This window comes from Azospirillum lipoferum (genome assembly GCF_024170005.1).
In the GTDB taxonomy this organism is placed as follows: domain Bacteria; phylum Pseudomonadota; class Alphaproteobacteria; order Azospirillales; family Azospirillaceae; genus Azospirillum; species Azospirillum lipoferum.
Genome location: NZ_JALJXJ010000004.1, coordinates 111102 through 166073, shown reverse-complemented (window position 1 = coordinate 166073; position 54972 = coordinate 111102). Strand labels below are relative to the sequence as shown.

The 54972-nt window shown below is 68.5% G+C and carries 57 protein-coding genes and 1 pseudogene (2 of these 58 running past the window's edge); 26 read left to right on the top strand and 32 right to left on the bottom strand.

The features are described from left to right. Positions 1–259, bottom strand: partial view of a nickel-dependent hydrogenase large subunit gene (locus tag J2848_RS10895; protein ID WP_246193802.1) — the 5' portion only. 923 nt of this gene lie to the left of the window's left edge; the window shows 259 of its 1182 coding nt (coding positions 1–259); the start codon lies at positions 257–259; its stop codon lies beyond the left edge, outside the window. Between the two features lie 242 nt (positions 260–501). On the opposite strand from J2848_RS10895, the gene J2848_RS10890 reads away from it, so the two are divergent. From J2848_RS10890 to J2848_RS10865, 6 genes are all read left to right on the top strand, one after another. After that, positions 502–1101, top strand: coding sequence for a HupE/UreJ family protein (locus J2848_RS10890; protein ID WP_149231033.1), 600 nt, complete (start codon positions 502–504; stop codon positions 1099–1101). A 190-nt stretch (positions 1102–1291) separates the two neighbouring features. Further along, a complete protein-coding gene (locus tag J2848_RS10885; RefSeq protein WP_149231032.1) occupies positions 1292–2119 on the top strand; it encodes a DUF3618 domain-containing protein in 828 nt (275 codons plus the stop codon). Positions 2120–2131: 12 nt separating this feature from the next. Then, the gene (locus J2848_RS10880) at positions 2132–3190 is read left to right on the top strand and encodes a YihY/virulence factor BrkB family protein (RefSeq protein WP_149231031.1); all 1059 of its coding nucleotides are present in this window, start codon (positions 2132–2134) and stop codon (positions 3188–3190) included. A 294-nt stretch (positions 3191–3484) separates the two neighbouring features. Further along, entirely contained in the window at positions 3485–3661 is a 177-nt protein-coding gene (locus J2848_RS10875; protein WP_170307020.1) for a hypothetical protein, read from the top strand. A gap of 233 nt (positions 3662–3894) precedes the next feature. Beyond that, a complete protein-coding gene (locus tag J2848_RS10870; RefSeq protein WP_149231029.1) occupies positions 3895–4593 on the top strand; it encodes a hypothetical protein in 699 nt (232 codons plus the stop codon). Positions 4594–4651: 58 nt separating this feature from the next. Then, positions 4652–5224, top strand: coding sequence for a HutD/Ves family protein (locus tag J2848_RS10865; RefSeq protein ID WP_149231028.1), 573 nt, complete (start codon positions 4652–4654; stop codon positions 5222–5224). Here J2848_RS10865 and J2848_RS10860 read toward each other — a convergent pair. Together J2848_RS10860 and J2848_RS10855 are read right to left on the bottom strand one after the other, a co-directional pair. Beyond that, on the bottom strand, positions 5221–6567 hold the full coding sequence (locus J2848_RS10860; protein WP_149231027.1) for a GH1 family beta-glucosidase: 1347 nt from the start codon (positions 6565–6567) through the stop codon (positions 5221–5223). The two genes, J2848_RS10865 and J2848_RS10860, sit on opposite strands and share 4 nt — an antisense overlap. 2 nt (positions 6568–6569) lie before the next feature. Then, on the bottom strand, positions 6570–6908 hold the full coding sequence (locus J2848_RS10855; protein WP_149231026.1) for an acyl carrier protein: 339 nt from the start codon (positions 6906–6908) through the stop codon (positions 6570–6572). Positions 6909–7078: 170 nt separating this feature from the next. Here J2848_RS10855 and J2848_RS36100 point away from each other — a divergent pair. Further along, positions 7079–8432 (top strand): annotated as a pseudogene (locus tag J2848_RS36100) (nucleobase:cation symporter-2 family protein); the annotation flags it as partial. Between the two features lie 137 nt (positions 8433–8569). On the opposite strand, the gene yddG reads toward J2848_RS36100, so the two are convergent. The 4 genes from yddG to J2848_RS10825 form a co-directional block, all read right to left on the bottom strand. Beyond that, positions 8570–9499, bottom strand: a complete 930-nt coding sequence (yddG, locus tag J2848_RS10840; RefSeq protein WP_149231025.1) for an aromatic amino acid exporter YddG — start codon at positions 9497–9499, stop codon at positions 8570–8572. 113 nt (positions 9500–9612) lie between these two features. After that, on the bottom strand, positions 9613–11691 hold the full coding sequence (locus J2848_RS10835) for a putative bifunctional diguanylate cyclase/phosphodiesterase (protein WP_149231024.1): 2079 nt from the start codon (positions 11689–11691) through the stop codon (positions 9613–9615). 338 nt (positions 11692–12029) lie between these two features. Next, entirely contained in the window at positions 12030–12665 is a 636-nt protein-coding gene (locus J2848_RS10830; RefSeq protein WP_149231023.1) for a LysE family translocator, read from the bottom strand. A gap of 138 nt (positions 12666–12803) precedes the next feature. Next, positions 12804–14948 (bottom strand): hypothetical protein, encoded by a 2145-nt coding sequence (locus J2848_RS10825; protein ID WP_149231022.1) that lies wholly within the window; start codon positions 14946–14948, stop codon positions 12804–12806. Between the two features lie 426 nt (positions 14949–15374). Between J2848_RS10825 and J2848_RS10820 the strand changes: the two genes are divergently transcribed. Next, the gene (locus tag J2848_RS10820) at positions 15375–16037 is read left to right on the top strand and encodes a DUF1194 domain-containing protein (RefSeq protein ID WP_246193801.1); all 663 of its coding nucleotides are present in this window, start codon (positions 15375–15377) and stop codon (positions 16035–16037) included. A 13-nt stretch (positions 16038–16050) separates the two neighbouring features. On the opposite strand, the gene J2848_RS10815 is transcribed toward J2848_RS10820, so the two are convergent. Further along, the gene (locus tag J2848_RS10815) at positions 16051–16239 is read right to left on the bottom strand and encodes a hypothetical protein (protein ID WP_246193800.1); all 189 of its coding nucleotides are present in this window, start codon (positions 16237–16239) and stop codon (positions 16051–16053) included. A gap of 255 nt (positions 16240–16494) precedes the next feature. Between J2848_RS10815 and J2848_RS10810 the strand changes: the two genes are divergently transcribed. From J2848_RS10810 to eat, 3 genes are all read left to right on the top strand, one after another. After that, positions 16495–17886, top strand: a complete 1392-nt coding sequence (locus J2848_RS10810) for an ethanolamine ammonia-lyase subunit EutB (protein WP_149231020.1) — start codon at positions 16495–16497, stop codon at positions 17884–17886. Then, positions 17886–18650 (top strand): ethanolamine ammonia-lyase subunit EutC, encoded by a 765-nt coding sequence (gene eutC / locus J2848_RS10805; RefSeq protein ID WP_149231019.1) that lies wholly within the window; start codon positions 17886–17888, stop codon positions 18648–18650. The genes J2848_RS10810 and eutC overlap by 1 nt, the downstream gene beginning before the upstream one ends. 64 nt (positions 18651–18714) lie before the next feature. Next, positions 18715–20127 (top strand): ethanolamine permease, encoded by a 1413-nt coding sequence (eat, locus tag J2848_RS10800; protein WP_149231018.1) that lies wholly within the window; start codon positions 18715–18717, stop codon positions 20125–20127. Between the two features lie 89 nt (positions 20128–20216). Here eat and J2848_RS10795 read toward each other — a convergent pair whose 3' ends face one another. The 3 genes from J2848_RS10795 to J2848_RS10785 all read right to left on the bottom strand — a co-directional run bounded on the left by J2848_RS10795 (position 20217) and on the right by J2848_RS10785 (position 24766). Next, positions 20217–21443, bottom strand: a complete 1227-nt coding sequence (locus J2848_RS10795) for a polyhydroxyalkanoate depolymerase (protein ID WP_149231017.1) — start codon at positions 21441–21443, stop codon at positions 20217–20219. 252 nt (positions 21444–21695) lie between these two features. Then, positions 21696–22505: an endonuclease/exonuclease/phosphatase family protein gene (locus J2848_RS10790; RefSeq protein ID WP_149231016.1), complete on the bottom strand. Its 810-nt coding sequence runs from the start codon at positions 22503–22505 to the stop codon at positions 21696–21698. Then, a complete protein-coding gene (locus J2848_RS10785) occupies positions 22502–24766 on the bottom strand; it encodes a VTT domain-containing protein (RefSeq protein ID WP_149231015.1) in 2265 nt (754 codons plus the stop codon). Before J2848_RS10785 ends, J2848_RS10790 begins: the two co-directional genes overlap by 4 nt. A 238-nt stretch (positions 24767–25004) precedes the next feature. On the opposite strand from J2848_RS10785, the gene J2848_RS10780 reads away from it, so the two are divergent. Continuing rightward, positions 25005–25382: a NifB/NifX family molybdenum-iron cluster-binding protein gene (locus J2848_RS10780; protein ID WP_149231014.1), complete on the top strand. Its 378-nt coding sequence runs from the start codon at positions 25005–25007 to the stop codon at positions 25380–25382. Positions 25383–25395: 13 nt separating this feature from the next. On the opposite strand, the gene J2848_RS10775 is transcribed toward J2848_RS10780, so the two are convergent. Next, complete coding sequence (locus J2848_RS10775) at positions 25396–26109, bottom strand: sensor histidine kinase (protein ID WP_246193799.1); 714 nt, start codon at positions 26107–26109, stop codon at positions 25396–25398. A 234-nt stretch (positions 26110–26343) separates the two neighbouring features. Here J2848_RS10775 and J2848_RS10770 point away from each other — a divergent pair, with 234 nt between their 5' ends. Beyond that, the gene (locus J2848_RS10770) at positions 26344–27399 is read left to right on the top strand and encodes an esterase-like activity of phytase family protein (RefSeq protein WP_149231012.1); all 1056 of its coding nucleotides are present in this window, start codon (positions 26344–26346) and stop codon (positions 27397–27399) included. Between the two features lie 99 nt (positions 27400–27498). Continuing rightward, on the top strand, positions 27499–28422 hold the full coding sequence (locus J2848_RS10765) for an EamA family transporter (protein ID WP_246193798.1): 924 nt from the start codon (positions 27499–27501) through the stop codon (positions 28420–28422). Between the two features lie 12 nt (positions 28423–28434). Here J2848_RS10765 and J2848_RS10760 read toward each other — a convergent pair whose 3' ends face one another. The 3 genes from J2848_RS10760 to J2848_RS10755 all read right to left on the bottom strand — a co-directional run bounded on the left by J2848_RS10760 (position 28435) and on the right by J2848_RS10755 (position 30777). Further along, positions 28435–30252, bottom strand: a complete 1818-nt coding sequence (locus J2848_RS10760; protein ID WP_149231011.1) for a sensor histidine kinase — start codon at positions 30250–30252, stop codon at positions 28435–28437. Between the two features lie 125 nt (positions 30253–30377). Further along, positions 30378–30500, bottom strand: coding sequence for a hypothetical protein (locus J2848_RS35880; RefSeq protein WP_281288555.1), 123 nt, complete (start codon positions 30498–30500; stop codon positions 30378–30380). Positions 30501–30597: 97 nt separating this feature from the next. After that, the gene (locus J2848_RS10755) at positions 30598–30777 is read right to left on the bottom strand and encodes a DUF3553 domain-containing protein (protein ID WP_149231010.1); all 180 of its coding nucleotides are present in this window, start codon (positions 30775–30777) and stop codon (positions 30598–30600) included. 121 nt (positions 30778–30898) lie between these two features. Between J2848_RS10755 and J2848_RS10750 the strand changes: the two genes are divergently transcribed. Next, on the top strand, positions 30899–31594 hold the full coding sequence (locus tag J2848_RS10750) for a histidine phosphotransferase family protein (RefSeq protein WP_149231009.1): 696 nt from the start codon (positions 30899–30901) through the stop codon (positions 31592–31594). Positions 31595–31613: 19 nt separating this feature from the next. On the opposite strand, the gene J2848_RS10745 is transcribed toward J2848_RS10750, so the two are convergent. Further along, positions 31614–31787, bottom strand: coding sequence for a hypothetical protein (locus J2848_RS10745; protein ID WP_170307019.1), 174 nt, complete (start codon positions 31785–31787; stop codon positions 31614–31616). A 205-nt stretch (positions 31788–31992) separates the two neighbouring features. Here J2848_RS10745 and J2848_RS10740 point away from each other — a divergent pair, with 205 nt between their 5' ends. From J2848_RS10740 to J2848_RS10720, 5 genes are all read left to right on the top strand, one after another. After that, the gene (locus J2848_RS10740; RefSeq protein ID WP_149231008.1) at positions 31993–34797 is read left to right on the top strand and encodes a hybrid sensor histidine kinase/response regulator; all 2805 of its coding nucleotides are present in this window, start codon (positions 31993–31995) and stop codon (positions 34795–34797) included. After that, positions 34794–35294, top strand: coding sequence for a chemotaxis protein CheW (locus J2848_RS10735; RefSeq protein WP_042694693.1), 501 nt, complete (start codon positions 34794–34796; stop codon positions 35292–35294). Before J2848_RS10740 ends, J2848_RS10735 begins: the two co-directional genes overlap by 4 nt. Positions 35295–35382: 88 nt before the next feature. After that, the gene (locus tag J2848_RS10730; protein WP_045583532.1) at positions 35383–35748 is read left to right on the top strand and encodes a response regulator; all 366 of its coding nucleotides are present in this window, start codon (positions 35383–35385) and stop codon (positions 35746–35748) included. 77 nt (positions 35749–35825) lie between these two features. After that, positions 35826–36992, top strand: coding sequence for a protein-glutamate methylesterase/protein-glutamine glutaminase (locus tag J2848_RS10725; protein ID WP_149231007.1), 1167 nt, complete (start codon positions 35826–35828; stop codon positions 36990–36992). Continuing rightward, entirely contained in the window at positions 36989–37828 is an 840-nt protein-coding gene (locus tag J2848_RS10720; RefSeq protein WP_149231006.1) for a CheR family methyltransferase, read from the top strand. Before J2848_RS10725 ends, J2848_RS10720 begins: the two co-directional genes overlap by 4 nt. A 55-nt stretch (positions 37829–37883) precedes the next feature. Here the strand turns inward: J2848_RS10720 and J2848_RS10715 are convergent, their stop codons facing one another. The 4 genes from J2848_RS10715 to ctrA form a co-directional block, all read right to left on the bottom strand. Further along, positions 37884–38108 carry a hypothetical protein gene (locus J2848_RS10715; RefSeq protein WP_149231005.1) on the bottom strand — a complete coding sequence of 75 codons (225 nt, stop codon included), beginning with the start codon at positions 38106–38108 and terminating at the stop codon, positions 37884–37886. 48 nt (positions 38109–38156) lie between these two features. After that, a complete protein-coding gene (locus tag J2848_RS10710) occupies positions 38157–38354 on the bottom strand; it encodes a hypothetical protein (protein ID WP_149231004.1) in 198 nt (65 codons plus the stop codon). A gap of 112 nt (positions 38355–38466) precedes the next feature. Then, positions 38467–38676 carry a cold-shock protein gene (locus J2848_RS10705; protein ID WP_012977930.1) on the bottom strand — a complete coding sequence of 70 codons (210 nt, stop codon included), beginning with the start codon at positions 38674–38676 and terminating at the stop codon, positions 38467–38469. 271 nt (positions 38677–38947) lie between these two features. Continuing rightward, positions 38948–39688, bottom strand: a complete 741-nt coding sequence (gene ctrA, locus J2848_RS10700) for a response regulator transcription factor CtrA (protein ID WP_149231003.1) — start codon at positions 39686–39688, stop codon at positions 38948–38950. Positions 39689–39942: 254 nt separating this feature from the next. Here ctrA and fliI point away from each other — a divergent pair, with 254 nt between their 5' ends. Together fliI and J2848_RS10690 are read left to right on the top strand one after the other, a co-directional pair. Then, on the top strand, positions 39943–41280 hold the full coding sequence (gene fliI, locus J2848_RS10695) for a flagellar protein export ATPase FliI (protein WP_149231002.1): 1338 nt from the start codon (positions 39943–39945) through the stop codon (positions 41278–41280). Further along, entirely contained in the window at positions 41277–41711 is a 435-nt protein-coding gene (locus tag J2848_RS10690) for a flagellar export protein FliJ (protein WP_149231001.1), read from the top strand. The genes fliI and J2848_RS10690 overlap by 4 nt, the downstream gene beginning before the upstream one ends. A gap of 48 nt (positions 41712–41759) precedes the next feature. On the opposite strand, the gene J2848_RS10685 is transcribed toward J2848_RS10690, so the two are convergent. The 3 genes from J2848_RS10685 to J2848_RS10675 all read right to left on the bottom strand — a co-directional run bounded on the left by J2848_RS10685 (position 41760) and on the right by J2848_RS10675 (position 43837). Then, positions 41760–42350: a hypothetical protein gene (locus J2848_RS10685; RefSeq protein ID WP_149231000.1), complete on the bottom strand. Its 591-nt coding sequence runs from the start codon at positions 42348–42350 to the stop codon at positions 41760–41762. Between the two features lie 116 nt (positions 42351–42466). Then, a complete protein-coding gene (locus J2848_RS10680; RefSeq protein WP_149230999.1) occupies positions 42467–42697 on the bottom strand; it encodes a hypothetical protein in 231 nt (76 codons plus the stop codon). A gap of 147 nt (positions 42698–42844) precedes the next feature. Beyond that, positions 42845–43837, bottom strand: a complete 993-nt coding sequence (locus J2848_RS10675) for a LysR family transcriptional regulator (protein ID WP_149230998.1) — start codon at positions 43835–43837, stop codon at positions 42845–42847. A 171-nt stretch (positions 43838–44008) separates the two neighbouring features. Here J2848_RS10675 and J2848_RS10670 point away from each other — a divergent pair, with 171 nt between their 5' ends. Continuing rightward, a complete protein-coding gene (locus J2848_RS10670) occupies positions 44009–45181 on the top strand; it encodes a mandelate racemase/muconate lactonizing enzyme family protein (protein WP_149230997.1) in 1173 nt (390 codons plus the stop codon). 138 nt (positions 45182–45319) lie between these two features. On the opposite strand, the gene J2848_RS10665 is transcribed toward J2848_RS10670, so the two are convergent. Continuing rightward, a complete protein-coding gene (locus tag J2848_RS10665) occupies positions 45320–45736 on the bottom strand; it encodes a hypothetical protein (protein ID WP_246193797.1) in 417 nt (138 codons plus the stop codon). Positions 45737–45794: 58 nt separating this feature from the next. Here J2848_RS10665 and J2848_RS10660 point away from each other — a divergent pair, with 58 nt between their 5' ends. Next, positions 45795–46349 (top strand): carbonic anhydrase, encoded by a 555-nt coding sequence (locus J2848_RS10660; protein ID WP_149230996.1) that lies wholly within the window; start codon positions 45795–45797, stop codon positions 46347–46349. A 16-nt stretch (positions 46350–46365) separates the two neighbouring features. On the opposite strand, the gene bluB is transcribed toward J2848_RS10660, so the two are convergent. From bluB to cobA, 3 genes are read right to left on the bottom strand one after another with little or no spacing between them, the layout of a single operon-like run. After that, positions 46366–47112, bottom strand: a complete 747-nt coding sequence (gene bluB / locus J2848_RS10655; protein ID WP_246193796.1) for a 5,6-dimethylbenzimidazole synthase — start codon at positions 47110–47112, stop codon at positions 46366–46368. Between the two features lie 2 nt (positions 47113–47114). Then, positions 47115–48428, bottom strand: coding sequence for a cobyrinic acid a,c-diamide synthase CobB (locus J2848_RS10650; RefSeq protein WP_149230995.1), 1314 nt, complete (start codon positions 48426–48428; stop codon positions 47115–47117). Further along, positions 48421–49221 (bottom strand): uroporphyrinogen-III C-methyltransferase, encoded by an 801-nt coding sequence (cobA, locus tag J2848_RS10645; protein WP_149230994.1) that lies wholly within the window; start codon positions 49219–49221, stop codon positions 48421–48423. Before cobA ends, J2848_RS10650 begins: the two co-directional genes overlap by 8 nt. A gap of 64 nt (positions 49222–49285) precedes the next feature. Here cobA and J2848_RS10640 point away from each other — a divergent pair, with 64 nt between their 5' ends. Beyond that, positions 49286–50425: a cobalt-precorrin-5B (C(1))-methyltransferase gene (locus J2848_RS10640; RefSeq protein WP_211103096.1), complete on the top strand. Its 1140-nt coding sequence runs from the start codon at positions 49286–49288 to the stop codon at positions 50423–50425. A 98-nt stretch (positions 50426–50523) separates the two neighbouring features. Here J2848_RS10640 and cobM read toward each other — a convergent pair whose 3' ends face one another. The 3 genes from cobM to cbiE are packed head-to-tail and all read right to left on the bottom strand — an operon-like array spanning position 50524 to position 52951. After that, on the bottom strand, positions 50524–51285 hold the full coding sequence (gene cobM / locus J2848_RS10635; protein WP_149230992.1) for a precorrin-4 C(11)-methyltransferase: 762 nt from the start codon (positions 51283–51285) through the stop codon (positions 50524–50526). Further along, positions 51282–51725 carry a cobalamin biosynthesis protein gene (locus tag J2848_RS10630; RefSeq protein ID WP_149230991.1) on the bottom strand — a complete coding sequence of 148 codons (444 nt, stop codon included), beginning with the start codon at positions 51723–51725 and terminating at the stop codon, positions 51282–51284. Before J2848_RS10630 ends, cobM begins: the two co-directional genes overlap by 4 nt. Further along, positions 51713–52951, bottom strand: coding sequence for a precorrin-6y C5,15-methyltransferase (decarboxylating) subunit CbiE (gene cbiE, locus J2848_RS10625; RefSeq protein WP_149231306.1), 1239 nt, complete (start codon positions 52949–52951; stop codon positions 51713–51715). The genes J2848_RS10630 and cbiE overlap by 13 nt, the downstream gene beginning before the upstream one ends. A gap of 7 nt (positions 52952–52958) precedes the next feature. On the opposite strand from cbiE, the gene J2848_RS10620 reads away from it, so the two are divergent. After that, complete coding sequence (locus tag J2848_RS10620) at positions 52959–53732, top strand: cobalt-precorrin-6A reductase (RefSeq protein WP_246193795.1); 774 nt, start codon at positions 52959–52961, stop codon at positions 53730–53732. 164 nt (positions 53733–53896) lie between these two features. On the opposite strand, the gene cobJ is transcribed toward J2848_RS10620, so the two are convergent. Then, positions 53897–54670 carry a precorrin-3B C(17)-methyltransferase gene (cobJ, locus tag J2848_RS10615; RefSeq protein WP_149230989.1) on the bottom strand — a complete coding sequence of 258 codons (774 nt, stop codon included), beginning with the start codon at positions 54668–54670 and terminating at the stop codon, positions 53897–53899. Next, positions 54667–54972, bottom strand: partial view of a precorrin-2 C(20)-methyltransferase gene (locus tag J2848_RS10610; RefSeq protein WP_149230988.1) — the 3' end only. Its footprint extends 444 nt past the window's final position; only the last 306 of its 750 coding nucleotides appear in the window; the start codon falls outside the window, past its right edge — the gene reads right to left on this strand; its stop codon occupies positions 54667–54669. Before J2848_RS10610 ends, cobJ begins: the two co-directional genes overlap by 4 nt.

Here is a 54972-nt window from a genome sequence, read left to right as displayed (position 1 = left end):
TTTCGTGGGAGGTGGCGTCGATTCCCAGTGCCGCTTCGCAGGCGCGGGCGACGGCCAGTCCCTGGGCGCTGCCGCACAGGCTGAACAGCAGCGGCGCCAGCCGCACCGCCTCCTCCGCCTTGTGGCCGACCAGGGCGGCAACGGCACGCGGGCGCCGGGTGGCGACTTCGGCCCGTTGAATGACCATGCCGTCCTTGGCGCCGTCCAGCCACAGCCGGACGGATACCGAACCCTCTCCGGGAAGCGTTGTGGTGGACATCGGGGATTCCTGGCGCGTCATCGGCCGGTATCCTGACGGATCGGGGGTGCAACTCATTGACCTGCGTCAAAATACGTAGATCCGGCGAGGTGGAGTCCCCGTCTCGGCCATGGCCGGGCTGACGCTTTCTGCTACACTTCGCCCCAACCGCGCCACGCCGTCCGGTCTCCCCTGCGTCGGGCGGGAAAACCCAGGGCGGCACGACCCGATAGGCGCGACACGACATCAGAGGATGCTGGTCCATGAAACGTTTCCCTCTCGCCTCGGCTGTCCTGCTGGCCGGGCTGGTGCTGCCCGCGGTCGCCGACGCCCACACCTTCGGTACCCATGACGCCGGCTTCGCCCACGGATTCCTGCATCCGGTCGGCGGCTGGGACCATCTGCTGGCGATGGTCGCGGTCGGGCTGTGGGCAGCGCAGCGCGGCGGGTCCGCCCTGTGGGCGCTGCCGGCGGCCTTCGTCACCGCCATGATCGGCGGCGGTCTGCTGGGCATGACCGGCATCGCGCTGCCGGCGGTGGAATTGGGGATCGCCGGATCCGTGATCGCGCTGGGCGCCCTGATCGCCGCGCAGTCGCGCCTGTCGCTTCCGGTTTCGCTGGCGGTGGTCGCGGCCTTTGCCCTGTTCCACGGCCATGCCCATGGCGCCGAGATGCCGGAGGCGGCGCAACCGCTGCTCTACGGCCTGGGCTTCGCGCTTGCCACCGCGCTCCTGCATGGCGCCGGCGTCGCCGCCGCCCTGTCGCTGAGGGGCATTGCCCTCGACGGCAAGGGCGCGCTCGCCCTGCGCGGGCTGGGTGCCGCCATCGGGCTGAGCGGCGTGGCATTGGCCGCCCTGGCCTGACCGCCGGCCTTTTGCTTCCGGTTGTTTGCGACCTGTTTGCGACGAGGGCCGGGCGGGAAACCGTCCGGCCCTTCGGCTGTCAGATCGGCTGACCTTATGGGCTGACCGGCCCTTGGCGAAGCGGGCGTGACCGGAACAATCGGCGTCTCCTGGTGTTGCAAGCCGGCAGCCCCCACAGGAGACGCCCGGCATGACCCTTCACAACGACGCCATTCCGTCCGCCGCTCCTCCCGACACGACAGCCACCCAGGGCCGCCGCCCGGAAGAGATCGAGCACGAGATCCAGTCGATCCGCGCCCGCATGGACCAGGTGATCGACGAGATCGAGTTCCGCCTGTCGCCCGGCCAGATGTCCGGCGGCGTGGTCCAGGTGGTGCGCGACGTGATCCAGGGCGGCGGCGACGGTCTGTCCGGCCGCATCGCCCGCGCCGTGCGCGCCAACCCGATCCCCGTGGCGCTGATGGGTGTCGGCGCCCTCTGGCTTGCCGTGGCGGTCGCCCGCACGCCGGAGTCGGCGACGGAGTTCGACGATTACGCCCCTCATGGCCGGCAGCTCGACCCGCGCAGCCGGCATCTGCTGACCGACCTGACCGGCGCCTGCCGCGACGGGGCCGAGGCTTTCCGCCGCGCCGACATGACCATCGCCGACCCGTCGCTGTCCGGCCGTTTGCAGGAACTGGCCGACCAGCTCGACCGCAGCGCCATGGCGCTGGATGCGGAGCTGCGCCAGGGCGGCGGCTGGATCGAGACCGCCGGCGACGGTGCCCGCGTCTGGTCGCCCATGCATGGGCTGGCGGAGGCCAACGCCCGCAGCATGATGGCCGGGGTCGGCGGGCCGGGTGCCCGCGGCGACCTGCTGGCCCGGCTGGAAGGCGGGCTGGACGGCACGCTGGCGCTGTTCCGCGATGCCCTGCGCGATGCACCGGACGACCATCTCCAGGTCGCCATCGGCGCCCAGTTCCACGCCCTGGAGACGGCGCGGCACCGGGTCGGCGCGCTGCGCGAAGCCGTGGTCTGAGGAGGACGGGGGATGCTGGGGCTGAGCCGCCGACATTATTACGAGCACCGGCACCGTGCGAACCGGCAGCATGGCGGCGGGCGGGCCGCCGATGACGGGCGCCGGGGCGGCGATGGCCGGGGCCGGTCGGCGGAAGCCCCGTCGGACATCCCGAAGCAGGGCTGGAAGGACATCCTGCTGCGGGTGTGGGACGAGCAGGGCAAGGACAATGTGTCCATGCTGGCCGCCGGCGTCGCCTATTACGCCCTGCTCGCCATCTTTCCGGCCATCGCGGCGCTGGTGTCGATCTATGGCCTCGTCGCCGATCCGTCGATGATCGAAAGCCAGCTGAATCAGCTCGGCAGCCTGCTGCCGCCGGAAGCCCTGACCATCGTCAGCGACCAGGCGCGCAAGGTGGCGACCGCCCCGTCGCAGGGGTTGGGCTTCGGCCTGATCTTCGGCCTGCTGCTGACACTGTGGAGTGCCTCGCGCGGGACCAACTCGCTGGTGTCTGCGCTGAACATCGCCTATGGCGAAAAGGAGACGCGGGGCTTCATCAAGCTGGCGGCGCTGTCGATGGGGCTGACGGTGGCGGGGCTGCTGTTCGTCATCGTCGCCATGGTGATGATCGTCGCCGTGCCGGCCGCCATCAACATCATCGGGCTGAAGGACACGCCGATCGGCTGGATCGCCAGCCTTGCCCGCTGGCCGATCCTGGCGGTGACGATCATGCTGGCTCTCGCCGTCTTCTACCGCTACGCCCCCGACCGGCGGGAGCCGCAATGGCGCTGGGTCACCTGGGGGTCGGCGATGGCGACGGTGGTCTGGCTGCTGGGGTCGCTGGGATTCTCCGTCTATGTGTCGAACTTCGGCAGCTACAACGAGACCTACGGATCGGTCGGCGCCGTCGTGGTCCTGCTGCTGTGGTTCAATCTGACCTCCTACGTCGTGCTGCTGGGGGCGGAGCTGAATGCGGAGATCGAACACCAGACCGCCCGCGACACCACCGACCGCGATGGCCGTCCGGCCCGACCACTGGGCCAGCGCGACGCCTATGTCGCCGACACGGTGGGCGAGCGGAAGGCGAGCTGACCGACAAAATGCTTCTTGGCCCAAATGCCTCTTGGCAGGGCGGCGACCGCGCGCTATGGTCGCCGTCATGCAACAGATGCTGACCATCGCGTCCTGCGGACGCTCCCGATATTTTGGCCGCTGGTTTCGTTCGGCGGCCTAGGAACGCGCATCTGTCGCTCACTCCCGAAGCCGCCCGGACCGATCCGCGGCGGCTTTCGCGTTTGTGACCCCCAGCCCCTGACGGGCTGCACATCCTGAAAATCCGAACACGGGCGACCCGGGCGGCCTCACCACCAGCCGAGAGAGGTTGTCATGTTCGATTTCGATGTCGTCACCGGTCCCACCCAGCCGCCCCACTGCCCCCTGACCGACGAGTCTGCCAGCTTGTCCGGCTCCGAGTCGGTCCCGCAGCGCTCGGCCCCGACCGGTATGGCCGCCGCCCCTCTGGTCGAGGTGGATACGACAAAGGGGGAAAAAGCACGATCCTGAGCGTGGATCGGGCCGCCGACCGTGGCGTGCAAGTCCCGCATCCCAGCTTTCGACCAAAAAAATCACGAATCCACCCTATGTTCGGCCGGCTGTTGTCGTATACTCCCTTTGGGCAGACATGTCCGGGTGGCGGCTCAGCCGGCCGCACCTCTGTTGGGTACTTCCTCGCCGGCGTTCAGGGTTGGACGGTCCGGTCGGGCGTGATGGTCGGATCGGGAGAAGGATGACGAATCATGGCGGATGATGCTCTCTCAAGCGTCAACTCTATGGTCTCGGGCCTCAACGCGTCGATCAACGCCGCGGTGGAGGCCATCAAGAAGTCGCAGAGCAATCAGGCCGTCGGCGACGTCAAGGAATATTCCAAGACGGTCAAGAAATCGGCGCTGACCACCACGGCCGGCGCCACCGACATCGGCGTGCTCGCCAAGAACACCACCCGCCTGAACGTCGCCAGCACGCTTGCGGCGAACGACAAGGTCGACTTCTACAAATTCAAGGTCGTCTCCAAGGGTGAGATGACCATGGGGCAGGTCGGCGACGACGGCGTGCATGTCCAGCTGATGAACAAGCTGGGCCGCGTGGTGGCCGACAGCGACCCGAAGGCCGGCGACGACTACAAGGCCTTCAAGCAATTGCAGGCCGGCAACCTGACGGTCGACAAGGGCGACTACACCCTGCGCGTAAGCCGTGACAAGGGCCAGTCGGACAAGGACCCCAAGAACTACGCCATGCAGGTGGTCATGGGGAATTACAGCCAGGATTACGACACTGTTGCCAAGCAGCCGGCCAAGGGTGACACCGGCCTGACGCTGACCACCGGACAGCAGGCGACGCTCGACGGGCTGAACCAAGCCATCGGCAGCATGAACTCCATCCCCACCGGACAGACCGGCACCCAGAAACTGATGGGCAGCTTCAGCCTGTTCGTGTGAAGCCGGGCTGCCGGTTGTGCTATGACGGGACGGAGCCGATCCGTCCCGGAGCAAGATCTTGCCGTCCATCACGCGCCTGACACCCGCCGACCACCGCCGCGTTCCGTGGAAGAATGGCGGCGGCGTCACCACCGAACTGGCGGTGGAACCGGCCGCCGACGGCCGCTTCGTCTGGCGCGTCAGCATCGCCGACGTGGTCGAACCCGGTCCCTTTTCCGCTTTTCCCGGCTATGACAGGCTGATCGCCGTGGTGGAGGGCGAGGGCATGCGCCTGTCGGTCGACGGCGAGCCTCCGGTCGAACGCCGTCGTCTGGACCCCGCCTTCGCCTTTCCCGGCGAAGCGCCGGTGTGGTGCGAGCCGATCGCCGGCCCGATTCGCGACGTCAACCTGATACTGGACCGCGCATCGGCGACCGGCGTGCTGACCCTGCTGGCCGGCCTCACCGTACATCGGGCCGCCGGCGATGCTCTGCTGGTCCACGCCCTGGGCGGTACGCTGACGGTTACCCGTGAAGGTGGGGAGACGCTGACGGTTCCCGCCGGCCACAGCCTGCTCCTGCGCGACGCGGCGGCGCTGGTCGAGGCGCCGGCAGGGGCGGAAGGTGTCTGTGCCGAGGTGCGGCGGCGTTAGGGCTTCGCCGCCCGGATCAGCTCCTCGTACCAGCGCGCCGAATCCTTCGGCGTGCGGGTCAGGGTCTGGAAGTCGACGTGGACGATGCCGAAGCGCTGACCATAGCCGCTGCCCCATTCGAAATTGTCCAGCAGCGACCAGACGAAATAGCCGCGCACGTCGGCACCCTGGGCCATCGCGTCGCGCATCGCGGCGTTGTAGATGGTCAGGTAGTTGATGCGGTGCGGGTCGTGGACGGCGCCGTCGGGGCTGACGGTATCGCTGCCGCCGCATCCATTCTCCGTCACCACGATGGGCAGGCGGTAGCGGCGCTGGATGGTCAGCAGCTCGTCCCGGAAGGCATCGGGGAAGATCGCCCAGCCGACGCCGTGGGTCGGCGAATCGGCCGGCGCGTCGCCCCAGCCATAGCCCCAGGTCCGGGCCGGATCGGCCTTGGCGAAGATCGGGCCGTAATGGTTCAGCCCGAACCAGTCCACCGGCCGGACGATGCGCGCCATGTCGCCGGGCTGGACATAGGGCTCGATGGCGGCGGCGGTCTGCGGCGGATAGTGGCCAAGGATCTGCGGATCGCAGAAGACCAGGTTCCAATGCTCATCCAGCAGGGTGGCGGCGGCGCGGTTCTCCGGCGTGTCGGTTTCCGGGATCACGGCCTGCCGGTTGTGGATGGCGCCGATGGAGGCCCCCGGCACCATGTCGCGCAGCACGTCCACCCCGGCGCCATGGGCGAGGTTGACGTGGTGGATGGCGCGCAGATGCTGCGCCCGGTCGACGATTCCCGGTGCCGCCCAGGGGATCGCATAACCGAACAGGGTGAAGACCGAGAATTCGTTGAAGGTGATCCAACGCTTTACCCGGTCGCCGTAGCGCCGGGCGCAGAGTGCGGCATAGTCGGCGTACCAGCCGGCGCAGTCGCGGGACGACCAGCCGCCCAGATCCTGCAAGGCCTGCGGCAGGTCCCAATGGTAGAGGCAGAGCCAGGGCTCGATGCCCGCTTCCAGCAGCCGGTCGATCAGGCGGTCGTAGAAATCCAGTCCCGCCGCGTTCACCGCGCCCTTGCCGCGCGGCATCACCCTGGGCCAGGAGACCGAGAAGCGGTAGGCGTCGACGCCCAGCCCCTTCATCAGCGCCACATCCTCCGGCATGCGGTGGTAGTGGTCGCAGGCGACGTCCCCGGTGTCGCCGTTCACCACACCGCCCTGGGTGCGGCAGCGCACGTCCCAGATGCTGGGGCCCCGCCCCTCCTCGGCCGCCGCCCCTTCGATCTGGTAGGCGGAGGTGGAGACGCCCCAGACGAAACCCGGCGGATAGGCGTTGTGAGGATAGGGGGAGGGGCGATTGGTCATGGTCAGGCCGCGATCTGGTTGATGCTGCGGCAGCGGGCCTCGAAGGCGTCGGAGATGAATTCCGGGCGCTTGTAATAGCCCTTGATCCAGCTCGCCAGCAGGCAAAGCTCCTCCAGCTTTACCAGCTCGTCCAGCGTCCCCTCGGGAAAGCGGATGGCGAAACTGTCGGAGATGTATTCCAGAACCTGCTCGATCTGGTCGATCGACAACTGGATGTCGGTCTCCAGCGTTGCATTGCGGGTCAGCAGAGCCTCATCGACCCCATATTCGTCCCGGATCAGCTTCACGATCCAGCGGAACATGTGCATCCAGTTGGACACACCCTCGATCGACTTGCTCATCGCGACGCTCGGTTTCGGGTTGCGAGAAAGGGGTAGGCGGGAGCGACTGTACGCACGGATCGTTAAAGAATAACGCAGCTTCCGTCGGGGTCTCCAGCCGGACGCGACAATAAATCTTGCGGCTTCTGCCACCTGCGCGGGCAGAGACGGCGAAAGTGTGCTTAAATGTTATGCAGAATGGGTGGGGATGGTGCCGGGAACCGTGGTCCGGCGGGGCGGCACGTCCCATGCAGAACCAAGCCGACCGATCGCACTGCGAGGCTTCCGCCATGAAAAGCGCCGCCACCCCCGATGCCCGTCCCAGTGACGCCCATCCCAGCGGCGTCCATCCCGTCGACGAGGTCCTGCCGCCTTGGCGGCTGCTGGCGCTGGGGTTGCAGCATGTGCTGGTGATGTATGCCGGGGCCATCGCGGTGCCGTTGATCATCGGCGGTGCCTTGAAGCTGCCGAAGGACCAGGTTGCCATGCTGATCAACGCCGACCTGTTCGCCTGCGGCGTGGTCACGCTGATCCAGGCCGTCGGTTTCTGGCGATTCGGCATCCGCCTGCCGATCATGATGGGCGTCACCTTCGCCGCCGTCGGTCCGATGGTGGCGATGGCGACCAACCCGTCGCTGGGGCTGCTGGGGATTTACGGCGCGGTGATCGGATCGGGCATCTTCGCCATCCTCGCCGCCCCGCTGGTAGGCCGGCTTCTGCCGCTGTTTCCGCCGGTGGTGACCGGCAGCGTCATCGCCATCATCGGCGTCTCGCTGATGCGGGTGGGGGTGGGCTGGGCCGGCGGCGGGGTGGGCAATCCGCGATTCGGCGATCCGGCCTTCCTGGGTGTGGCTGCCTTCGTGCTGCTGGCGATCCTGGCGCTGATGAAGCATGGCCGCGGTTTCGTCCGCAACGTCGCGGTGCTGCTGGGGCTGGTGGCCGGGATGGTGCTGGCGATGGCGCTGGGCATGGTCGATTTCAAAGGATTGGCCGAGGCGCCGTGGGTGGCGCTGGTCCAGCCCTTCCAGTTCGGCATGCCGGTGTTCGACCCGGTCGCCATCCTGACCATGTCGCTGGTGATGATCGTGGTGATGATCGAATCGACCGGCATGTTCCTGGCCGTCGGCGACATGGTCGGTCGTCCGGTGACGCGGGAGGATCTGGTCCGCGGCCTGCGCACCGACGGGTTGGGCACTCTGATCGGTGGTGTCTTCAACACATTCCCCTTACACCTCCTTCTCGCAGAATGTCGGGCTGGTCGGGGTGACGGGCGTGCGCAGCCGCTGGGTCTGCGCGGCGGGCGGGCTGATCCTGCTGCTGCTGGGGCTGCTGCCGAAGCTGGCCCATGTGGTGGCGTCGGTGCCGGCCTTCGTGCTGGGCGGAGCCGGGCTGGTGATGTTCGGCATGGTGGCGGCGACCGGCGTGAAAATCCTGGCGCAGGTCGATTTCGCCCACCGGCGCGAGAACCTGATCGTCGTGGCGGTCAGCATCGGCGTCGGGCTGATTCCGTTGGTGTCGGACAAATTCTTCTCGCAGATGCCGGCCTTCCTGTCGCCGCTGCTGCACAGCGGCATCCTGCTGGGCACCCTGACGGCAGTGGCGTTGAACTGGTACTTCAACGGTCTGGCGAGCGCCGACCGCGCCCGTCACGACGTAGCCTCTGCCGCGCAGGGGGTGGAGGCTTAATCTTTCCGCCGCAGCAGATCCTTGCTGGCGAGCAGCGACCCGCCGGCGATCAAGGCGCAGGACAGCCAGATGATGCTGGAGTTGGCGGCAAGACCGAACAGGACCAGCAGCAGGGTCGACAGCAGGGGCGCCAGATAGGACAGCGCCCCCAGCGCCCGGATGTCGCCGTGGCGCACGCCATAGTCCCAGACGAAGAAGGCCGCCCCCACCGGTCCCAGACCCAGCAGCAGCATCGCCCCCCAGCCGATGGCGGTGTCCGGCCACACCGTCCGTTCCAGCGCCAGATGGCAGAGCAGCGACAAGAGTGCCGTGACGAGGCAGAAGGCGCTGACCGCGTCGGTCGGCGCCTCGCCGATCTGGCCCAGCCGGCGGCGCAGCACCGAATAGCCGGCCCAGGTGACTGCGCTGGCCAGGGCGGCGGCATAGCCGGGCAGATGCGCCGGGTCGATGGAAAGACCGCCTCCCAGGCCGCCGGTCCCGCCGCGGGCGATCAGCAACGCGGTGCCCGCCAGCCCGGCGACGGCGCCGCCGACATGCCAGGAGTGCAGCCGTTCCCCTGGCAGCAGGGCGGAGAACAGCACGATCAGCAGCGGCCACAGATAGTTGATCAGGTTGGCCTCCACCGGCGGAGCCGCCTGCAAGGCCATGAAATAGAGGAAGTGGAAGCCGAACAGGCCGCCGACTCCCAGCGCCCAGGCCGCCGCCGGCTGGCGGAAATAGCGCAGGGGGTTGTCGCCGCGCGACGCGGTCCAGCCGCTGCCGACCAGGAAGGCCAGCAGGAAGGAGGTCGCCACCAGCTGGAACGGCGGCACCATCGAGGCCAGGGTCGCCAGCGGGGCCAGTGTCGCCCACAGCAGGATGGCGATGAAGCCGACCAGCGTGGCGCGGTTGGCGGAGCGGTCGGGTACGGCGGAGGAGACGGTCATCGGGTGTGTCGGTTGGTTGGTGCGGGGGAGGCGACCATAGCCGGCCGGCAGAGGGCTGTCTTGACCGGACCTCCGCCGCGCATTGACCGAAACTCCGGCCTCGCGCGGACAATTCACGCGGTCAGGGCCAACGCCTCGTTGCGGGCGAAGGCGGTCATCACCATTGCCTCCGCCGCCTCGGCAGCCAGGGGGCGCGAGATCAGATAGCCTTGCAGGCAGTCGCATCCCGCCTCCGCCAGCCAATGGCGCTGCTCGGCGGTTTCCACCCCCTCCGCCACGGTGGACAGCAGAAGCCGCTGGGCGAGGGCGATGACGGTGGAGGCGATGTCGGGGGCATGCGGCAGGTCGTTGACGAAGCTGCGGTCGATCTTCAGCACATCGACCGGCAGCTGGCGCAGATAGGCCAGCGAGGAATAGCCGGTGCCGAAATCGTCGATGGCGATGCGCACCCCCAGTGCCCGCAACCGGTTCAGCGTCGGCAGATGGTGGCGCACGTCCTTCATGATGACGGTCTCGGTGATCTCCAGCTCCAGCAGGTGGGCCGGGGTGCCGTGGCGCTGCAACACCTGTTCGACCAGCCGGGCGAAGCCGGGGTCGGCAAGCTGGCGGGCGGAGACGTTGACCGCCACCGGAACCGGGCCATGGTCGAGCGCCCAACGGGTCGCGGTGCGGCAGGCCTCCTCCAGCACCCAGCGGCCGATCTCGATGATCAGGCCGGTGTCCTCGGCCACCGGGATGAAGTCGGCGGGGGAGACCGCCGCACCGTCGTGCCGCCAGCGGATCAGTGCCTCGAAGCCGGTCAGCCGGCCGCTCGCCGCTTCGATCTTCGGCTGGTAGACCAGCTCGAAGGAGCGTGCCGCCACCGCCTCGCGCAGGCCGGACTCCAGCCGCAGCCGGGTCTCCGCCCGGTCGGTCATGTCGCGGGTGTAGAAGACGAAGCGGTCGCCGCCCGCCGCCTTGGCCGCCTGCATCGCCGAATCGGCCATCCGCATCAGCCCGGTGCTGTCGGGCGCTTTCCCATTCCCTTCAGTGGGATGGACGGCGATTCCGATGCTGGCGGTGAGGTGGACGCGATGGTCTCCCACCTCGCGCAGGGTGGACAGGTCGTCGAGCAGCCGCTGCGCCACCATCGCCGCTTCGTCGCGGTCGGCGACCCGCTCCAGCACCACCAGGAACTCGTCGCCGCCCAGCCGGCCGACGGTGTCGCAGCGGCGCACGCTGGCGCCCAGCCGCTCCGCCACCCGGCAGAGCAGCAGATCGCCGACGCCATGGCCCAGGCTGTCATTGACCCGTTTGAAGCGGTCGAGGTCGACATACAGCACGGCCAGCCGCCCTGCATCCGGCTCCCGCGCGCGGTTCGCCAGTTCGATGGCGTGGTCCAGCCGGTCGAGCAGCAGCGCCCGGTTCGCCAGCCCGGTCAGCGGGCAGCGCGTCGCCAGCCGCCGCAGCTCGTCATGTTCGCGTTCCAGCAGGGTCAGGGTGTGGTTGAAGCGGGCGATGACGAAGCCCAGTTCATCGTCGGCATGGCCGCGCGGCACGGTCAGCGGCTGGCCATAGGGCTTTTCCGGGTCGATGCGCGCCACCGCGCGGCCGATCTGCAACAGCGGGCGGGTCAGCAACCGGTGGAACACCGCCGCCATCGCCAGCCCGATCAGCAGGTTGCGCAGGGTCCCCGCCACCAGCGCCGCCGAGACATAGGCGAGGAAGGCGGAGGCCGCCCGCCCGGTGTCGATGCCCACGGTCAGGCGGCCGATCCGGGAAACGCCTGCCGCCCCGACCTCAGCTCTGGTCCCGCTCGCCGGCGTTGTCAGGTCGCGGGTCACCACCGGCCGGTCGATGAACAGCAGCGCCGTCGCCGCCCGTTCCAGCAGGCTTGGCGGTTTGGCCGGACGCTCGCGGCGGGCGAGCAGGGTGCCGTCCCCCAGCCGGATCTCCGCCCAGGCGGCGCTGGCACGCACCATGCCCTGCAGAACCTCTCCGGCCAGTTCGCCGTCGATCAGCCAAGCGGCGGTGGCGGCCGGCCCCTCCACCAGGGCGACCATATCCTCCACCTGCGCCAGCGCCATCGTCCGCTCGCGCGTGGCGGTCCAGGCGAATTCGGCTGTGCTGATGGTCAGGCCGATGACGAAGGCGGCGAGGACTGCATGAATCGCCTGCTTCAGCGTCAGGCTGCGCAGGACTGGGATCGCCATCGCACCGTTCCTCGGCCGGATGTTTCGCACCGCCACCTCCACCAGGAGTAAGCCTTTCGGCAGAGGGGCGAACCGAAGCATTAGTAGGGCGAGCGATGACCAGGACGCGGCGTTTCTATGAAATTTTTGTAACCGGAGCAGGGTTCTATTGCTGACAACGCATATTGCTGCATAGGTCCATTCCTACAGCGCATGGCTACCATTCATCATTGGTAATACCAGTTCGTGTGCGCCGCAGCATATCCTGGCCCTGCCCATTCTCGGGGCGTTTCCTCCCTAAACTATAGGGCCGCGCAATTGCGCGGCCCTTTTTCTTTTCCGGAACGGTTGAGGGCGGATCAGACCCGGCGGGCGAGCGCCAGCAGGCCGCCGGCGCCGATCATCAGACCACCGGTCAGGCGGTTCAGCGACCTGGCCGCCGACACGGTGGTCAGCTTCGCCGCCAGACGGTCGCCGCCGGTGGCATAGGCCATGATCCAGCCGAACTCGATCACCACCATGGTGGCGACCAGCGCCATCAGCTGCGGCGCCAGCGGGGCGGCGGCGTCGATGAATTGCGGGAACAGGGCGCCCATGAAGACCAGCGCCTTCGGGTTGCTGAAGGCGACCAGCGCGCCGCGCAGGAACAGGCGGACGGGCGTGCCCTCCCCCGATGCGGCTGCCGCGGCGTCACGCTCGCCGGGCTGTTCCACCGGCGCCCGCCACGCCGCGATGCCGAGCCAGGTCAGATAGGCCACGCCGGCCCAGCGCACGATCTCGAAAGCCAGGACGGAGGTGGAGAGCAGGGCGCCCAGCCCGAAGGCCGACAGCGCCGCCATCACCGCCAGCGCCGCACACATGCCGACCCCGCCCCAGGCGGCGCGGCGCGCGCCGAACCGCAGGCCGAGGCTCATCGCCAGCAGCATGTTCGGCCCCGGCGTCATCGAGATCACGAAGGCGGTGGCGAAGAAGAAGGCGAGCGTCTGCCACGTCATGGCTGGAAACCTCGAAACCGGGTGGATGCCGGAGGGTGGGCGACAATCTGTCACACCACAGCAGCATGCGCCCGGTTCCGCTGCAAGCGACGCCGGCGAAACACAGCCATGCTTTTGGAATCTGATGTCCGATGCGGATCAGTGCGACGCCGTCTGAACCTGCCAGGCACGGAAGGCGAGGTTCGCCGAATCCTGGTCCGGCCGTTTGTAGGAGGCGAAGCGGCGGTCGCGGATCCGGCCGCGGGCCTCCTTCCACACGGCGTTCCAGTCGATGGCACCGTCGGTCAGCAGCCGCTCCTCCATGATACCCAGCAGAGCCTCGTTGACCGTCGACACGCCGATGTTCTGCGTTGCCAGCACCAGCGCGTCGGGGGCGCGTTCCAGCGTGGCGCGCAGGCGCGTGTGGCCGCCACAGGAGCCCCAGAAGACCAGCGCCGTGCCCGGCGCGATCTCCGTCATCGTGGCGTCCTCGTGATAGCTGTGGCCGCGATGGATGACGATGGACGGGGTCAGCCCTTCGCGCGTCATCCAGTCCCAGGCGGCGGCTCGTCCGGCATCGCCGGCACCGGGAATGTCGGCGACGATGACGATGCGGCGCCCGTTGCGTTCCGGGCTGATGGCGACGGCGAAGCCGGATTGGGCGTGCAGCGCCCAGCCCTGCGCCCGATGATGGCGCAGGAAGCCGCGGAAGGACGCCCGGCCGTCGGGATCGTCGTAGAAGGTCATCCGCTGCACGTTGAGGCCGTTGCGGAACAGGCGCTCTCCACTCAGGACCGGCAGGGCGGCCAGCGGATGGTTCTGGGGGAAGCGTTCCGCCTCGAAGGCGGGGGTGGCCGGCCGGCCGGACAGGCGTGCCGCGTGCAGGCTGCCGGCCAACCCGATCATGCTCCGGGCCGGCGTATCGCCGGTCCCGCCCCGGACAGCCACTTCGTGGATCGCGGTCTTCGCCGACGGTTCGCCGGCGGCGCGGTAGCGGGCGGCCAACTCGTCTTCAAGCGCCGCACGGATGGGAGCGCTGTCGAGATCCATGGCGTCGGCGATGGCGCCGATCACGACCGCGGTGTCGATCGCGGGGGGCTTCCCGTCGACCGGCAGCAGGGCCCGCAGGCTTTCGCGCATCAGCTCCCGCGCGATGGCCGGGGTGGTGCCGAACACACTCGCCGCCCGTCCGCCACCGACCGCCGCGACGAAGAATTCCGCCCACAGCGGCCGTGTCCGCTCCTCGCGCGCGAGGTCGAGGAAACTGCGCTTCTCCAGCTTCAACTGGATCCGCAGGATGTTGACCAGCCCGTCGAGCGAGGAGGTGTAGATCTGGGGCCCGGTCCGCGCGATCAGCCCGAGCAGATCCTCCGACGACAGCGCCATGGTGATGCGGAAGCGATCGGCCGGCGGATCGTCGACCATGTCGTCGAGCAGCGCGCCGATCTTCGGCGCCATTCCCGCCGGATCACGCGCCAGGGAGACGGCCAATGCCTTCGCCGCACGAATTTCCAGAGCCTGGAGATCCGTCTTCGGCAGGCGTTTGCGCAGCTCGTGCCGCGTCTCGTAGAAGGGCATGCCCCCCTCCAGCGAGCGCGTCAGCAGCCCGAGGTCGAGCGCGCGGGTGATGACCTCCTCCCCGCCGGGACGGGTGCTCAACTGGTCGGCGGCGCCGATCGCATCGAAAGGCGCCAGCGGGACCGCGTCGCGCAGGGCGGCCAGCGCCGTGTCGCCGAGGAACAGGCTGGAGCAGCGGAACGCCTCGGTCGGCGACCGGCGGGCCAGCTCGGTGAAGGCTGCATCCCCGCCGAACAGGGCGTCGAGAACCGGCTGGCTCGCCGGCTCATGGTCGGCGCAGGCGGTCTGCCCTTCGGCCGGCCGGCTGTCGGCGGCCCGGCTGTTCATGATCTGCTCGTCGGCCGCCCTGGCTTCGGCCATCCTGGCGGCTCTCGCCGCTTTTGCGACGGCGGCCCTGGCCTCGGCGGCCTGCGGATCGGCGGTCAGTGCGTTGGAAGACGTGGCGGAGGGCGTGGCCGATCGCGGGGCGGGGGGCTTGGTGGCGACGGGCTGCGTCTGACCTTGCGGTTTGGGCCGGTCAGGCGCCATCAGTTCCGCCGCACGGATGGGAGCGGGCGGGGTCGGCAATTCCGCAACGGTGATCGGGGCAGTCGTCGTCAATGGCTGCGCCGTGCCGAGCGTCGGCAGTCCGGCCGAAAGCACGGCGCAGGCGGACAGCAGCAGCCGGCGGGTCCATCGCGACGACGATGCCATGGCGGGCAGGGGGAGCGAACGACCAGGGAGCACGTCGATGGCTGCTTCGGACATTGAAGGGGCGGGCGGCGGCTAAGGATAACGCCGTGCCTTACGGCTTACCCCTTAGGGCTTAGCCTATGCAGGCAATCCTGGCTTTGTCATCCATTACCCGCAGGCCGCCTGCATATTCTTGTATTTGGTCCCGCTGTCCCGGCGGCGGAGTACCCCGCACTGGTCCTCCGGCCGGATTGAAATAGCCCTGTGAAGCATGGACAGGAAACGTTCGCGTACCAATCCTCAATCCTTCGTCCGGCGCCTTGGCCGGAACCGGTGGCTGGATGGAGGGTGCGTATGCGTGCATACCGTCTCTTGGCCCACTCCCTGACCCGCATGCTCAAGACTGCGGTCGTTCGTCTTCCGATCCTCGTTCTCTTATGTCTGCCCGTATCCGTGGTTCCGGCCGCCGCGCAGAAGCCGGTGGACGTCGAACTGGTCCTGGCGATCGACGTGTCCGGCAGCGTCGACCCGGACGAGGCGAAGCTTCAGCGCAACGGCTATGTGCAGGCCCTGCTGAACCCGAAGGTGCAGGAAGCAATTCGCGGCGGGCCGTTCGGCCGGATCAGCGCCACCTATGTGGAGTGGGCGGGGGAAAGCCACCAGCACACCGTCGTCGGCTGGACCGAACTGAGTGATCCGGCCAGTGTCGAGCGCTTCGCCGCCAGCGTGGCGGAGGCGCCGATGATGACGGAGCAGTGGACCTCGATCAGCGCGGTGATCGACTTTGCCGTCCCGCTGTTCGGCAACAACGGGTTCGAGGGCACGCGGCGGGTCATCGACATTTCGGGCGATGGCGAGAACAACCGTGGCCGCCCGGTGGAGGAGGCGCGCGACGCCGCGGTCGCCCGCGGCATCACCATCAACGGGCTGCCGATCCTGAACGACCGCCCCAACCCCTGGGGCGGGGCGGCGCCGAACGACCTGGAAGCCTATTACCGCGACCATGTCATCGGCGGCCCCGGTGCCTTCCTGGTGCCCGCCCGCGACTTCGACGCCTTCGCCGACGCCATTCTCAGCAAGCTGCTGCTGGAGGTGTCGGGCGTCCAGCCGGGCGGGCGGGGGCCGGATTTCGCCGCCCGCTGAACCGTGGAGGAGGTCAGTTCACCGCCCGGTCGATGGCGCGGCCGGCCTTCTCGGCAGGACCCGGCGGATCGATGGCGTCCTTGACGCTCTGGCCGGCCTTGTCGATGGACTCGCCGGCCCGTTCGGCCGGACCTTCCTGGTGGCAGGCGGCCACGGCGACCAGCGGCAGGACCAGGGCGGCGGTGCGCAACAGTGTCAGCATAGAGAGACTCCTTCGCTTATGGTGCGCGGCGATCCCGAGAGGGACGCCACGCTGCGGTGCGATAGGGAACGGCACGGCCGGGCTGCGGGTTCGCCCGCCTAGCCGATTGCTCCGCTGACGGTCACGCTTGGGCTCGGAGTTGCGCAAAAGGGGTAAATCCCCGCGGACGTCCCCGCATTTTGTGTTCTACGGTCAACTGCCCGCCGCGCTGCCCGTGCCACTCTTGCCCCACGATGAGATGGGCGGGAGGCCGGCATGGCTGGGTACCATTGCGATCTGGGGCGGCAGCGCCACCGCTTCGACGACCTGAAGGCGGTGATGGCCTGCGCCTCGCCGCGGCGGTCGGGGGACGAACTGGCGGGCATCGCCGCCGACAGCGACGAACGGCGGGTGGCGGCGCGCGTGGTGCTGGCCGACCTGCCGCTGAAAACCTTCCTGACCGAGGTGCTGGTCCCCTACGAGACCGACGAGGTGACGCGCCTGATCATCGACCGCCACGACGCCGACGCCTTCCGGCCGGTGGCGCACATGACGGTCGGGCAGTTCCGCGACTGGCTGCTGTCCTATCAGGCCGACACCGCCGCGCTGGCGGCCCTCGCCCCCGGCCTGACGCCGGAGATGGTGGCGGCGGTGTCGAAGCTGATGCGCAACCACGATCTGGTCTCGGTCGCGGCCAAATGCTCGGTGGTCACCCGTTTCCGCACCACGGTCGGGCTGCCGGGGCGGCTGTCGAGCCGCTTGCAGCCCAACCACCCGACCGACGATCCGACCGGCATCGCCGCCTCCACGCTCGACGGGCTGCTCTACGGCATCGGCGACGCGGTGATCGGCATCAACCCGGCGACCGACAATGTGCCGGCCTGCATCGCGCTCCTTGAGATGCTGGACGCCGTGCGCACCCGTTTCGACATTCCGGTGCAGTCCTGCGTGCTGGCCCATGTCACCACGACGATGCAGGCGATGGAGCGCGGGGCGCCGGTCGATCTGGTGTTCCAGTCCATCGCCGGCACCGAGAAGGCCAATGCCGGCTTCGGCGTCACCCTGTCGCTGCTGGCCGAGGCGCAGGAAGCTGCCAAGTCGCTGAAGCGCGGCACCATCGGCGACAACGTGATGTATTTCGAGACGGGGCAGGGATCGGCGCTGTCGGCCGACGCCCATTTCGGCGTCGACCAGCAGACGGTGGAAACCCGCGCCTATGCCGTCGCCCGCGCCTTCGACCCGCTGCTGGTCAACACGGTGGTCGGTTTCATCGGCCCGGAATATCTCTATGACGCCAAGCAGATCACCCGGGCCGGGCTGGAAGATCATTTCTGCGCCAAGCTGCTCGGCGTGCCGATGGGCTGCGACGCCTGCTATACCAACCATGCCGAGGCCGACCAGGACGACATGGACGTCCTGATGACGATGCTGGCAACCGCAGGCGTCAATTTCCTGATCGCGGTGCCCGGCGCCGACGACGTCATGCTGAATTACCAGAGCCTGTCCTATCACGACGTGCTCGGCCTGCGGCATCTGCTGAAACGCCCGCCGGCCCCGGAGTTCGAGGCGTGGCTGGAGAAGGCCGGCTGGCTCGACGAGCAGCGCCGGCTGCCGCCCTGGCCCGACCAGAGCCTCGTCGTCTCCGCCCTGCTGGGGAGTGCGGCCTGATGAGCGACACCCAGAAGGATCCGTGGGCGCGCTTCCGTACCGCCACCCGTGCCCGCATCGCGCTGGGCCGCAGCGGCGACGCCCTGCCGACCAAGGCTCTGCTGGAGTTCCAGCTGGCCCATGCCCGCGCCCGCGACGCCGTCCATAGTGCCGTCGATTTCGACCGGCTGGCCGCCGACCTGTCGCCGCGGGAGACCATCCGCGTCCACAGTGCGGCACCCGACCGCCCGACCTATCTGCGCCGCCCGGACCTTGGCCGCCGGCTCGATCCGGCCAGTGCCGCCGGTCTGCCGGCGGGGCAGTGGGACCTGCTGTTCGTGATCGCCGACGGGCTGTCGGCCGCAGCGGTGCAGGTCAACGCCGCTCCGCTGGTCCATGCCTGCGTCGCGCGCCTGGGGCACCTGCGCATCGGCCCGGTGGTGCTGGCGGAACAGGCCCGTGTCGCGCTCGGCGACGAAGTTGCGTCGGCTATGGGCGCCCGGCTGGTGGCGCTGCTGGTGGGCGAGCGGCCCGGCCTGTCGGCGGCGGAATCGCTGGGGGTCTATCTGACCTGGGAGCCGAAGCCCGGCCGTGCCGATTCCGAACGCAACTGCATATCGAACATCCATGCCGACGGCCTGTCGATCCAGACGGCCGCCGACAAGCTGTGCTGGCTCGCCACCGAGGCGGCGCGGCTGAAACTGACGGGGGTCGCCCTGAAGGAGGACGCCCCGTCGCTCCCCGGTCCGGACAACCAGAAAAACCAACTGACCGACCGGTCGTGAGAGAGCGCCGCCAACGGCATCAACGCCTTGAATTGCAAAGCCTTGAACAGGGGCAGGAGGCAACATGTCTGGGAACACGAAACCTGAACTGAGCAAGAGCCTGAGCGGGCTCCATCTGTGGGGCATCGCGGTGGGGCTGGTGATCTCCGGCGAATATTTCGGCTGGAGCTATGGCTGGGCCGCCGCGGGAACGCTGGGCTTCCTGGTCACCACGATCCTGATCGCGGCGATGTACACCACCTTCATCTTCAGCTTCACCGAGCTGACCACCGCCATTCCCCATGCCGGCGGTCCCTTCGCCTACAGCTACCGCGCCTTCGGACCCAAGGGCGGTTTCGTCGCCGGTTTCGCCACGCTGATCGAGTTCGTCTTCGCGCCGCCGGCCATTGCGCTGGCGATCGGTGCCTATCTGAACGTGCAGTTTCCCGGGCTCGACCCGAAGACCGCGGCGGTCGGCGCCTACATCCTGTTCATGGGGTTGAACATCGCCGGCGTGTCCATCGCCGCCACCTTCGAGCTGTTCGTCACCATCCTGGCGATCATCGAGCTGGTGGTGTTCATGGGCGTCGTCTATCCCGGCTTCTCCTGGGCCAACTTCACCGCCAACGGCTGGGCCGGGCAGGCCAGCTTCAGCAAGGACGCGCTGGGCGGCATCTTCGCCGCGATCCCCTTCGCCATCTGGTTCTTCCTGGCGATCGAGGGGGCCGCGATGGCGGCGGAGGAGACCAAGGATCCGAAGCGCACCGTGCCGCGCGCCTATATCGGCGGCATCCTGACGCTGGTGGTGCTGGCCTTCGGCACGATGATCTTCGCCGGCGGCGTCGGCGACTGGAACGCTCTGTCCAACATCAACGACCCGCTGCCGCAGGCGATGAAGGCGGTGGTCGGTGAATCGAGCGGCTGGCTGCACATGCTGGTGTGGATCGGCCTGTTCGGGCTGATCGCCTCCTTCCACGGCATCATCATGGGCTATTCGCGCCAGATCTTCGCGCTGTCCCGCGCCGGCTTCCTGCCGCCGGTGCTGGCCCGTCTGCACCCGACGCGCAAGACCCCGCACTGGGCGATCCTGGCCGGCGGCGTGATCGGCATCGCCGCCATCTATTCCGACGAGCTGATCCAGATCGGCGGCCAGCCGCTGACCGCCAACATCGTCACCATGTCGGTCTTCGGCGCCATCGTCATGTACATCATGAGCATGGCGGCGCTGTTCCGCCTGCGCGCCACCGAACCGGCGCTGGAGCGTCCGTTCCGCGCGCCCTTCTATCCGGTGTTCCCGGCGATCTCGCTGGTGCTGGCGGTGCTGGCCCTGGTGACGATGGTCTACTACAACACGCTGGTGTTCGGGCTGTTCGTGGCGCTGTTCGCGCTGGGCTACCTGTTCCACCTCGCCACCGCCGGCATGCGGGTGAAGGCCGGTGCCTCCTCGGGGCTGACGCACATGGATGCGTTCACCGAGGCGCGGACGATGGTGGACTGAGCGGTGGACTGAGTGGCGGATTGAGAGCTTCGGCTGGTTGACGTCAGGGAAGGGGGCGCCGGTCTTCGGCGCCCCCTTCCTGTTTGCCCTCACTCCGCATCGTGACTTTGGATGAAGCTGCGGATTTCCGGCAGGATCGCTTCGCGCCAGCGGCGGCCGTTGAAGATGCCGTAGTGGCCGACGCCCTTCTGGAAATGCGTCTTGCGCATCCCGTCCGGCAGCGACGAGCACAGGCGCTGCGCCGCGATGGTCTGGCCGGGGGCGGAGATGTCGTCCAGTTCGCCTTCCACCGTCATCACCGCGGTCTTGCGGACCGCCGCCGGCTCCACCCTGCGGCCGCGCGACATCATGGTGCCGTTGGGCAGGGCGTGCTTCTGGAACACCGTCTCGATGGTCTGAAGGTAGAAGTCCGCCGACAGGTCCATCACCGACAGATATTCGTCGTAGAAGCGGCGATGCTGTTCGGCCGAATCGCCATCGCCGCGGACGAGGTGGCGGAACAGGCCGACATGCTCGTTGATGTGGCGGTCGAGGTTCATCGACATGAAGCCCGACAGCTGGATGAAGCCGGGATAGACGCGGCGGAAGGCACCCGGATAATAGACCGGGACCGTGGTGATCACGCTGCGTTCGAACCACTTCAGCGGATGTTCCATCGCCAGCTTGACCGGCACCGTCGGGTTGGCCATCGGGTCGATCGGGCCGCCCATCAGGGTCATGCTGCGCGCCTGCACCGGCTCGTCCGCCGCCGCCATCAGCGACACCGCCGCCATCACCGGCACCGCCGGCTGGCAGACCGCGATGACGTGGGTGTTCGGTCCCAGAAAGCGGATCAGTTCCGCCACCGTGTCGATGTAGTCGTCCAGGTCGAAGCGGCCGGCAGACATCGGCACCAGCCGCGCGTCGATCCAGTCTGTGATGTAGACGTCATGGTCGCGCATCAGCGCTTCCACCGTGCCGCGCAGCAGCGTGGCGTGGTGGCCCGACATCGGGGCGACCAGCAGCACCTTCGGCTGGCGTGGCGTGCCTTCCGGCTTGGCGAAGTTCAGCAGCTTGCAGAAGGGGGACTGCCAGACAAAACGTTCGGTAACCGGGACGGTCTGCCCGTCGACCACCGTTTCCGCCAGCCCGAAGGCGGGCTTGCCGAAGCGGCGGGTGGTCCGCTCCACCAGCTCGGCCCCGGCGGCGACCGCCCGGCCCAGCTTGGTGTAGGACAACGGCATCAACGGGTTCTGGAAGGTGTGCTGAGCGGCTTCGGCCCAGAAACGCATCGGCCGCATGGCGGCATGTTGCATGTCGTACAGGTGATACAGCAAGTCAGATCCTCACGTCACGGCTGCCCCCGGCCGGCCAGGGTCGGTTATTCCTTCGACCACATATTGATCGTATTACCAACCATATCCTTCGTCGGGGGTCGCGTATAGGTCAAGAGCCTTTTCGCATTTGCAAAGCTCTGTTGTTAAAAGAACATTGCGGTGCACAAAAAATTATCAACCGCAACGATCCCGCTATGACCCCGGCGTATGATTCCGTTGGTCATGCTGACGTTCTGGGGCGGCCCTCGACGATCAGGGGACGGCGAGCACCGCGCGGACCGGCAGATGGTCCGATGCCCGACGGGTAAGGATGGTGCGGATCACCTCGAAAGCGGGGATCTGCAGGCCTCCCGTCACATAGATGCGGTCGAGCCGCAGGGTCGGCATGCGGGCGTGGAAGCTGCGCGGGTTGGCAACGTCGGCGAAGGAGGCGGCCAACTGGCGCAACCGGGGGGAACTGGGCGTCCATTCGTTGAGGTCGCCCATGAACAGGGTGGGCAGTTCCGGTTGGCTCTCCACCCGCGACACGATCTCGCCCACCTGCTTGGCCCGTTCCCAGGGGTCGAGGCCGAGATGGGCGACGATCACCCGTACCGGGCGGCCCTGCACCTCCACCACCGCGTCGATGCCGCCGCGCGGTTCGCGCTTGCCGACGGACAGATCCATCGTCTCCATCGACCGGACCGGCAGGCGGGTCAGCAGGCAATTGCCGTAATGGGCGCGCTCGCTGTGCTTGGTCGGGCCGGCATAGGCCGTCAGCCCGGTGTTGCGTTCCAGGAAGGCGAACTGGTCCATCCCCGATTCGCCGCGATGGTGCCAGCCGACCTCCTGCAAGCCGATCAGGTCGACGTCGAGGTCACGGATCACCTGGGCGATGCGGTCGGGGGCGAAGCGGGCATCCAGGCCGACGCAGCTGTGGATGTTCCAGGTGGCGACGCTGAGGGCCGCCATGCCGTCCGGGACGGGGGAACTGCGGCGGTCGGCACGGCGGGGGCGGCGGGCACGGGCGGCGCGCAACGCGGCGGCGATGCGCTGGACACGGTCACGGCTGAAACGGATCACGGTTCCAAAATCCTTTCGTCTGCCCTGTCGTCTTGCCGGTCCTCACCGGGCTTGCCTCCGCCCGAACGGCCGAGAATCCTGCTGGTCAGCCAGCCGAGCCCGATCGCCACCGCCGCCATCGCCATCAGCAGCACGATGTCGCCGGCCCCGGGGTTGGTGATGGTGCGTTCAAGCTGGTGCCCGAGCAGGTTGAAGGCAAGGATGCCGGGCGCAAGACCGACCATGGTGCCGATCACATAATCGCCGAAACGCAGCTTCGACGCACCGGCGGCGAGGTTCACCACCGTATAGGGCGCCACCGGCACGGCGCGCACGCCAGCCACCGCGGCGATGCCGCTGTCGGCCAGCTTCTCGTTGAGGCGGGCGATCAGCGGGCCGCCATGGCGCTCCAGCAGGTCGCGTCCCGCTATCCGCCCGGTCCAGAACATCGCGACCGCCGAGGCGACCGCCCCGGCCATGGCGGTGGGGAAGCCCCACCACGGCCCCATGACGATGGCGGTGGCGGCGATCATCACGGTCAACGGGAACATGACATAGCCGCCGGCGACATAGGCCAGCATCAGCCACAGCGGCGCCAGCGGGCTGTCGCCCAGACTGTGGAAGACGGTCAGCACGGACTCCAGCGTCGCCCATTCCCGCAATGCGCTGTAGCGCCACATGCCCCACAGCCCCAGCAGCGCCAGGATGCCGGCCAGCGTCAGCCAGTGGCGGGTGCGCGGGATGCGCGACGGCAGCACCCGGCGGACGATCTCCACCGCGCCGACCGGATGTTCGGGATCGAAGACGCGGGCGTCGGCGACCGCGGCGGCCAGCCCGTCCGGTTCAGGGTCGTGCAGCGGTTCCAGCGTGCGGCCGACCGGCTTGCGCAGCGCCTCGATGGCGGCGGCGAGCGAGCCCAGCCGCCGGTGCGCCTCCGCGACCTCCGCCGGGGTGGATCCCAGATGCTCGGCGATCAGGTCGTTGCGGGTATGCAGGATGGCGCGGCGGGTCTCCGCATGTTCCGGCCCCGGCCCGGCCTCCAGCGCCAGGTCGCATTCGGTGTCGAGCCCCATCGAGCGGTTGTTCAGGTTGGCGGAACCGATGCGCAGCAGCCGGTCGTCCACCACCATCACCTTGGCATGGACGGTGATGCAGGCGCCGCCGTCGGTCAGGGCGGCGAACAGGCGGAAGCGGTCGTACCGGTCGGCCTCGCGCAGCTCGCGGGTCAGCCGGGCGCGGGCACCGAGCATGACGGTGTTCTCCAGCCAGCTGGTGGTACGCACCGGATTGACGACGATCACCTCCGGTCCGTCCTCCTCCGCCAGCCGGGCCTTCAGCGCCTCGGCCACCGCTGACGAGGCGAAATACTGGCTTTCCAGATAGATGACGTCACGTGCCTGGGCGATGGCCTCCAGATGGAGGGCCTCGACCTCGCGCACCTCCTCGCGCCCGTTGCAGGCGGGGTCGGTGCGGGCGATTCCGACGCGGACGTTGCGCAGCATCGGCTCGAAGCCAGACGGCCAAGGGTCGGCGGCCAGCGGGTGGCGGCGGGCCGGGCGTCCGGGCTGCGGGGCGGGGGGCGTCAGCCGCTCGCCGGTCGCCCGCGCCCAGCGGTCGCGGAACATCTCGCCCAGCGCGCGGGCGGCGTCGCCGTCCACCGCCATCATCACGTCGTGGAACGGCTCGTAGGGCTTGCCGTCGGGCTGGCGCCGCCGCGGGTCATGGGCATGGTGGGCGCGGGTGTCCCAGCGGTTGGCGGTGACGTCCAGCCCGCCGCAGAAGGCCAGCCGGTCGTCGATCACCAGAAGCTTCTGGTGATGGCAGGCGCCTGTCGGGTGGTCGCCGTCCAGCCGGTATTGCAGGCGGCGGTGGGTCAGCCAGTTGCGCAGCATGAAGGGGTGCGACCAGCGGGCGAGGTCGAACAGCTCGGCATAATCCCACTTCAGCACATGGATGTGCAGGTCGGGCCGGGTGGTCGCCAGCCAGTTCAGCAGCGTGCCCAGCCGGTCGGGCCGGCGCGGGCGGCGGGTCTGCGGCATCAGCCGGATGCGGGCATCGAAATCCCAGGCGGTCATGTAGATGCTGCGCCGGGCCCGCCGCATGGCGGCCTTGGCCAGCGCGAAGTAATCCTCCGCATCGACGATCACGCCCAGCCGCGCGGTGTCCTCCACCCGCCAGCAGGTCCGCCCCGGCTCCAGGATCGGCCGCGGCATACCGGCCGGCCCGGCGAGGTCGGGCGGCGGTCCGGCTGACGGCAGGGGCTGGGGAGACTGGGCGTACATGGCGTCCGATCGGGTGCGTGTCCTTGGTCATAACATGTGGGAAGGCCATTCCTTCCCCACCCTTCGCCATTTGGTGAAAGCCGGTGGGAATTGCAGCCACCCAGGCCACGCTGGCGGTCAAAAAATCGGGCGACGGAGGGCTCCGTGGTTGCCGATTGACCTCGCTCAGTGCGAGCGGAGCGGAGGCGTGGCAGGACTGCCCTGTCGCCGGGCACCAGTTTCAAGGGGACCGCAGAGCATGAAGATCGCCGTCGGCACCACGGATTTCGCCACCATCGCCACCCATGGCGGCCGCACCCGCCGCTTCCTGGTCTATGAGGCCGGGGTCGGCACCGACCCGGTCGAGACAGGGCGGATCGAGCTGGGGGAGGAGGAGGTTCTGCACCTCTGCGGCGACGGCCGACCTCACCCGATCGATGCGGTGCAGGTGGTCATCACCGGATCGTCCGGTGCCGGCTTCGTCGCCCACATGAAGCGCCGCGGCATCGAGCCGGTGACGACGATGGAAACCGACCCGCTGCGGGCGATCCGCGGCTGGTTCGCCGGCACGCTGGAACCGGCGCCCGAGCCGGCTCACCCGCATGAGCACCATGACGGTGACGGGCATCGGCACTAAGGGGATGCACGACTCACACCGGGAAGCTGACGCTGGCGGTCGTTCCGGCGGCGTCGCTGTCGGTGGAGAGCGTGTCGCCCAACTGGCCGGCCAGCGCCTCGGCCAGCATCAGGCCGTCCTCCGCCGTGGTGTCGAACCCGGCGGGCAGGGCGCGGCCGTTGTCCTCCACCGTCAGGCGGGCGCGGCCGCTGTCGCCCTGCTGGCGCACGGTGATGCGGATCCAGCCGTCGTCGGGGAAGGCATGGTGCAGGCAGCTCGTCACCAGCTCCGCGATGATCAGGCCAAGCGGCATCGCCTCGTACAGGCCGATCTGGATCGGATCGGAATCGACGGTCACCGGCACGCGCGACAGGGCGCCCGGCGTGCCTTCCCGCACGGCTTCGCAGAGCGCTGTGACGTAACGGCCGAGGTCGACATGGGTACCGGCGCCGCTCTCGTGCAGCTGTCGGTAGAGGATCGCCAGCGCCTCGATGCGGAGCATGGTCTGTTCGTAGGCGGCACGGGCATCGGGGTCGCGGATGCGGCCGGCCTGAAGCTTCAGCAGGCTGATGACCAGCTGCAGGCTGTTCTTGGCGCGATGCTGCAGTTCCCGCAGCTCCGCTTCCAACTCCTGGATGCGCGCCGCAAGCTGGTCGGCCGGGGACGCGCCGGACATGCCGGACGCGATGCCGTCGCCGGTCTGGTCCGGAGGAGAATAGGCGGTCTGCGACCGCGGAAGCATCGGCATGGGAACGGACTCGGCTCGATCGTCACGGGTAAGCATCGTCGAAAACATTCGTCAATCTAAGCGCTTGTCCGGCCGGCCCCACCGGTTCTGAGGGAGTAATCCGCCGCGCCTAGCCGATATGACCGGCCGGTATGGTGGGGATGACATGACGGTTGCGCCGCATCCTGCCGTATGCCCGCAGGCACGTCCAAAAGAAAGATTGTATCCCTCGGTTGCACTCGCAAGAGTGCCGCGATGACGATGCGCAAAAGACTGCTCTGGAGCTTGGCTCTGGTTGCCCTGTCCGGCGGCTGCGCCGCCGTGGTCGGTGCCGGCGGTGCCGAACCCGGTCCGGTCACCGCCTCCGTGGTGCCGCTCGACCGTGGGCGGCCGGACAAGGTCGCGGTCGGGCCGCTGCGCTTCCTGGGTGGTCTGGACATTGCCGGCGGCGAGCGCGTTGGCGGGCTGTCCGGCCTGTGGGTCGATCCGGCCGGCGATCGCTTCGTCGCCATCGGCGACACCGGGCTGGTGGTGGATGGCCGGCTGGGAACCGATGCCGGCGGCCGGCTGGCCGGTCTGTCGGAGGTCCAGGCCCGTCCGCTGACGGTCGAGGAGGGGATCTCCCACCGCAAGCGCCGCACCGATGCCGAGGATCTGACACGCCTGCCCGACGGCGGCTGGCTGGTGTCGCTGGAACGCGATCACCGCATCCTGCGCTACAAGGCCGGCAAGCAGGGCGGCGAGCATGGGCCGGACGGCATCCCGACTCCGATCCCCCTGCCGCCGGGCATGGACGGCACGCCGGAGAATGGCGGGCTGGAGGCACTGACCCTGCTGCCCGACGGCCGGCTGCTGACCATCGAGGAGGGCAAGGAGGACGGCCGTCAGGACCGTCGTGCCTGGATTACGAAGCTGGGCCTTTCTGGAGACGGCGTGCCGCGCAGTGCCGCCGACTGGCAGCCCTTCACCTATCGCACCGCGCCGCGCTATCGCCCGACCTCCGTCGCCCCGCTGCCGGACGGCGGCGTGCTGGTGCTGGAACGCCGGGTGTCGCTGCTGGGCGGCTGGTCGTCGCGGCTGGTGCGGGTGGCGGCGCGGCAACTATATGACGGCGCCGTAGCCGGCGCCGTGGTGAACGGGGAGGAGCTTGGGCGTCTGGAGGCGCCTCTGGTGAACGACAATTTTGAAGGCATCGCCACCCGGTCGGGATCGGCGGGGGAAACGCTGGTTTATCTGATCTCCGACAACAATTTCAGCTCGCTCCAGCGCACCTATCTGCTGCTGTTTGCTCTGCACGGCCCGTCTTCCTGACCGTTGCGCTTCGACCAAAGTCGGAGAGGGCCGCCGGACATTTGACAGGGTGGCGTCCCTGCGGCTAGCTGGCCGGAGATGGTTGCGAGGAAAACAATCGTGCCAACAAACGATAAGGCAGGACCCGTTGCGGCGCCGGCCGTGCCGAGCACCGGGCGGGCAGCGCTGCTGACCCTGCTGGCGATGCTGGCCTTCGCCGCCAACTCCATCCTGTGCCGGCTGGCGCTGACCCAGACTGCCATCGACCCGGCCGGCTTCACCCTGGTGCGCATCGCGGCGGGTGCCGCCAGCCTGTGGCTGATCGCCCGTGCCACCGGGCATGCGAAAGCGGGGCCTGGGGCGGGGGCCGGAAGCTGGCGCGGGGCGGCGGCGCTGCTGGCCTATGCCGCCGCCTTTTCCTTCGCCTATCTGACCATGACGGCGGGGACCGGGGCGCTGCTGCTGTTCGGGGCGGTGCAGGCGACCATGATCCTGGTCGGGCTTTCCCGCGGCGAACGGCTGGTGCCGCTGCAATGGGGAGGGCTGGCGCTGGCGCTCGGCGGGCTGGCCCTGCTGCTGGCCCCCGGCCTGTCGGCGCCGGATCCGCTGGGGGCATTGCTGATGGCGGCGGCGGGCGCTGCCTGGGGTGTCTATTCGTTGCTCGGGCGGGCCAGCCGCGACCCGATCGCCACCACCGCCGGCAACTTCCTGCGCGCTACGCCGATGGCGGCGGTCCTGGCCCTGCTGGCGGCGTGGGCAGGGCCAGTTTTCGGCGGTGGCCTGCGCTGGGACCAGGGCGGGCTGGTCTATGCGGTGCTGTCGGGAGCACTGGCGTCCGGCGTCGGCTATTCCATCTGGTATGCGGCACTGCCCGCTTTGACCGCGGCCCGCGCTGCCTCGGTCCAACTGAGCGTGCCGGTCATCACCGGGCTTGCCGCGGTGCTGGCGCTGGGGGAGCGGATTACCCCGATCCTGGCGATATCGTCGCTCGCCGTGCTGGGCGGCATCGCCCTGGTCATTGTCGGCAAGACTCGGCGGGCGTGAGGAAACTCCGCCTCAGGCCGGGGCGGTCTGCGTACGTCCCGGGGCCCGCTTCAAGGTCGGCAGATCGTCGGAACGGCTGCGCAGCCGGGAGGGCGGGAACAGCACCGTGGCCGTGGTGCCGCGGCCCAGCACGCTGGACAGAACGAAGCGGCCGTCCTGCAATTCCACCAGCGACTTGACCAGCGGCAGCCCCAGCCCGGTCCCGGCATAGCGGCGGGTGTGGGAGTTGTCGACCTGATGGAAGGGCTCCATCACCTGCTCCAGCTCCATGGCGGGGATGCCGATGCCGGTGTCGCTGACCCGCAGGCGCAGGCTGCGTGCCGCGCGGTCGGCCTCGACGAGGATCCGCCCGCCGGGCGGGGTGAACTTCACGGCGTTGGACAGCAGGTTCAGCAGGATCTGCCGCACCGCACGGGGATCGGCATAGAGGACGGGGAGGGAGATGGGCAGCGTCGCCGTCAGGGTCACGCCCTTTTCCACCGCCAGCGGTTCCATCTGGCGCAGGCATTCGCCGATCAGTTCGCCGACCGCCAGGTCCTCCTGGTGCAGCACATATTTGCCTGATTCTATCTTGGTGGTGTCGAGGATGTCGTTGATCAGGCTCAGCAGATGCTGGCCGGACTTGCGGATGTCGCCGACATATTCGGTCTGTTTGGCCGACATCTGGCCGAAGATGCCGCTTTCCAGTGCCTCGGCGAAGCCGATGACGGCATTCAGCGGCGTGCGCAGTTCGTGGCTCATGTTGGCCAGGAACTGGGTCTTGGCCCGGTTGGCGGCGTCGGAGACCTGCTTGGCGGCGATCAGCTCCGCCTCGATCCGGTGGCGGGCGGCAATGTCCTGGATCAGCCGCTGCTGGCTGTCGCGCAACGCCCGCTCGCCGTCCTGGAGGTCCGCCAATGCCCGTTCGCGCCGCTCCGCCTCGCGCAGCAGGGCGAGCGTCATCGCCGCCAGCACCAGCGTCCCGGCAAGGTCGACCGCCGCCAGCACCATCGCCTTCGACCACCAGTGTGCCAGCACCGCGTCACGCGACGCGGAGACCGTCACCGCCAGCGGCATGTCGTCCGACGCACGATAACTGAGGATTCGGCGCGGCCCGTCGACGGCGCTGTCCAGTGACAGGGTGCCCGTCCGCGCCTCCTTCAGCAGCGTGGTGAACAGCGGCAGATGGCGGGCGGAACGGCCGATGAAGCCGTCATGGTCGGGGAAGCGGGCGATCACCGGCCCGTCGGCGTGATAGAGCGTGATCACCGCGTCGCCGGACAGCGGCAGCGTCTGGTAGAAGCTGCGGAAGGCCATCGGCTCGATCACCGCGACCACCACGCCGGCGAAGCGGCCGTCGGACGTGTCGAGCCGCCTGCTCATGCTGATGAACCAGGTGCCGGAGGTGCGGCCGCGCACCGGAATCCCGACGAAGACGGCATCGGCACCGCCCGCAACCAGCCCGTCGCGGTGGGCCATCAGGTAATCGCGGTCCGACAGGTCGATCCCGGCCGGCTCCGTCGTCTTGGTGTCGTGGATCAGCCTGCCGTCGGCCGACACCACGAGGATGGCGCGGATCAGCGGCGACAGGGCCGCCTGACGGCGCAGAAGGGCGTGGACGTCGGTGTCGCCGCGGTCCCAGCTGTCGGTGCGGACGGCCAGCACCTCCACGACGCCGGCCAGGATCTTCGACACGCCGGACAGGCTGTCGGTGGCATGGCGCTCCAGAACCAGCGCCATCGACGCGCCGTCCTCCTGCGCCCGGGCCAGTGTTTCGTCACGCTGGTGCAGGAGGTCGTAACCGACCATGGCGTTGATGCCCAGGATCAGCGCCACACCGAATGCGCCCATTCCCCCTTTGAGACGCGAGATCAAGCGACGGCCCGCCGTGTCCGGTCATGGATCGGCCGATCCTACACCGTGTATCGGGTCGCCGGAAGTCGCCTTGTCGTGGAACAGGCTGAGCCGTTCTTCTCTTAGAGGCGGACGGAACCGCTGGAATAGCGCTCCGCGGTCGAATGGCCGATCGAGTTCAGCACCGCTGCCGTGCCCAGCGCGATCACCGCCGCGGCGGCGAAGCCGAGGAGCATTGCCTTCATCCCATCTCTCCCTGACGCGTGAGCGAAATCATTCGCATAAAAGCAAAGCGGCCAGGGCGGCGCAATCCGCGCTTTCCCGGAGTCCTGCCGCCGAAGGTCAGATCTCGTCGGGGTCGACCAGCGTCAGCGAGATGACGTTGCCATCGATCAGCACCTTGCCCGCATGCTCGAAATTGACCGTGATGCGGTTGCGGATGGCCGACTGCACCTGCCCCAGCCCCCAGTCGGGCTGGTCCGGGTGGCGCACCCAGGCGCCCGGCACCAGCGAATCGTCCATGTCGGATCCCATCCATCACACTATTGTACATAGGAAATGCGATCGCCTGTGCGGCGGCGCCGGGAAAGTATAGAATCTCCGGCACCGTGCCGTCGCCGTTCCTTTTTTCGGAGTCTGCCTCGTGACCGAATCGTCCTCCCGCCCCGTCAGCGTCGACATCCGCGTCCTGGAACTGCTGGCGTCGAAGCTCTGCCACGACCTGGTCAGCCCGGTCGGCGCCATCCGCAACGGGCTGGAACTGATCGAGGAGATGCAGGAGGACGAGGAGGACGGACCGGCGGTCGGCGGTTCCATCGGCGGCTTCCTGGGCGAGGCGGTGAAGCTGATCGACCATTCCTCCGGTCAGGCCGACCGCCGGCTGCGGGTGTTCCGGCTGGCCTATGGGCTGGCCGGGCGCGACCAGAAGGGCTTCGGCGATGCCCGCGCCGCCGCCGCCGGCTATGTCGAGGGTGGGCGCACCCGGCTGGACTGGCCGGAACGGGTGCCCCACGACATGACCGCCCAGCGTCGCGGCGTGGTGAAGCTCGTGCTGAATCTGGTGATGCTGGCGGACGAGGCGCTGACCCATGGCGGGCTGGTTTCCGTCGCCGCCGACGGCGACGAGACGTCCGGCCGCATCACCGTCACCGCCGCCGGCCGGCCGGGCACCCTGAACCCGGAGGCCGCGGCGGCGCTGGCCGGCACGGCGACGGCCGAGGCGCTGAGCCCGCGCACCATCCACGCCTATCTGGCCGGCCGGCTGGCGGAGAGCGACGGCTTCCGCATCGCCGTCGCCACGGAAAGCAGCGAGCGGCTGGTCTTCACCGCGGAGTGGTGAGACTCCTCGGCCGCTGCCTTTACAACTGCTTCAGAATCCGCGGCTCCACCACGATCTGCTCCACCCCGCCGGTGGTCTGATGGGCCGTGGTGCGCAGCGTGACCGCCAGATTGTGGCGCGCGGCCTCCGCCAGTGCGGCGTTGAGGCGCTCCACGGCATCGCGCACGGATTGAGCGAGTTCGGCGTCGGTCATCGATCCTCCCTGTGACAATGGATCCCCGATCCTACCGGTAGAAGCTCCCGGAGGAGTCCCTATCGGAAGAGGTAAGGTTCTCTTAATCAGTGTTTGACAGGCTCCCACCCTACCTGGACTGGAGCGCAACCGGTGGCCTTTCGATGCTGCCCGTTCGAGCCGCAGGCCGGCGCGGACCATAAACTTTGGGCCTGGGGAATGCGATATGGATGATCTGCTGTCCGAGTTTCTGACGGAGACCAACGAAAACCTCTCGGTGCTCGACGTCGAGTTGGTCCGGTTGGAGCAGAATCCCAACAATCCGGAACTGCTGTCGAACATCTTCCGGCTTGTTCACACCATCAAGGGAACCTGCGGCTTCCTCGGCCTGCCCCGCCTGGAAAAGGTGGCGCACGCGTCGGAGAACGTGCTCGGCAAGTTCCGTGACGGCGAACTGACGATCAACCCGGAAGCGGTGTCCCTGATCCTGCAGGCTCTGGACACCATCAAAAGCCTGCTGGCGGTGCTGGAAGCGACCGAGGCGGAACCGCCCGGCGACGACCTGCCGCTGATCGAGCGGCTGAACCTGTGCGCCGAGGGCAAGCTGGGCGGTCCCGCCCCGGCCGCCGCCGCTCCACCGCCCCCGCCGCCGCCGACCGCCCCTGCGGTCGCGGCATCGGAAGCCCGGCCGGTGACGCTGGACGAGCTGGAGGCCCTCTGGAACTCCACCCCCGGCCCGAACGACACTCCGGCCGCCGCCGCTGCTCCGGCCGCCAGCGCCGCGCCCAGCACGGCGGTCGCCACCCGTGCGCCCGAGCCGGCCGAGGAGCCCGCCCCGTCGCACGACCTCGTCGTGCCGGACCCCGAGCCGGCCGCCGCCAAGATGCCGGCGCCGGTCGCGCCGATGGCGAGCGGTTCGGCCAGCGGCAACGGCGGCGCCGATGCCGGTGCCGAGGCCGCGACCAAGGAATCGGCGGTCGCCGCCCAGACCATCCGTGTCAACGTCGACCTCCTCGAAAACCTGATGACCATGGTGTCGGAGCTGGTGCTGACCCGCAACCAGCTGCTCCAGATCCTGCGGTCGCAGAAGGAGAGCGAGTTCGCCGCCCCGCTGCAGCGCCTGAACCATGTGACGTCGGAGCTGCAGGAAGGCGTCATGAAGACGCGCATGCAGCCGATCGGCAACGCCTGGGCCAAGCTGCCGCGTCTGGTGCGCGATCTGGCGCATGAACTGAACAAGAAGATCGACCTCCAGATGCTCGGCGCCGACACCGAGCTGGACCGTCAGGTCCTGGAGCTGATCAAGGATCCGCTGACCCACATGGTGCGCAACAGCGCCGACCATGGCCTGGAGATCCCGGCGGAGCGCCTGAAGTCCGGCAAGTCGGAGACCGGCCGCATCACGCTGAACGCCTACCACGAAGGCGGCCACATCATCATCGAGATCCAGGACGACGGCAAGGGCCTGGCGATCGACAAGATCAAGCAGAAGGCGATCCAGAACGGGATGGCGTCGGAAGGCGAGCTGGCCTCGATGACCGACCAGCAGATCATCCAGTTCATCATGAAGCCGGGCTTCTCCACCGCCGCCAAGGTCACCAACGTGTCGGGCCGCGGTGTCGGCATGGACGTGGTGAAGACCAACATCGAGAAGATCGGCGGCACGATCGAGATCAAGTCGGCCCAGGGCAAGGGCTCGACCTTCGTCATCAAGATCCCGCTGACGCTGGCCATCGTCTCGGCCCTGATCGTGGAATGCGCCGGCGAACGCTTCGCCATCCCGCAGATCAGCGTGGTCGAGCTGGTGCGCGCCGCCGCCGACAGCGAGCACACCATCGAACGGCTGAAGGGCACGCCGGTCCTGCGCCTGCGCAACCGTCTGCTGCCGCTGGTCTCGCTCCAGCAGCTGCTGCGGCTGGACGACAGCGAGGACGCCAAGAAGCCGGCGGACGAGATCTTCATCGTCGTCACCCAGGTCGGCACCTACACCTTCGGCATCATGGTCGACCGCGTGTTCGACACCGAGGAAATCGTGGTGAAGCCGGTGGCGCCGATCCTGCGCCACATCGAGATGTTCTCGGGGAACACCATCCTGGGCGACGGCTCGGTCATCATGATCCTGGACCCCAACGGCATCGCGTCGGCCACCGGCGAGATGGCGATGGGCGAGGCCGCCGGGAAGGAGACCACCGCGGTCCAGACCCAGCGCCAGGAGGACAAGATGGCGCTCCTGCTGTTCCGCGCCGGCCAGGGCGCGCCCAAGGCGGTGCCGCTGTCGCTGGTCGCCCGTCTGGAGGACGTCGATCTCGCCACGGTCGAGCTGTCGAACGGCCTGCCGGTGGTCCAGTACCGCGGCAAGCTGATGCCGCTGGTTCCGATCGACCCGAACTTCGTCGTTGCCAACGAAGGCCGCCAGCCGGTTCTGGTGTTCGCCGACGGCGACCGCTCGATGGGTCTGATCGTCGACGAGATCGTCGACATCGTCGAGGAGAAGCTGAACGTCCAGCTCGCCGCGGAGCGTCCCGGCCTGATGGGTTCGGCCATCATCGCCGGCAAGGCGACCGAGGTGATCGACGCCGGCTTCTTCCTGACCCAGGCCTACAAGGACTGGTTCGGCTCCTCCACCCAGGAGGGGTTCGAGGAGGAGAAGCTCCAGCGCGTGCTGCTGGTGGACGACAGCCCCTTCTTCCGCAACCTGCTGACGCCGCTGCTGTCGGTCGCCGGCTACGACGTGACGGCGGTGGAGAATGCCGGCGACGCGCTGGCGCTCTGCGAGGCGGGCGAGGACTTCGACGTCATCGTCTCCGACATCGAGATGCCGGGCATGAGCGGCTTCGACTTCGCCGAGGCGGTGCGCCACGGCAGCCGCTGGCAGGGGGTGCCGATGGTGGCCCTGTCCAGCCATGCCAGCGCCCGCGACCTCGACCGCGGCCGGATCGCCGGTTTCAACGACTATGTCGCCAAGTTCGACCGTGACGCGCTGCTCTTCGCGCTCCAGCAGACGCTGACCGAACAGAAAGGTGCCGCATGAGCAACGCCAAGCTGCCGTCCACCGTCCGGAAGTCGAAGGGCGACGACCTCGTCGTTTCCGGCAACCAGGACTATGTGACCATGACGATCGCCGACCAGATGTTCGGCATCCCGGTCCTTCAGGTGCAGGACGTGCTGGGCCATCAGCGGATCACCCGCATCCCGCTGGCCCCGCCGGAGGTCGCCGGTTCGCTGAACCTGCGCGGCCGCATCGTCACCGCCATCGACGTCCGCCTGCGGCTCGGCCTGACCGGCCGGCCGAAGGACAAGCCCGGAATGTCGATCGTCGTCGACCTGCGCGGCGAGCTCTACAGCCTGATGGTCGATTCGGTCGGCGAGGTGCTGAGCCTGACCAAGGAGGACTTCGAACGCAATCCGGCGACCCTGGATCCGCGCTGGCGCGAGGTCTCGACCGGAATTTATAGGCTGAATGGTCAGTTGATGGTTGTGCTGGACGTGCCCCGTCTGCTCAACTTCACAACGATCGAGACGGCCTGACGGCTTCCGGCGCCTTTCCCCCTGGGGAAGGCGCCGTTCCGGCCGGCCGGCTTTCGCCGACGAACAGATGACCTGAGGCCCTGCCGCAATGAAATCCTGCCTGGTGGTCGATGACAGCCGCGTGGTCCGCAAGGTCGCGCGCAAGATCCTGGAAGAGCTGAATTTCGCCTGCTCCGAGGCCGAGGATGGCAAGCAGGCGATGGAAGCCTGCGCGGCACAGATGCCGGACGCCATCCTGCTGGACTGGAACATGCCGGTGATGACCGGGATCGAGTTCCTGCGCCGGCTGCGCAAGATGAGCGGGGGCGAACAGCCCAAGGTGGTGTTCTGCACGACCGAGAACGACCTCGCCCACATCCAGGAAGCGCTGTCCGCCGGGGCCAACGAGTACATCATGAAGCCCTTCGACAGCGACATCATCCAGACCAAGTTCGCGCAGGTCGGCCTTCTCTGATCCCGGTCGGGGTGCCGGGAGAAGCCGCCCACAAAAAGCCGCGTTGAACCAGTCGAGTTGAAAGGCGAATTGCCGTTATGTCGGACAGTTTTGGCAGAGGCCCCCTCACCACCGCGCGACCGGCCAACCCGGATCCCGTCCGGGTCATGGTGGTGGACGACTCCGCCGTCATCCGCGGCCTGCTGACCCGCGCGCTGGAAGGGGACCCGGACATCCGCGTCGTCACCTCCGTCGGCGACGGCCAGATGGCGGTCAATTCGCTGCAGCGCAATTCGATCGATGTCATCGTGCTGGACATCGAGATGCCGGTGATGGACGGGCTGACCGCCATTCCGAAGCTGCTGGCGGTTGCGCCGCAGGTGAAGATCATCATGGCCTCGACGCTGACGCTGCGCGGGGCCGACGTGTCGATCCGCTGCCTGTCGGCGGGGGCGGCCGATTACATCCCGAAGCCGACCTCCACCCGTGAGATCGGCGGGGCGGAGGACTTCAAGCGCGAGCTGGTCGCCAAGGTCAAGGCGCTGGGTGCCGCCGCCAGGCGCGCCGGGTCGCGCTCGCGCGGCGAAATCCGCCCGCTGACGCCGGCGGCCCCGCTGGGGCTGATGAAGCGCGAGGTCGGGCTGATCGTCACCCGGCCGGCCCCGGCCGGCGCCATCGCGACCAAGCCGGACGTGATCGCCATCGGCAGCTCCACCGGCGGCCCGCAGGCGCTGTTCGAGGTGCTGTCGCACCTGAAGACCGGCGTCACCCAGCCGATCCTGATCACCCAGCACATGCCGGCGACCTTCACCACGATCCTGGCCGAGCACATCACCCGCCAATGCGGGATCGACGCGCGCGAGGCCAAGGACGGCGAGCCGGTCGTGCAGAACCGCTGCTACATCGCACCCGGCGACTTCCACATGCTGGTGGCACAGCGCGGTGGTGCCAACGTGATCGCTCTCAGCAAGGATCCGCCGGAGAATTTCTGCCGCCCGGCGGTCGATCCGATGATGCGGTCGATCCTGAAGGCCTTCGGCGGCCGCAAGATCCTGGCCTGTATCCTGACCGGCATGGGGCAGGACGGGTTGAAGGGCTGCACCGACGTGGTCAATGGCGGCGGCACCCTGATCGCCCAGGACGAGGCGTCGAGCGTGGTCTGGGGCATGCCTGGTGCCGTGGCGCAAGCCGGCATCTGCAACGCCATCCTGCCGCTCAAGGAAATCGGTCCCCATATCCGCAAGCTCGCTTCGAGGGCAGCATGAGAGTCGAAGATTTCGACATGTTCTCCACGCTGCTCAAGCAGCGTTCCGGCCTGGTCCTCACCCGCGACAAGGCCTACCTGCTCGAATCCCGGCTGATGCCGGTGGCGCGCAAGTGGAACATGAAGGGGCTGGAGGAGCTGGCGACCACCGTCCGCACCCGCAAGGACGAGGCGCTGCTGCGCGACATCACGGAAGCGATGACGACCAACGAGTCGTCCTTCTTCCGCGACCAGAAGCCCTTCGACCAGTTCAAACAGCTGGTGTTGCCGAAGCTGATGGAGGCGCGGGCGGCCAAGCGCAGCTTGCGCATCTGGTCGGCCGCCTGTTCGTCGGGCCAGGAAGCCTATTCGCTGTCGATGCTCCTGAACGAGGACGCGGCGAAGCTGGCCGGCTGGCGCATCGAGATCGTTGGCACCGACATCTCGGCGGAAATGGTGGAGCGGGCGAAGTCCGGCATCTACACCCAGTTCGAGGTGCAGCGCGGCCTGCCGATCACCATGCTGGTGAAGCATTTCAAGCAGAACGGCGACAAGTGGCAGATCAGCCAGCAGCTGCGCCAGATGGTGTCGTTCCGCGAATGGAACCTGCTGGGCGACCTTTCGGCGCTTGGTCAGTTCGACATCGTCTTCTGCCGCAACGTGCTGATCTATTTCGACCAGCCGACGAAGGCGAAGGTTCTGGACTCCATTTCCCGCCAGATGCCGCAGGACGGCGTGCTCTATCTGGGCGGTGCGGAAACGGTCCTGGGCATCACCGACAAATTCAAGCCGGTGGAGGGCCAGCGCGGCCTCTACAGCCTGGGCGGCTTCTCCGCCGCCGGTGCCAAGGTGGCGTAAGGATCTGCAAGAGCGACGGGGGCGGGAGAGCCGCCCCCACTCGATCAGCGAACTCTCAGGCCGACGGCGTGATCGACTTGATCGGACCGCGCGGGTTGCCGGACATTTCGGCGATCTTGCGGTCCTGCGCCTCGATGAAGGTGCGGATGGAATTCTCGCGGTCGAACTGGTCGATGTCGGACGTCGGCACCTTGCGGTTCGAGGTGCGCGCGCCATCCTGGTAGATCACGTCGAAAAGCGCGAAGGCGTTGTCGACGGGCTGTTTCTTCTGACGGGCCATGGCCTGTCCTCCGTATGGTCGCGGTCGGCCGCGCTTGCGGCCGTCCGGTCAGGCATTGTTGGTGTCGGTCGTGACGGCGTCATTCTGCGTATCGGAGCCGTCCTGCTCGGTCTGATCGCCATCGGTCTCGCCGGCGCGGCGGGCGGCAACGCCTTCCTCGCGGCGCTGAAGCTTTTCCTGCTTCTTCTGTTCCTTGGCCCGGTTGCGCTCGGCCCGCTGCTGGTTGTAGTTCGGTTTGAAAGCCATCGCGGATCTCCTCTGGGCAGAGCCCTGCATTTGGGCGACAGGGACTTGTGCAACACGGAAAAAGGGCACCGGTTTCCCGATGCCCTCTTTCCGCAGGTCGGCGGTCAGGCGGTCAGACCGCCTTCAGATTTTCCGCCGAGGTCTTGCCGCGCTTCGGATCACGCTGCTCCTCGTAGGAAATCTTCTGGCCATCGACCAGGCTGCGCAGCCCGGCGCGTTCGACAGCGGAGATGTGAACGAACACATCCGGGCCGCCGCTTTCCGGCTGAATGAAACCGAAGCCCTTGGTGCTGTTGAACCATTTGACGGTGCCGACGGGCATGTCTGTCTCCCATAACGCAAAGGGCGCCACACCACCGGTGCGGCGCATCAGACTGGGTGTGGGATTGGCGGCCCCCATAAGCTCGCGAACGAATGCTCGCAATGGCGAAAAAAGGGGGGCTGAGCGTGGGGGCGGTTGAACGCCCCGCAGTCCGAAGCAGAATGACCCTTCAGACATGGGAACGCCCGGTCCGGCTTTCAAGGTGAAAGACGGCCGGGCGTGTGGGGGCGAACGAAAAGAAAAGCCGAACTGCCGGAGCGTTATGCCGGCGTCAGCCGGCGGCCTGTTGCTGCTGTACGCGCGGCGGGGGCGGCGGATTGGCTTCGACGATTTCCTCGTGCGGGTCGCGCAGCACGTAACCGCGGCCCCACACGGTTTCGATGTAGTTGTCGCCCTGGGTGGCAGCGGCCAGCTTCTTGCGCAGCTTGCAGACGAAGACGTCGATGATCTTCAGTTCCGGCTCGTCCATCCCGCCATAGAGATGGTTCAGGAACATCTCCTTGGTCAGCGTCGTGCCCTTGCGCAGGCTCAACAATTCCAGGATGCCGTATTCCTTGCCGGTGAGGTGCAGCGGCGACTGGTCGACTTCCACCGTGCGGGTGTCGAGATTGACGGTCAGACGGCCGGTGCGGATGATGCTGTCCGAATGGCCCTTCGACCGGCGGACGATGGCCTGGATGCGGGCGATCAGCTCGCGCTTGTCGAACGGCTTGGTCAGGTAATCGTCGGCGCCGAAACCCAGGCCCTTGATCTTGTTGTCCATTTCGGTCAGACCGGACAGGATCAGGATCGGGGTGGTCACGCGCGCGGCGCGCAGGCGGCGAAGAACCTCGTATCCGTCGATGTCCGGCAGCATCAGGTCGAGAATGATGATGTCGTAATCATAGAGCTTGCCGATCTCGAGCCCGTCTTCACCCAGGTCGGTAGAATCGACGATGAAACCCTCCGTGTTCAGCATCAGCTCGATGCTTTTGGCGACGGAGGAATCGTCTTCAACCAGCAGAACCCTCATGGCGATATCCCGACGTTTGATGGCGCGCTTTCGCTACCCGACCCCATGGATGGTCCCCGGTCCTTAATGACCGATTTCAACCATCCCGTTTACACAAGTTAACAGACGATTCAGCTTAACGCCAGTGCCAAGCGCTTACACAACGTTAATCCTTCCATCGCAAGATGTGATCATGGTGGTTAACGTCGCCTCCGTCCACAGAACTACCCCTTAATAGGAGCGTGTCCCGTCTTTGGGACGCCGGTATCCGATCCATGCCGTTCGATATCGATCAGTTGATCCGCGACATCGACCAGATCCCCGACCGTAGCCGCTACGGCCGCGTCACCGCCGTGTCCGGCCTGATGGTCGAGGTCGGCGGGATCGAGAAGGAGCTGTCGGTCGGTGGCCGTTGCATCGTCGAGACGCGCGACCGCCGTCAGGTCCCGTGCGAAGTGGTGGGCTTCCGCCAGGGCCGGGCGCTCGCCATGCCCTTCGGTGCGCTGGACGGGGTGGGGCTGGGCTGCCGCGCGCTGGTGGCGGGCGACCAGGCGCAGATCTTCCCGACCGACGCCTGGCTCGGCCGTGTCGTCAACGCGCTGGGCGAGCCGGTGGACGGCAAGGGGCCGCTGCCCAAGGGGCCGATCGGTACGCCGATCCGCAACAACCCGCCCAACGCCCATTCGCGGGCGCGGGTGGGGGAGAAGCTGGACCTGGGTATCCGCGCCATCAACGCCTTTCTCACCTGCTGCCGCGGTCAGCGCATGGGCATCTTCGCCGGATCGGGCGTCGGCAAATCGTCGGTCATGTCGATGCTGGCGCGCTTCTCCGCCGCCGAGGTCGCGGTGATCGGGCTGATCGGCGAGCGCGGCCGCGAATTGCAGGAATTCATCACCGAGGATTTGGGCGCGGAGGGTCTGGCCCGCAGCGTCGTCGTCTGCGCCACCTCGGACGAGGCCCCGCTGATGCGTAAGCAGGCTGCCTACATGACGCTGGCGGTGGCCGAGCATTTCCGCGACCAGGGCCGCGACGTGCTGTGCATGATGGACAGCGTCACCCGCTTCGCCATGGCCCAGCGCGAGATCGGCCTGTCGGCCGGCGAACCGCCGACGACCAAGGGCTATCCGCCGACCGTCTTCGCCGAGCTGCCGCGCCTGCTGGAGCGCGCCGGGCCGGGAGTGGTCGGGTCGGGTTCCATCACCGGCCTGTTCACCGTGCTGGTGGACGGCGACGACCACAACGAGCCGATCGCCGACGCCGTGCGCGGCATCCTGGACGGCCACATCGTGATGGAGCGCCAGATCGGCGAGCGCGGGCGCTATCCCGCCATCAACATCCTGCGCAGCGTGTCGCGCACCATGCCCGGCTGCAACACGCCGAACGAGAACGAACTGGTGGGCCATGCCCGGCGCCTGCTGTCGTCCTACGACAACATGGCGGAGATGATCCGGCTGGGCGCCTACCGCCGCGGCTCCGACCCGCAGGTGGACGAGGCGATCCATTTCCAGCCGGCGCTGGAAGCCTTCCTGAAGCAGGGCAAGCGCGAGGCCACCGATCTGGAGACCAGCTACGCCATGCTCGCTGAAATCTTTGGGGTGCAGTGGCCGCAATGAGCCTGAAGACGATCATCCGCCTGCAAAAGCTGCAACTGGACGAGAAGCGTCGCGTCCTGGCGGAACTCCACACGCTGGCTGACCGGCTGCGCAACGAGATCGAGAAGGTGAAGCAGGAGATCGTTCACGAGCAGGAAACCGTGCGCGACGACTTCTCCGTTTCCTTCACCTATTCCAACTTTGCCCAGGCAGCAATGGAGCGTGGCCGCAAGCTGGGCGAATCGCTGGGGCAGGTGGAGGCGCAGATCGAGATCGCCACCGACGAAATGGCCGAAGCCTTCCAGGAACTGAAGCGCTACGAACTGGCGGAAGAGGAGCGGCAGAAGCGCGAGCGCGACAAGCAGAAGCGCAAGGACGCCGCGATGCTGGACGAAACCGCGCTGGTCGGATTCCGGCGCCGGCAGGCGGAGGAAGAGGCGGCCGGGGGGTGAGGTTCGGGAGTGGCTGGATGTCGGCTGACGACACCCCGGCCAAACCCGTCAGACAGTCACCGAAACCAGCCCACCCGGCGATCCGCCGGTGCGTCCGCCGGTTGCGGCCGGAGTGGAGCCGCCGGTCGTCGGTGCCGCGGTGCCGGACCCCGTCGCCGACCCGCTGCTGCTCGCAGCGCTTGCGAAGGACACGCCGATCGACGTGCCGGTCGACCCGGTGTCGCCCGCCGCCGTGCCATAAGCCGTGCCATAGCCGCTGCCCGGCGAAGCCGCCGCGCTGCCGGTGGAGCCGTCCGCCGATCCGTCCGAACCGGTCTTCGCCGCGGCAGATTTCCGTTCGTCTTCCTGAGACAGCCGGCTGGCGGTGCGGCGATATTCCTCCACCACACGGCGGGACGGGATCTGGTCCTGGGTTGCTCCGGTGTCGAAGTCGCGGAAATACAGCACAGCCACCCGGGCGCTTTGGTCATAGCGCAGAAAGGGGCTGATGAAGCCGGCGCCGGAGGCTTTTTCCGTCTCGCCATTCGCGGCGGTGCCTGTGGTCTCCGCAGGAGTCGACGCGGAAGCACTGCCGGCCTCCGTCGGCTGGAAAGCCGTCGGGCGGACTGCCGTCGTGCTGGAAACGCCACGGATCTCCATCGGTGCCTCCCGCGCTTCTTGCCCGCATTCCAGGCGTTGCTCCAGAGGCAATCCCTTACCGGGTGCTGCCCCGCTTCACTCCCCTCACCACTTCCGCCGCTCAGGCCCGATCCGTTTCAGACCGTGATGTTCAGGTTCTGGCCACGGGTGGCGGTGGTGTTGCCCCCGCTGGAACCGCTCTGGGCGGCCTGCGCTTCCTGCTGGCGGCGGGTGCGCTCGGTCTCGTCTTCCTGCGCGGACTCCACAGGCGAGGTGGACCGCTGAGCCGCGGCCGGGCCGCTGCTGAGCGGGGTGACATATGGCTGCTGCTGGTAGCCGCCGATACCGCCGATGCTGCTCACGCCCATGATCGTTCCTCCCGTCGCTGACGCGACGCCTCTTACCTCGAACTAGGCAAATTTTGCCCGATCGGACGGGGTAGCGCCAGAGAAAACACGCGGCTGGACAAGTTTTTCCGAGAATGTCAACGATCAAAGTGACTTGGGTACCGACGCTCACAACTCTTTTTCAGCGATCGCTTCCGCCCCGGCAACCAGAGCTGTGGCCTCAGCCGACGACTCGGCGTTGCGCCACAGGGCAGCTTCGACCGCGAGCGTCCAGAAATTCTCGGCGGCCTTGCTCTGGCGCGCGCGGGGGCGGACCAGCCGGATCTGCACCGGCACGGTCCAGCGCTCGTCGCCGGCCGGCATTCCGGCCCGCACCAGGGTTCCGCGCGCCAGATCCTCGGCGATCAGGCTTTCCGGCAGCCAGGCCACCCCGCGCCCGTCGCGGGCCAGCGTGCGCAGAACCGCGGCGAGGTGCGAGGTGAAGACGGTGTCGAGTGCCGCGGGCAGCGGCTGCACCGCCCGCACCGCCTCCAGGATGCGGCCCATGCCGGATTCGCGGCTGTAGGACAGGTGCGGCAGCGGTGTGTCCTGGCCATCCGCCAGCACATGGCGCGGCCGGCCGCCGGCATCGGGCGCGGTCACCGCCAGCAGCCGGTCGCCGCCGACGACGACGGAGCGGAAGGACTCGGCATCCAGCCGGCCGGCCGCTGCCGGGTGGGCATGGCAGAGCAGGAACTGCGCCTGCCCGGCCAGCATCAGCCGTTCGCAGGCTTCCATGCTGTCCGACGACAGGGTGATGGCGCCCAGCCGTGCGCGGGCCTCCAACGCCCGCAGCCAGGAGGGGAAGAAGGTCAGCGACAGCGCGTGGGTGGCGGCGAAGCGCAGGGTCGCGGCCTCCGACTGGGCGGCGAGCCGGGCCTCCTCGCGGCCTTGCAGCAGGCGGCGCACCGTCTCGTCGGCGAAGGGGCGGAAGCGGCGCCCGGCCTCCGTCAGGGTCACCGGCTGGGCGCTGCGGTCGAACAGCGGGGTGCCGGCCCAATCCTCCAGCGCGCGGATGCGGCGGCTGAAGGCCGGCTGGGTCAGGTGGCGCGCGTCGGCGGCGCGGGAGAAGTTGCCGCAATCCACCAGCGCCAGGAAATCGTCGAGCCAGGAGAGTTCCATCGCCCAATCTTCGTCACGGAATCTTCGTCACGTCTGCCGGGCCGGACCGGTTTCCCGCCGCCCTATGCCGAACCCGCATGATGCGTTCCGACCTTGGCATTGGCCCGGCGGCCGGCATCATCCCTACAGTGCCGTCACGAAACGCGCCACCACGCTGCAAGGGGAACCGCCATGCGCATCGTCGAAATCCGCGAGCAGACCGCCGGCATCAAGTCCGACATCGCCAACGCCTTCATCGATTTCAGCCAGATGACCTGCAGCGTCGTCGCGGTGGTCACCGACGTGGTGCGCGACGGCAAGCCGGTGATCGGCTACGGCTTCAATTCGAACGGCCGCTATGCTGCGGGCGGGTTGCTGCGCGAGCGCTTCATTCCGCGGCTGATGTCGGCCGCATCCGACAGCCTGCTGGATGATACGGGTGAGAATCTGGACCCGTTCCGCATCTGGGCCCGGCTGATGACCAACGAGAAGCCGGGCGGTCACGGCGAGCGCTCCGTCGCCGTCGGCACCATCGACATGGCGGTGTGGGATGCCGTGGCGAAGATCGCCGGCGTGCCGCTCTACCGCCTGTTGGCCGACCGTTTCCGCGACGGCGTGGCCGACGACAGCGTCTGGGTCTATGCCGCCGGCGGCTATTACTATCCCGGCAAGGATGTGAAGGCGCTTCAGGACGAGATGCGCAGCTACCGCGACCGCGGCTACAAGGTCGTGAAGATGAAGATCGGCGGCGCATCGCTGGAGGAGGATCTGCGGCGCATCGACGCGGTGCTGGAGGTGGTCGGGTCGGGCGAGAATCTGTGCGTCGACGCCAACGGACGCTTCGACCTCAGGACGGCCATCGCCTATGCGGAGGCGCTGAAGCCCTACGGCCTGTTCTGGTACGAGGAGGCCGGCGACCCGTTGGACTATGCGTTGCAGGCTGAACTCGCCAACCATTATGACCGGCCGATGGCGACGGGCGAAAACCTGTTCTCGCACCAGGATGCCCGCAACCTGATCCGCCATGGCGGCATGCGGCCCGACCGCGACTGGCTGCAGTTCGACTGCGCGCTGAGCTACGGGCTGGTCGAGTATCTGCGCACGCTGGACATGCTGAAGGACAATGGTTGGTCCAGCCGGCGGGTGGTCCCGCATGGCGGGCACCAGATGTCGCTGAACATCGCCGCCGGTCTTCACTTGGGCGGCAACGAGTCCTACCCCGACGTCTTCAAGCCCTTCTGCGGTTTCGCCGATGGTATCGCAGTCGAGGATGGCCGGGTGCGGCTGCCCGACCTGCCCGGCGTCGGTTTCGAAGCGAAGTCGGAACTGTTCGCGACGATGAGCGGGCTGCTGGAAACCCGCTGACACCACTCAAGGTCAAGATCTAAACCTGTTCCATTGGGAGACGGCAGCGTGATTGTTCGAATCGGCCATTGACCGAGCGCCCTACTGTGTCAATCTGTTGGTGGTCGCAACGTTTCAGAAAGGAGGTGATCCAATGTCTCATGGAGCCAGTCCGGTCGTCGCCGCATTGTTCGGTCTCGCCACTCTCCTGACGGCGGGGATCGCCAACGCGGACTGTTCGCCCAACCACAGCGCGAGCGCGTCGCCGCCGCCGGCCTCCAGCACCGTCGGGTCGGCCGGCACACCGGCGCCCAGCAGCACGCGCGGCGGGTGACGGCTAAACGTTGATGGCCGAACGCTGACGACCAGGAAATGCCCATGCATCGGAACGGGCCGCCCTTCGCCGGGCGGCCCGTTTCCTTTTGATTCCGCGTCTTTCCCGCTTGAATGAGAAATCGCTTGAATGAGAAATGAAATCCGGTTGTGGAGTGAGCTATCCGAAAAATGCCACAGGAATAAATTTTTATTGCTTTTCCATATGGCGGAAGACCCTATATTGAAATTTTTAACAATCATCTGCCACCATCACGCGTGAAACCCCCGATACGGGTTCGGGGTGTGTTGGGAGGGCGCAATGGATCATTCGACCGGTCATCACCATGGCTGCTGCCAGGGCGAGCACAGCTCGCGCCGCGGGTTCCTGAAGCTGGCGACGCTGGGTGCCGGCGTGACGCTGATGGCGCCGATGATGATGAGCCGCCCGGCGCTGGCCGGCAGTGTCGACACGCTGCTGTTGTCCTGCATGGACTATCGCCTGATGGGCCATGTCGCCAGCTACATGAACGCCCGGAATCTGCAGGCGAACTATGACCATGTCATCCTGGCCGGTGCCAGCCTGGGTGCGCTGACCGACAAGAAGCCGGCCTGGGGCGACGCCTTCTGGGACCATGTCGCGGTCGCCAAGGACCTGCACCATATCAAGCGCCTGATCGTCATGGATCACCGCGACTGCGGCGCCTACAAGGTCTTCCTCGGCATGGACCTGTCGCCCGATCCGGCGAAGGAGGCCGAGGTGCACGGCCAGTATCTGACCAAGCTGAAGGCGATGGTCAAGGAACGCCACCCGGACCTCGAGGTCGAACTGCTGCTGATGGGCCTGGACGGCAAGGTCGATAAGCTGGCGGCGTAAAGACTGTGAGTTCTCCCTAACCCTTTCCCTCTCCCCGCTTCCGGCGGATCTTCGATCCGCCTGTCGTGTCAGCGCAGACTTCGTTTGCGCTGACACGGGGGGGAGAGGGGCTGGTCCCTTCCCACCGGTCCCTGAACACCAGATCCTCCAGCGGCAGGCGCTTGCGCCAGCCCTTGGTTTCCAGTTCCGGCGTCGCCTCGAAATGGGTGACGTGGCCGAGGCAGAGATAGGCGATCGGCACGATCCGCTCCGGGATGCCCAGTGCGTCCCGGAGCGCCTCCTCGTGCAGGATGCTGACCCAGCCGACCCCCAGACCTTCCGCCCTGGCGGCCAACCACAGGTTCTGCACGGCGCAGACGCAGCTGTAGAGATCCATCGCCGGCATGTGGGTGCGGCCCAGTACCACCGGGCCGGAGCGCTCGCGGTCGCAGGTGATGCACAGGTTCACCGGCGCCTCGCGGATGCCCTCCAGCTTCAAGCGGCTGTAGAGGCTGCGCCGTTCGCCCTCGAACATCGCCGCCGCCTCCTCGTTGGCGCGGGCGAAGTCGGCTTGGATGCGGGACTTCACATCCGGGTCGGTGACGACGATGAAGTTCCAGGGCTGCATGAAGCCGACCGACGGCGCGTGGTGCGCGGCCAGCAGGATGCGGGTCAGCACCTCGTCCGGCACCGGATCGGGCCGGAACTGCCCGCGCACGTCGCGGCGGGAAAAGATCGCCTTGTAGAGCGCGTCGCGCTCCGCCGGGGTGAAATCCTCCTCCATTCTCACCCCCGCGCGATCAAATGGACGAAGGACCCCAGCGCCCGCCCGCGCCGGCTGCCCAGCGTGCCAAGGTCGCTGCCGTCGGCCGCCACCGCATGCAGCAGCGAAGCGTCATCGCCGCGGGCGAGCGTCGAGGCGTAATGGAACTCGTGCCCCATCAGCGCTGTGCCGGCCGGCCCCAGTGGCCCGTTGGCCAGCAGGGCCGCGCGGCGATAGCCCAGATGCAGCCGCCGCTTGGCGAAGGAGGTGCGCACCCCCAGCAGCCCGGTCATCGGGTGGGTGACGCCATCGGCATCCTCCAGCGTCTCGCCCATCACCATGTAGCCGCCGCATTCGCCATAGACCGGCACCCGCTCCGCCGCTGCGCGCAGGCCGTCGCGGAAGAGATGGTTGGCGGCGAGGCGGCCGGCATGCAGCTCCGGATAGCCGCCGGGCAGATAGACGGCGTCCGCGTCCGGCGGTGGCGTCTCGTCCGCCAGGGGGGAGAAGAAGCGCAGCTCCGCCCCGGCGGCCTGCCAGCCGGCGGTCAGGTGGGGATAGACGAAGGTGAAGGCGGCATCCCGCGCAATGGCGATGCGCTGGCCCAGTGGCGGCAGGGCGGGGGCATCGCCGCCGCGCCCGGCCTTCGACGGCTTGGCGAGAGCGACGACGCGATCGAGATCGACATGCTCGGCGATGAAGCGGCCGAGGGCGGCCAGCCTGTCGGTCAGCCCCTCCGTCTCGTCGGCTTGGACGAGGCCGAGATGGCGTTCGGGCAGGCTGAGATCCGGCGCGCGCGGCAGGGCGCCGAGGACCGGGATTCCGAGTGCTTCGATGGCGTTGCCGGCCAGCGCGGTGTGGCGCGGGCTTCCGACATTGTTCAGCACCACGCCGCCGATGGTCACATCGTCGCGGTAGGTGGCGAAGCCCTTCACCAGGGCCGCAGCCGACTGCGACTGACCCTTCGCGTTCACCACCAGCAGGACCGGCCAGCCGGTGCGCGCCGCGATCTCCGCCGTCGATCCGGTGCCGGTGGCGCCGACGCCGGCCACGCCGTCGAACAAGCCCATCAGCGCCTCGCAGACTAGCAGATCGGCACCTTCGGCGGCGCGGGCGGCCAGACCGTCCAGCAGGTCCGGCCCCATCGCCCAGCTATCGAGATTGACGCTTGGCCGGCCGGTGGCGGCGCGGTGGAAGGCCGGATCGATGTAGTCCGGTCCCGACTTCGCCGCCCCCACCGCCACGCCGCGGGCGCGCAGAGCCGCCAGCAGCCCCAGCGTCAGCGTCGTCTTGCCGGTGCCCGAGGCCGGGGCGGCGATGATGAGACCTTTAGCCATTCTGAAGCGCCGTCTGGGCCGGCAGCCATTCCAGCGCCGGGCGCAGCCGCACCACCTCGCCGATCACGATGATGGCCGGCGGCTCCAGCCCGCTGGCCGCCAGATCGGTGACGCAGGTCCCGAGGCTGGTGACGAGGCTCCTCTGGTTGGCGGTCGTCGCCTCCGTCACCACGCCGACGGGGGTGTCGGCGGACAGGCCGCCGGCCATCAGCTCCGCCGCGATGGTCGGCAGCGCCTTCCAGCCCATATAGAGGATCAGCGGTGCCTTGGTAGCGGCCAGCGCCCGCCAGTCCGGCCCGCCGCCCAGCGAATGGCCGGTCGCCAGGATCACCGCCTGGTTGGTGTCGCGGTGGGTCGCCGGGATGCCGGCATAGGCCGGTCCGGCGATGCCCGACGTGATGCCGGGCACGATGCGGAAGGGGATGCCGTGAGCGGCCAGCGCCTGCGCCTCCTCCCCGCCGCGGCCGAAGACGAAGGGGTCGCCGCCCTTCAGGCGGAGGACTCGATGCCCCTCCTTCGCCAGTTCGATCAGGCGGTTGGTGATGTCGTCCTGGTGGGCGGAGGGGCGGCCGCCGCGCTTTCCGGCGAACTCCAGCCTTGCCGACGGGCTGGCGAGCGCCATGATCCGTTCGCCGACCAGCGCGTCGTGGACGATGACGTCGGCTTGCCTTAGACCTTGCAGCGCCAGCAGGGTCAGCAGGCCGGGGTCGCCGGGGCCGGACCCGGCCAGCCAGACGCTGCCGGGGGCGAAGGGGACCAGGACGCTTTCGGGAATGGACGACTCAAACGACATGAACGCGGACTCGGGCTCGGAGAAGACGGAAGGCGGTGCGGAGGGTGCCGGCGCCGGAGATGGCATGCCGGAGCATGCTACACCCTTGCGCCGCGGCTGGACGACGGGAACCTGCGCCACCGCCGCGGCGCGGGCGGCGGCAGAGGCCCTGTTCGGCCGGGAGTTTCCCGACCCGGTGACCGTCACGCTGCCCGGCGGCCAGACCCCGGCCTTCGCCCTGGCGGTGACGGAGCGGGGGGAGGGGCCGGACGGCCTCTGGGCCGCGGCCGGCGTGGTCAAGGATGCCGGCGACGATCCCGACGTGACCCATGGCGCGCTGGTGCGGGCGCGCGTCTGGCGCGGTGTGCCCGGCAGTGGGGTGAGTTTCCGCGCCGGCCCCGGCGTCGGCACCGTGACCCTGCCGGGCCTGCCGCTGGCCGTCGGCGAGCCCGCCATCAACCCGGTGCCGCGGCGCATGATCGCCCAGGCGGTAGGGGAGGCGGCAAGCGCCGCCGGTCAGTCGCCCGACCTTGTGGTCGAGGTCGGGGTGGAGAATGGCGAACTGCTCGCCAAGCGTACCATGAACGGGCGGCTCGGCATTCTCGGCGGGCTGTCGATCCTGGGAACCACGGGGATCGTCGTGCCCTATTCCTGCGCGGCCTGGATCGCCTCGATCCAGCGCGGCATCGACGTGGCGCGGGCGGCCGGGCTGACCCATGTCGCGGCCTGCACCGGCGACCTGTCGGAAAAGGCGGTGGTGGCGCGCTATGGCCTGTCGGAGCAGGCGCTGCTCGACATGGGCGATTTCGTCGGTGGCACGCTGAAGTACCTGCGGCGGCACCCCATCCCCCGCCTGACGCTGTGCGGCGGCTTCGCCAAGTTCGGCAAGCTGGCGCGCGGGCTGATGGATTTGCACAGCAAGCGCAACAGCGTCGATTTCGACTGGCTGGCCGGGCGGCTGGCCGATCTCGGCGCCGGGCCGGACCTGGTCGCGCAGGTGCGGGGCGCCAACACGGCGGCGCAGGTGTTGGGCATGGCGGACGCCGCCGGCCTGCCGCTGGCCGACCATGTGGCCGAGCTGGCGCGCCGTGCCGCGCAGGAGGTGTTGGAGGATGCGCTGGTTGCCGTTGAGGTGCTGGTCACCGACCGCCAAGGGCGGATTGTGGGAAGTGCTCCCTCTCCCGCTCTTGTGAACCCTCTCCCCCCCGGGGAGAGGGCAGGGTGAGGGGGATGCGTGGCGAGGAGCGTCCGGCAAGCGGATCCCCCTCATCCAACCCTCTCCCCGGGGGGGAGAGGGCCTTTTCGCATGTGGGACGCGCAACTTCACTCCCCCAGCCCCCGATAGCGCCGGACATGGCTGCCGTCATAGAGCGCGCTGCAGCGGAACTCCTCATGGCCCAGTGCCGGGCCGACCAGGATCAGCGCGGTGCGTTCCATCGGTGAGGCCGCGACCTGCGCCGTGATGTCGGCCAGCGTGCCGCGCAGCACCCGCTCGTCCGGCCAGGTGGCGCGGTAGACCACCGCCGCCGGGCAATCGGCGCCGTAGAGCGGGGTCAGCCGCTCGACCACCCGGTCGATGGCGTGGATCGACAGATGGACCGCCAGCGTGGCGCCCGACGCCCCAAGCACCTCCAGCGTCTCGTTGGCCGGCATGGCCGAGGCGCGCCCCTCGGTGCGGGTCAGGATCAGCGTCTGGCTGACCTCCGGCAGGGTCAGCTCCCGCCCCAGTGCTGCGGAAGCGGCGGCGAAGGCCGGCACGCCGGGGGTGATGGTGTAGGGGATGCCGAGGTCCCGCAATGCGCGGGTCTGTTCCCCCAGCGCGCTATAGACCGACAGGTCGCCGGAATGCAGGCGGGCCACGTCCTGGCCGGCGGCATGGGCGGCCTGGAACTCGGCGACGATCTCCTCCAGCGTCAGCGGGGCGGTGTCGACGATCCGCGCGCCGGCAGGGGCGTGCGCGATGATCTCCTTGGGGACCAGGGAACCGGCATAGAGGCAGACCGGGCAGCGCGCGATCAGGTCGCGGCCGCGCAGGGTCAGCAGGTCGGGAGCGCCCGGTCCGGCACCGATGAAATGGACGGTCATGAACGGGTCTCCAACAGAGCGACGGCAGGCAAGGCGAGCGCCACGGTGGCGCGGGGGGTGGAGCGGCGCGGCAGCAGCAGGCGCGATCCCGGCCCGGCGGCGGCCAGCGCCGCAGCTTCCGCCACCGACGCCAGCCCGACCGCGGCCAAAACGGTGGAAGAGCGGGTGTGGACGCGGTCCTGCACGGCCAGCATCGCATCCTCCTCGATGAAGCGCAGCGGCAGGCCGAGTGCACGGGCTGCCTCCGCCAATCCGGCCTCGTCGGCCTTCATCATTGGGGCGGCAAGAGCCGCCAACTGGCGCGCGGCATCGGGCAGGGCGGCCTCGTCGAAAGCGGCGGCGACCAGACCGGCGATCTCCTCCCAGCCGCAGCCGCGGCGGCAGCCCAACCCGACAAAGACCGGGCCGAACAGCAGGGCATCGGGGGTCAGGCGGTCCATGCGCCCTCCTGATACGGCTTTTCGGCTCGCCACAGCGTGACCGGCATCGCCGCGCGCCATCCGCGGAAACCGCCGACCGCCGAGGCGCGGGCCACCGAAAGCTGGGTCAGCTCGCCACCCAGCCGCTTGTGCGCATCGAACAGCACCGCCTCGCTTTCCAGCGTCACCGCGTTGGCGGCGATCCGGCCGCCGGGAGGCAGGGCATCCCAGCAGGTCGCCAGCACATCATCCGCAGTCAGCCCGCCGCCGATGAAGACGGCGTCCGGCCGTTCCAGACCCTCCAGCGCTGCGGGCGCCTTGCCGCGCGCCAACGTTAGTCCGGGCACGCCGAGCGCCGCGGCGTTGGTCAGGATGCGGGCGACGCGCTCCGGATGATGTTCGACGGCGACGGCTCGGTTGGCCGGATCACGCAGCATCCATTCGATGCCGATGGAGCCCGAGCCGGCACCGACATCCCACAGCAGTTCCCCCCGGCGCGGCGCCAGGAAGGACAGCGTGACGGCGCGCACCTCGCGCTTGGTGATCTGGCCGTCATGGTCGAACCAGTCGTCGGGCAGGCCGGGGGCCAGCGGCAGGATGCGGGTGCCGGACGCGGCGACGCAGTCCAGCGCGATGGTGTTGAGGTCGGCGGTACGCTCGGCACTCCAGGCGTCGGCGGTGGCCTCCAGCCAGGCCTCGCGCGGGCCGCCCATCGCCTCCAGCACCGTCAGGCGCGAGGCGCCGAAGCCGCGGGCACGCAGCAGGGCGGCGAGCTTGGCCGGGGTCGTTCCGTCCCAGGAAAGAAGCAGAAGCTTGGCGTTCGGTTGCAGATGCGGAACGACCTGTTCCAGCGGGCGGCCATGGAGTGTCAGGCAGCGGCAGTCTTGCAAGGGCCAGCCAAGCCGGGATGCGGCGAGGCTGAAGGCGGAGGCCGCCGGGATCACCCTCGTTTCCGCAGCCGGAACGAGCCGCGACAGCGTGGCGCCCACCCCGTACCAGGACGGATCGCCGCTCGCCAGCACGCAGACCCGCTGGCCGCGCCGGGCGAGCAGGCCAGGAAAGGCGTCGGTCATCGGCGACGGCCAAGGCAGTCGTTCCTGTCCTGCAACGACCGGTATGAGGTCGAGGTGGCGGCTGCCGCCATGGAGGATTGCGGCGCCTTCGACCGCCGCGCGGGCGGCTGGCGACAAACCGTCCCAGCCATCCTCGCCGATGCCGACGATGCTGAGCCAGCGGGCGGTTCCCATGCTATCCATGGCGCCGATCCTGACGGGTGGGGAGGGGGAAGTGGTGAAGGCGCTGATCCTGGGTGGCACGACGGAGGCGACGGCGCTGGCAAAAAGGCTGGCCGGTCATCCGCGCATCGACGCCCGCGTGTCGCTGGCCGGCCGCACGAAGAACCCGGTGCTGCCGCCGCTGCCGACCCGCATCGGCGGTTTCGGCGGGGTGGAGGGCTTGGCCGGTTACCTGCGCACCGAGGGCATCGGCGCGGTGATCGACGCGACGCATCCCTTCGCGGCTCAGATCTCCGCCAATGCCGCCGTGGCCTGTGCGCGGGTCGGTGTACCGCTGCGTCTCCTGACCCGGCCTGCGTGGGCGGCGGGACCGGACGACCGCTGGATCGGCGTGCCGGACATGGGGTTTGCGGCGCAGGCTCTGCGCGACCTGGGCGACACGGTGTTCCTCACCATCGGCCGGCAGGAGGCCGCCGCCTTCGAAGCGATGCCGGACAAGCGTTACCTGATCCGCGCTGTCGATCCGCCGGAGCCGATGCCGGCCCTGCCACGGATGACCCTGATCCTCGACCGCGGACCGTTCACCGTGGAGGGAGAGTTGGCGCTGATGCGCAGGGAACGGGTGGAGGCGGTCGTCAGCAAGAACAGCGGCGGACGCGCCACCGACGCGAAGCTGGAGGCCGCGCGTCAGCTCGGCCTGCCGGTGGTGATGGTGGAGCGGCCGGCCGGCAACGGTGTGGCGGAACTGCACGATGTGGAGGGCGCGGTGGGGTGGCTGGAGGGCATGGGTTGACTCGCCCCCCTGCGAACTCCCCCTCTCCCCCCCGGGGAGAGGGTCGGGGTGAGGGGGATGCATTGAGCGACTTCCCGAGAATCCTCGCCGCGCTTCCCCCTCACCCAGCCCTCTCCCCGGGGGGGAGAGGGTTACTCGCGATGGGTTGGTCGTCACACCCATCCTCACCCCCGGTAATGCCGGGGGGTGTAGACCCAGCGCCCGCCGTCGGCCTTGGGCACGAACCGCGTGTGCGAGGCGCCGATAATGACCAGGGTGCGCATGTCCGCCTGCTCCGCCCGCACCTCGCCCAGCGTCGTCACCGTCAGCTCCTCGTCGGCGCGGCCGACGGCGCGGCCCAGCACGATGGGGGTCTCATGGGAGCGCAGCTCGCGCAGGGCGTCGAAGGCGGCTCCCAGTTGCCAGGGGCGGGCCTTGGAGATCGGGTTGTAGAGCGCGATGACGAAATCCGCCTCCGCCGCCAGACGCAGGCGCCGCAGCACCACCTCCCACGGCTTCAGATTGTCGGACAGCGAAATGGCGCAGAAGTCGTGTCCCAGCGGTGCCCCCGCCCGCGCGGCGGCAGCCTGCATGGCGGAAACGCCGGGATCGACCGACAGCGGGACTGCACGCCACGCCTCAGGTGCCTCGGGATCGTCCAGCGCCTCGAAAATGGCGGCGGCCATGGCGAAGATGCCGGGGTCGCCGCCCGACACCACCGCCACCCGCCGGCCTTGCGCCGCCAGATCCAGCGCGAAGCGGGCGCGGTCCAGTTCCACCCGGTTGTCGGAGGCGTGGCGGACCTGATCTCCCGGCGGCACGCGGTCGACATAGGGGAAATAGCCGACGAGATCGGTCGCCTCGGCCAGATCGCGCCGCGCCTCCGGCGTCAGCCAGTCCTCCGGGCCCGGACCCAGTCCAACCACCTTGAGCCAGCCATTGTTTTCCGGACCGGTCATCCGCGCTTGCCCTCGCCCGGAATGACGATCTGGGAGAAGTAGGGGGCGACGTCCGGCGCCTCCAGGAAGGGCATGAAGCGCTGTTCGTCCATGCTGGCGCGCTCGACATACCAGGCCCGCTCGGCCAGCCCGGCGGCGGCGATGGCGCGGCGGACCTTGGGCAGGTTCTGGCCCAGCTTCATCACCACGCAGGCATCCGCCGCCGTGAGCGCGCGGACCAGCGCCGCCTCGTCCAGCGTGCCGGGGATCACCGACAGCACGTCGTCGCGCAGCATCAGCGGGCGGGGCAGAAGGGAGGCGCT

Coding starts and splice junctions, on each gene's coding strand:
- J2848_RS10890 (WP_149231033.1), top strand. CDS start 502: ATGAAACGTTTCCCTCTCGCCTCGGCTGTCCTGCTGGCCGGGCTGGTG.
- J2848_RS10885 (WP_149231032.1), top strand. CDS start 1,292: ATGACCCTTCACAACGACGCCATTCCGTCCGCCGCTCCTCCCGACACG.
- J2848_RS10880 (WP_149231031.1), top strand. CDS start 2,132: ATGCTGGGGCTGAGCCGCCGACATTATTACGAGCACCGGCACCGTGCG.
- J2848_RS10875 (WP_170307020.1), top strand. CDS start 3,485: ATGTTCGATTTCGATGTCGTCACCGGTCCCACCCAGCCGCCCCACTGC.
- J2848_RS10870 (WP_149231029.1), top strand. CDS start 3,895: ATGGCGGATGATGCTCTCTCAAGCGTCAACTCTATGGTCTCGGGCCTC.
- J2848_RS10860 (WP_149231027.1), bottom strand. CDS start 6,567: ATGACCAATCGCCCCTCCCCCTATCCTCACAACGCCTATCCGCCGGGT.
- J2848_RS10855 (WP_149231026.1), bottom strand. CDS start 6,908: ATGAGCAAGTCGATCGAGGGTGTGTCCAACTGGATGCACATGTTCCGC.
- yddG (WP_149231025.1), bottom strand. CDS start 9,499: ATGACCGTCTCCTCCGCCGTACCCGACCGCTCCGCCAACCGCGCCACG.
- J2848_RS10835 (WP_149231024.1), bottom strand. CDS start 11,691: ATGGCGATCCCAGTCCTGCGCAGCCTGACGCTGAAGCAGGCGATTCAT.
- J2848_RS10830 (WP_149231023.1), bottom strand. CDS start 12,665: ATGACGTGGCAGACGCTCGCCTTCTTCTTCGCCACCGCCTTCGTGATC.
- J2848_RS10815 (WP_246193800.1), bottom strand. CDS start 16,239: ATGCTGACACTGTTGCGCACCGCCGCCCTGGTCCTGCCGCTGGTCGCC.
- J2848_RS10810 (WP_149231020.1), top strand. CDS start 16,495: ATGGCTGGGTACCATTGCGATCTGGGGCGGCAGCGCCACCGCTTCGAC.
- eutC (WP_149231019.1), top strand. CDS start 17,886: ATGAGCGACACCCAGAAGGATCCGTGGGCGCGCTTCCGTACCGCCACC.
- eat (WP_149231018.1), top strand. CDS start 18,715: ATGTCTGGGAACACGAAACCTGAACTGAGCAAGAGCCTGAGCGGGCTC.
- J2848_RS10785 (WP_149231015.1), bottom strand. CDS start 24,766: ATGTACGCCCAGTCTCCCCAGCCCCTGCCGTCAGCCGGACCGCCGCCC.
- J2848_RS10780 (WP_149231014.1), top strand. CDS start 25,005: ATGAAGATCGCCGTCGGCACCACGGATTTCGCCACCATCGCCACCCAT.
- J2848_RS10775 (WP_246193799.1), bottom strand. CDS start 26,109: ATGCCGATGCTTCCGCGGTCGCAGACCGCCTATTCTCCTCCGGACCAG.
- J2848_RS10770 (WP_149231012.1), top strand. CDS start 26,344: ATGACGATGCGCAAAAGACTGCTCTGGAGCTTGGCTCTGGTTGCCCTG.
- J2848_RS10760 (WP_149231011.1), bottom strand. CDS start 30,252: ATGGGCGCATTCGGTGTGGCGCTGATCCTGGGCATCAACGCCATGGTC.
- J2848_RS35880 (WP_281288555.1), bottom strand. CDS start 30,500: ATGAAGGCAATGCTCCTCGGCTTCGCCGCCGCGGCGGTGATCGCGCTG.
- J2848_RS10755 (WP_149231010.1), bottom strand. CDS start 30,777: ATGGACGATTCGCTGGTGCCGGGCGCCTGGGTGCGCCACCCGGACCAG.
- J2848_RS10745 (WP_170307019.1), bottom strand. CDS start 31,787: ATGACCGACGCCGAACTCGCTCAATCCGTGCGCGATGCCGTGGAGCGC.
- J2848_RS10740 (WP_149231008.1), top strand. CDS start 31,993: ATGGATGATCTGCTGTCCGAGTTTCTGACGGAGACCAACGAAAACCTC.
- J2848_RS10735 (WP_042694693.1), top strand. CDS start 34,794: ATGAGCAACGCCAAGCTGCCGTCCACCGTCCGGAAGTCGAAGGGCGAC.
- J2848_RS10730 (WP_045583532.1), top strand. CDS start 35,383: ATGAAATCCTGCCTGGTGGTCGATGACAGCCGCGTGGTCCGCAAGGTC.
- J2848_RS10725 (WP_149231007.1), top strand. CDS start 35,826: ATGTCGGACAGTTTTGGCAGAGGCCCCCTCACCACCGCGCGACCGGCC.
- J2848_RS10720 (WP_149231006.1), top strand. CDS start 36,989: ATGAGAGTCGAAGATTTCGACATGTTCTCCACGCTGCTCAAGCAGCGT.
- J2848_RS10715 (WP_149231005.1), bottom strand. CDS start 38,108: ATGGCCCGTCAGAAGAAACAGCCCGTCGACAACGCCTTCGCGCTTTTC.
- J2848_RS10710 (WP_149231004.1), bottom strand. CDS start 38,354: ATGGCTTTCAAACCGAACTACAACCAGCAGCGGGCCGAGCGCAACCGG.
- J2848_RS10705 (WP_012977930.1), bottom strand. CDS start 38,676: ATGCCCGTCGGCACCGTCAAATGGTTCAACAGCACCAAGGGCTTCGGT.
- ctrA (WP_149231003.1), bottom strand. CDS start 39,688: ATGAGGGTTCTGCTGGTTGAAGACGATTCCTCCGTCGCCAAAAGCATC.
- fliI (WP_149231002.1), top strand. CDS start 39,943: ATGCCGTTCGATATCGATCAGTTGATCCGCGACATCGACCAGATCCCC.
- J2848_RS10690 (WP_149231001.1), top strand. CDS start 41,277: ATGAGCCTGAAGACGATCATCCGCCTGCAAAAGCTGCAACTGGACGAG.
- J2848_RS10685 (WP_149231000.1), bottom strand. CDS start 42,350: ATGGAGATCCGTGGCGTTTCCAGCACGACGGCAGTCCGCCCGACGGCT.
- J2848_RS10680 (WP_149230999.1), bottom strand. CDS start 42,697: ATGGGCGTGAGCAGCATCGGCGGTATCGGCGGCTACCAGCAGCAGCCA.
- J2848_RS10675 (WP_149230998.1), bottom strand. CDS start 43,837: ATGGAACTCTCCTGGCTCGACGATTTCCTGGCGCTGGTGGATTGCGGC.
- J2848_RS10670 (WP_149230997.1), top strand. CDS start 44,009: ATGCGCATCGTCGAAATCCGCGAGCAGACCGCCGGCATCAAGTCCGAC.
- J2848_RS10665 (WP_246193797.1), bottom strand. CDS start 45,736: ATGATTGTTAAAAATTTCAATATAGGGTCTTCCGCCATATGGAAAAGC.
- J2848_RS10660 (WP_149230996.1), top strand. CDS start 45,795: ATGGATCATTCGACCGGTCATCACCATGGCTGCTGCCAGGGCGAGCAC.
- bluB (WP_246193796.1), bottom strand. CDS start 47,112: ATGGAGGAGGATTTCACCCCGGCGGAGCGCGACGCGCTCTACAAGGCG.
- J2848_RS10650 (WP_149230995.1), bottom strand. CDS start 48,428: ATGGCTAAAGGTCTCATCATCGCCGCCCCGGCCTCGGGCACCGGCAAG.
- cobA (WP_149230994.1), bottom strand. CDS start 49,221: ATGTCGTTTGAGTCGTCCATTCCCGAAAGCGTCCTGGTCCCCTTCGCC.
- J2848_RS10640 (WP_211103096.1), top strand. CDS start 49,286: ATGCCGGAGCATGCTACACCCTTGCGCCGCGGCTGGACGACGGGAACC.
- cobM (WP_149230992.1), bottom strand. CDS start 51,285: ATGACCGTCCATTTCATCGGTGCCGGACCGGGCGCTCCCGACCTGCTG.
- J2848_RS10630 (WP_149230991.1), bottom strand. CDS start 51,725: ATGGACCGCCTGACCCCCGATGCCCTGCTGTTCGGCCCGGTCTTTGTC.
- cbiE (WP_149231306.1), bottom strand. CDS start 52,951: ATGGGAACCGCCCGCTGGCTCAGCATCGTCGGCATCGGCGAGGATGGC.
- J2848_RS10620 (WP_246193795.1), top strand. CDS start 52,959: ATGGCGCCGATCCTGACGGGTGGGGAGGGGGAAGTGGTGAAGGCGCTG.
- cobJ (WP_149230989.1), bottom strand. CDS start 54,670: ATGACCGGTCCGGAAAACAATGGCTGGCTCAAGGTGGTTGGACTGGGT.